Raw genomic sequence first — 57,671 nt, 5'->3', positions numbered from 1 at the left:
TGTTAACTTATCACCCCCCGGTAAGATAGCGGAAATGGGAATATGTTCACCATCAGCAATGTAGATATTTTGTGGGGGAGTAGCAAATGCTTGGGGTTGAATGCGCTCAATTTGTTCTTGAGGGAAGATTTGCAGGTTAACGGAGTAGTTAACACCAGAAAAAGGTGAACCTCGCAAAGTGGCAAACAATGCTAATAATACTGGCATCTGCAACAATAGAGGTAAACATCCTGCTAAGGGATTACCAAATTCACTTTGGACCTTGAGCATTTCCTCTTGTTGCTTTTGCTGATCATCTTTATAGCGTTCTTTGATTTCTGCCATACGCTTTTGCATCACAGGCTGCACAACTCGCATTCGTCGCATACTGCGGATGGAACCGGCACTCAGGGGATAGAGTGCAAAGCGGATAATCAATGTTAAGGCTACTATTGCCAAGCCATAACTAGGGAAAACACCATAGAAAAGGTCTATGATGGGCAACATCACGTTGTTCGAGAGAAACCCGATACCAAAATCCATTATTCTGAATTAAACCTGCGGTACTTTGACACTCCCACCCCGCGCGGGAGTGGGATGCTTGGTTAAGCCTATCCTCTAAATAGAGTTAAATGGAGGCGGTTTTCTCCCAAGCTTTTGCTCTATATTGTAGAGGTTTTTGTTAAGCATTGCTGCGACTATTCCGCTCTGGAAAAGCTAGGGATAGCCGTACATTATAAAATCATTTTGTAGAAGTCGTGCTAAGTATACAAAGAGGTGAAACTTAGCACGAATGACTTATTTACCGCTGCTATATTGGGGATTTTTAGCTGCAACTTTTTCGTTAACGTAGTCATATACTTCCCGGAAGTTAGGAATAGCCCGCATTTCGATTAGAGTACCATTCTTGAGGGTAATTGCCATATCTCCCCATAGGCCGATAGCACGGGGAACTTTGACAACTTTAACAATTTCTGAGTAAATAACATCAGAGCGATCGCGTCCCATCCAACCACCAGTTACACAAATCCTACGGTCTGTAATGCGAAACCGTAACCATATAGCCCTGACTATTGCCCCCACAGCCAAAGGAATACCCACCACTGTCAGCCCAATGAGTAGGTTAAGAATCAAATCCCCAATGTGGGGACCACCTTCATAATAAACTTCTTCACGAATGCCCATTTAGTACCTCAGTTTGTGCCAATAACTCTTCTAATTCTCGCAGAAATTTATGGGTTTGGTGCTCAGATTCTGCTGTTATTGGTTTGACAATTAATACTAACCGCCATCCTGGGACTAATTTCGGCAACAATTCATATAATGCTGCTGTAATTTGTCTTTTGATTTTGTTGCGAACAACGGCGCGTTTACTAACTTTCGTACTAATGGCAATACCAATTTTCGTGGCAGGAGGGGCAGTATCCCAAGAAGGTTTTAGAGCCCTCAGTGTAAAATGAGAACTATGTCGCCGAATTCCTTCCCGGAAAACCGCCTGAAAATCCTGACGGGATTTGAGACGATATGCTTTAGGTAAAGCCACAGCGGTTATTATTGCTGAATTTACCTTACACGCTCAACCGGTGCCTTCCTTTTCTTCTTCTGGCACTAATCACATTTCTGCCGTCTGGTGTCCGCATTCTTGCCCTAAACCCAGAGGTTCTTTTTCTCTTGCGGCAAGTGCCTCCCAATGTCCTTTGCATATCTTTCTCCTTTTACCGGATTTTCATAAAAAGTCACAATCTGGTATTTTACCACTTTACAGGCAATAAAAATATATTTCTGGATGGAGTTGTCGGTTATCAGTTGTTAGTTATCAGTGGGAAAAGGCAAAGGTTGATTAATCTTTCCCGTTCCCTGTTCCCTGTTCCCTGTAACCTGTTCCCTGTAACCTGTTCCCTGTAACCTGTTCCCTGTAACCTGTTCCCTGTAACCTGTTCCCTGTAACCTGTTCCCTGTAACCTGTTCCCTGTAACCTGTTCCCTGTAACCTGTTCCCTGTAACCTGTTCCCTGTAACCTGTTCCCTGTAACCTGTTTCCTGTAACCTGTTCCCTGTAACCTGTTCCCTGTAACCTGTTCCCTGTAACCTGTAACCTGTTTCCTTGTTAATTAATACTGATAATCCATGTGCCAATATAACGCAACAATGGCACATCACCCGGAGAAAGAACTCGACAGTTGAAATAGTAAACCCCGCCAAAAGAGGGATTTTGAACATTGGATAATACTAACTCTACTTTTTGACCGGCTGGAACTGGGTCTTTAGGAAATATTTGAATCACCCCACCTTTCTCGTCCCATTTTACTTCAGACAGAGGAACACTTTTGTCCTTAACTCTGACTTCAATATTTTTGGTATCAAAAGTTCCTTGATAATAATCAGGATAGCTAATGGCGAACTGAGCCACTGCTAACTTCATTTTTTTAGCAGGTAATCTGAGTATATAACGATCTGTGTTATTAGTTTGTCCACCAAAATCTAAGCGGTAGGGTAATTGATTTTTGTTTTCAACGCCGCTAAAAAGTGTCAACCCAGGTAAGCTTTGGGCCCAAGTTAGAACTGGTAAACCTGTAAATAAACAGCTAGTAATAGCCAAAGCAGAAAGTAGACGCTTCATAAATCAGATTTCCTTAGGGAAGTGTGTGTAACCGTTAGTATTTGTAATTAAACTTTACTACTAGATGCTAGAAAATAGACGGAATTGAGAAGCAAAAGTGCCACTGGTAAAAGTCAATAACAGGTAAATAGTTAAGAAAAAATTAAGAGCGAGGGTTTGAGAATATAAAATAATCTAAAGAATAATATCCAAAATATGGGGATCGGTATAGGATGTGCAATATCTAATTTTACTTATAGCTATTTTGCAAGGCTGATATCTGTATCCTATCAAATTGAGGTTGTGACTAGAGAAAGAAGATCGCAGAAGTTGAAAATTCTATCTACAGACAAGGGTAACTCATAGTTGATCATCCCCACCAGCTTGATGATACTAAATTGAGATAGAAAGTAATAATAGTTAACGATGATGTTAAGTATTTATATCCAGGAGATTTCATGAAAATAGCAGTTGCCAAAGAAATAGAAATTTGTGAACGTCGTGTAGCATTAATTCCCGAAACCGTAGCCAAATTAGTCAAACAAGGGTTAGAGGTTTGTGTAGAAGCGGGAGCAGGAGAGAAAGCATTTTTCAGTGATGCCGACTATGAAACAGCAGGGGCTAAAATTATCAGCGATTCTGCCCAATTATGGAGTGAAGCGGACATATTACTCAAAGTTAGCCCACCGCAAACCAGAGAAGATGGCCGGGCAGAAATTGAGTTACTCAAACCAGAATCTGTATTAATTAGCTTCCTCAATCCCCTGGGAAATCCGGTCATAGCCCAACAATTAGCAAATCGGCAAATTACCGCTTTGAGCATGGAATTGATCCCTCGTAGCACCAGAGCGCAAAGCATGGATGCCTTATCTTCCCAAGCTTCCCTAGCAGGGTATAAAGCGGTACTGATTGCGGCGGCGGCATTACCGAAATATTTCCCCATGTTAACCACCGCTGCGGGGACAATAGCCCCCGCCAAAGTATTTATTATGGGGGCAGGAGTGGCAGGACTGCAAGCCATAGCGACGGCCAGAAGACTAGGAGCGGTAGTAGAAGCCTTTGATATTCGTCCAGCAGTCAAAGAAGAAGTACAAAGCTTAGGGGCGAAATTCGTCGAAGTCAAACTAGAAGAGGAAACCGTTGCAGCAGGTGGTTACGCCAAAGAAATTTCAGAGGACAGCAAAAAGCGCACCCAAGAACTAGTAGCCAGCCACGTCAAAAACGCCGATATTGTCATTACCACCGCCCAAGTACCAGGAAGACAAGCCCCCAGACTGGTAACAGAAGAAATGGTAGCGCAAATGAAACCCGGTTCAGTCATAGTAGACCTAGCCGCAGAACAGGGTGGAAACTGTGCTTGTACAGAAGCGGGTAAAGATATTATTTGGAACGGGGTAACAATTATCGGACCAATTAATTTACCTTCATCAATGCCAGTACACGCCAGTCAACTGTACGCAAAGAACGTTACCTCATTAATGCAATTGTTAATTAAAGACAAAGCCTTAGAAATCAACTTTGGTGACGATATCGTTGACGCAGCTTGTGTTACTCATGGTGGAGAAATTAGAAACCAACGAGTAAAGGATGCTTTGCAAGCGGTAGTGGTTTAAATAACTCCATAGAATGATTAATCCTATTTTAATGTCATTCCCCTGAACAGGGAAATCCAGAAATTATTTATGTTCCATAAGACAATTTGGATCGCCGCTTTTGCGGGAATGATGTTGAAAATGGTTTGTGGAAATTTTCACATTTACTACTGGATAATTTTTTGGTAAAGTTCTCTAAGGTTTTATAACCACTAAAACCATTTATACACAACTCAACAACAATTCTCAGGAGTTTAGATATGTATTTTGACGATCAAGAAGAAATTAGAAAAGTATTTGAAGAAACCTATGCCGATAATGTGAGAAGTAGAAATCTTATTGGTTATGGTGAGATGTATACCGAAGAAGCACTTTGGATGTCACCAGATGTAGATGATCGCTATGGTATTGAAGATATTGTAGAAGGATTTGCCCAAACCATTAATACCAAAGATATTGATCCGGTTTTTACTGCGGATGAAATTCAAGTAATGGGTGATTTTGGTTATGTCGTTGGTGTCTCTATCGCAACTATTTATCCTCATGATGGTAGTCCTGTCAAACAGATAAAATTTCGAGCTTTATGGTTGATGAAAAAAGAGGCAGGAATTTGGAAAATTGACCGTCAAATTTGGAACAATAAACCCTTCTAAAAAATTCACGGAATAACTAACCGCAGAGGCGCAGAGTTCGCAGAGAAATGCGGTTTTATAAATCTTCTCTTTGCGTCTTTGCTCCTTTGCGTCTACCCTGCGGGATCTCTAAGAGAGATTGCGCGAAACCTCTTAACTCCAAAAATCACATGACAGAAACTTTACTAGCGGCTTTATTTGTTCTTGTTTTAGCCTCTTTTATAGGCTTTGAAGTAATTAACAAAGTTCCTCCCACACTGCACACTCCTTTAATGTCCGGTTCAAATGCCATTTCTGGTATTTCGGTAATTGGTGCAATTTTGGCTGCGGGGGAGAGAAACACCAATTTATCGGTAATTCTCGGTTTAATTGCCGTAATTTTGGCAATGGTGAACGTTGTCGGCGGTTTTTTGGTGACTGACAGAATGTTGCAAATGTTTAAAAAGAAGGAAGTTAAAGCATGAACGGTTTTATACCAACTGGGATTCAGCTAACTTATTTAGTCGCTGCATCATTATTTATCCTGGGTTTAAAAAAGCTGGGTTCTCCTGCAACTGCTAGAAACGGTAATCTTGTCGCTGCGGTGGGGATGTTATTGGCAATAATCGCCACTTTACTAGATCAGCACGTATTAAATTACGAGATGATTTTGGTAGGCTTGGCTATTGGTTCGGTAATTGGCGCTGTTATTGCTTACAAGGTGCAAATGACGGAAATGCCGCAAATGGTGGGTTTACTAAATGGTTTAGGTGGAGCATCTTCGGCATTAATTGCCGTTGCTGAATTTTGGCGGTTATTAGATAGTTCACAGCCTATCCCCCTCGATGTCAACATTTCTATGTTGTTAGATGTGTTAATCGGTGGTGTGACATTAACAGGTAGTTTTCTCGCTTTTGCGAAATTGCAAGGTTTAATTAGCGGTACACCGATTACTTTCCCGTTACAGCAACCTTTTAACCTGTTGCTGTTGGGTTCTTATCTGGCGGGAAGTGCCTATTTAATCATAACACCCGATAGCCTCCCCGTATTTTTAGGGGTGGTGGCTGTTTCCTTGGTCTTGGGTGTGATGTTTGTACTGCCTATTGGTGGCGGTGATATGCCCGTTGTCATTTCGCTGTTAAACTCTTTATCAGGTGTAGCGGCTGCTGCTGCGGGTTTTGTGGTGATGAACAATATGTTAATCATCGCTGGTGCTTTGGTAGGAGCTTCTGGTTTAATCCTTACCGAAATTATGTGTAAGGCCATGAACCGTTCTTTGTTCAGTGTCTTATTTAGTGCTTTTGGTTCTGTCTCTACTGCTACTGGTGGTGCGGCTGCTGGTGCTAGTAATCAAACTGTCCGCAGTATTGATCCTGAAGAAGGGGCGATGATGTTGGGTTATGCGCGTTCTGTGGTGATTGTCCCAGGATACGGTATGGCGGTTGCTCAAGCACAGCATAGCGTCCGGGAGTTGGCTGACCAATTAGAGCGCATGGGTGTGGATGTGAAATATGCGATACATCCGGTGGCGGGGAGAATGCCGGGACACATGAATGTATTATTGGCGGAGGCTAATGTGGCTTATACGCAGTTGTATGATATGGAGGATATTAATCCCCAGTTTGAACAGGCTGATGTAGCGTTAGTAATTGGTGCTAATGATGTGGTCAATCCAGCGGCGCGTAGTGATAAGAATAGTCCTATTTATGGGATGCCGATTTTGGAGGTTGATCGCGCAAAGCAAACTATTGTGATTAAGCGCGGTATGAGTGCGGGTTTTGCTGGTGTGGATAATGAGTTGTTTTATAAGGATAAGACGACTATGTTGTTTGGTAGCGCTAAGGATATGGTGGCTAAGTTGGTTAGTGAGGTGAAGCAACTTTAAGTTAATTGTAGGGGTGTAGTTTGTTACTATACCCTTTTTTCTCACGCAGAGGCGCAGAGAAACGAGATAATTAAAAGAGTTGAGTTATTTCTACTGTGTAATTCTTTGTGTAATTCTTGATGTATTAATTTATTGGTATATTTACTCTCAATTGAGATTAATACTAATCAAACATAAATAACAATTAGATAATTTGTCTAAAAGTAAGATTTATTCTTGGCTGTGTAAGTTTGTTTACTTTAGGTATTTGATGTTGCCAAAAATGCTGTGTAGTTCCTTTCATTATTAATAAACTTCCATGAGTTAGCTCAAGTTCGTATTTTAATTCTTTTTGTATTTTATGTCTAAACGTAAAACGACGATTAGCACCAAAACTTACAGAAGCAATTACAGGATTTTTTCCAAGTTCTGGTTCATCATCACTATGCCAAGCTACGCTATCTTTGCCATTACGATATAGATTTATTAACACACTATTGAATTTAATTTCAGATAAAGATTCAATTTTAGATTTAATGTTAATTAATGTAGGATTCCATAAAAGAGGTTGCATTGTGATTTTTGAGTAACAATAAGATTTACCTATATCTCCATACCAAGCTGTAAGCCTTGGTAAGTTTACTTGCTTACCGAAAAGTATTGTTGATTCTTGACTCCAAGAAGTAGTTTCATGTAATTCAAAAAATAATTGATTACTTTCGTTAATATCAAAGAAACTTTGATAAAATATTACTTCAGCATCAGGCATGAGTAGCTTTTCGCACTGATGCTTACTTTTCTCATTTCCATGATCCCATATCGAAAGTTGATTAAACATGAAATAATTTCAACTCCTATCTACAACTTTTTAGTCAATCTATGATCAATGATATCATAGTCAATTATTCATAATGTTGCTATATATTGAATTTCCTGAAACTCTATTGTATAATATCCTCACTGTAGATACAGTGAGAATATTATTATGAACTGTTTTCAAATTATTAAGTCTGTTTTAGATGAAGCGTACAGTCAAATACCCGGAATCGCTCTTTCTTCTCTTCTTCCTTCGTGTTCTTTGTGTCTTCGTGGTTCGTTAAAAAAGATGTTGGGAAGTTGAGGAGGTGCGTAAGCGTTGCGCTCCCTAGGAATCGCTGTTTGGGGGGTTTGGGGAGTGAGATGGAATAATTTGCCTAGTTTTATTGTCCAAGTTGGATTAAGTGTAGTGCTATTAAATACTATTTCTATGTTAGTAGGGTTTGATCTTAGCAAATTGTTAAAGCCTTTGGCGATTTATTACAGCAGATTTCAACTTCGTAAGGAACAAAAATACCCCATCCCGCGCCCCTCACTTGGGAGTGTACATCATAAACCTAAAATAGGCTGTATTATTTGATAATATTGATAATATTTTGTGATCAATAAAACGTTAAAATCTTTAACATACTTGAATTTAAGTAAGAAATTACTTTTGTGAATTCCTGTTTGACAGGAAAGTTCTGTCTAATTTGAAAATTGTAAAAAATTGGTAAATAAAAGTGAATCTACCTTTGATTACTCGTGCTGAACGACATAACAATCAGATAGCAATTGTTACAGATAAAGAAGCATTTAGCTATCGTAATTTACTGGATATTTCTAGTCTAATTGCCACAGGTCTGCTGAAGGAGATAGAAGACTTACAAGAACAGAGAGTTGCTTTTCTCATCCCCCCAGGGTTTGAGTATGTGGCCACTCAGTGGGGAATTTGGCGGGCTGGAGGAATAGCTGTACCGCTTTGTGTTTCTCACCCTCGTCCAGAATTGGAGTATGTGATTACAAATTCAGGAGTATCAATTATTGTTGCTCATCCCCAATTTGAGGATACACTACGAGCGATCGCTACTGAGAAAAATTTACCTTTGATTCTCACCTCACAAACACTGCCAAATCATGTTACCACCTTACCAAATGTAGATATTAAAAGACGGGCATTAATTCTCTATACCAGTGGGACAACGGGTAAACCAAAAGGTGTAGTGACAACCCATGAGCATATTCAATCTCAAGTTACCAGTCTAATTACTGCTTGGGAATGGACATCGAATGACCGCATTTTAAATATACTGCCTTTACATCATATTCACGGTATTATCAACGTCCTCACCTGTGCTTTATGGGCTGGGGCTGAGTGTCACATATTCAGTAAATTTGATGCCCAAATCGTTTGGGATCGTATTTGTGACGGGGACTTAACCCTATTTATGGCAGTACCGACAATTTATGTAAAATTGATTACTGCTTGGGAAAATGCTACTCAAGAACGTCAAACAAGCATGGGAGCAGGGTGTAAAAAAATGCGTTTGATGGTTTCTGGTTCAGCGGCTTTACCAGTGCAGGTGTTAGAAAAATGGCAAAGCATTAGCGGTCATTTCCTCCTAGAACGCTATGGAATGACGGAAATTGGTATGGCACTATCCAATTCTTTACATGATCAAAGATACCCAGGATACGTTGGTCAACCTTTACCGCAAGTAGAAGTAAGATTAGTAGATGAGAGTGGAGAATTAGTGTCATCAGGAACACCAGGGGAAATCCAAGTCAAAAGCCCTGGAGTGTTTTTAGAATATTGGCAAAACCCCCAAGCAACGGAAAAGGCATTTAGAGACGGCTGGTTTTGTACTGGAGATACCGCAATAGTTGAGAATGGCAACTACCGCATTTTAGGGCGAATGAGCGTAGATATCATCAAAACAGGAGGGTATAAAGTTTCCGCTTTAGAAATTGAAGAAGTGTTAAGAAATCATCCAGATATTCAAGAATGTGCAGTGGTTGGGGTGGTTGATTTAGAATGGGGGCAGCGAGTTTGTGCGGCTTTAGTATTATTACCACAACGTCAATTAACATTAGAATCTTTGAGGATTTGGGCAAAGGAGCAATTGGCAGTTTATAAAATCCCAACTCGAATGATCATAGTTGAGGAATTACCACGTAATGCCATGGGGAAAGTAACTAAGCCGCAGGTGGTTGAACTATTTAACGTAAAATAACGAGCCGATAATTAACGCACCCTACAAGGTCAGCTATCGGCTTGTAGCAGTGCTTCGCTATCCTCGCAAAAAGTGTTACAATGAACCATGGGTTTAAAGATGTCAAAAGTAACGAAAAGTAAAGTTGCCCAAAACCTCTTCCCTGTTAAGAGTTCCCTTGTCATAACGACAATTTTTAACGCCAACCTACTTAGGTAAATAATGAATATCCAGAACTTCATCAAAAGAATAAGGACATTCTGTGGGAAAATTTACAGTAAAACCTGTTTTTTCTTGAACATAACCTAAAGCATCCTCATAAATGGTTATAAAAATAGAACTCAAATAATTATATAAATTAGATGTTAATCTATCTTTCAACTGAACTCGAAAACTTCTAATTTCCGAGCGCCAATGATTTTTATTTCTGTCATATTCTTGTGTCCAAAACTGCAACAATAAAAGATGTCTAATTATTTGTTCTAGTAAACTTTTAACTTGATGCTTATCTCTTTTTGCCAATGATTCTAACTCCTCAATTAAATTTTCTAAATCTAACTCATCAAAACGACCTTGTTTTAATAATTGGATAGTTTCTAATAACCATAAATGATCATCAGTTTCATAGAGTTGCTGTAAATTAGTAATAACTGTCATAACTTCACCTTTTGTTATTTACAAGTTACACATACAATCGCCATTATAACATAGATTTGGCGTTGCTGCATTCAAATATGGAATGGGAAAACTCACCACCTCAAACTTCAAAATACAACGCCAAATATTTATCAAATATTTATCAAATATTTAGTTAGTTCTTCGGCGGATTTGGTGGACACCAAAACAGGTTTTTACTGGACACACCCAAAGATTCTAAAATCCCTTTCATCACATCTGTACAGTACATCCAATGCCCCAAATCATCATACATCCGATCAGGATTAAACTCAAAATTGTAATGCAATACATGAGGCAAATTTGAGAACTCATCAGAAGATTGGGGAGAAAGAATCAACAATTGAAACGGCTTACTTTGACATTGTTTTTTCAGTTTATTAAGTAAATCAATTACTCCACCTCGGTCAGCAATACCCGTACGGACAAAAAGCACCTCGTCACAGTGCTGGAGTGCGTACCAAAATCTTTCAGAACGTGCCGTATAACGAACCCGCATCCGTTCATGGATAGGAGACATATCGTTAACAGGGTCTTCCGTATCTTCGACTTCATGGGCAAAAGATAATCCCCCCCACTTACTGTGGTAAATTCTGCGTTCCTCGGAATTGTAATGCAGCAAATGAGGATTCCACATATCATAAAAACCATTTTCGATGATATCTGCAATATCTGCAATTTTGGTAGTGCGAGTCAAATCAAAAGGAAAAGCCGGACCGTCGTATTCCATCTTATACAATAACATTCGCACCGCACAGCGATCGCCCAAAGGCAGAATCGCCACCCGACTAATTTCTGCTAATTTGCATTTATATTGCAAAAATACCGCTGATTTGGGTGGTGCTTTTACCCGACTTTCCAAGCCGTCCTGACCAATCATCATTGTCCGAAAAGGTGCATCGGGATAAAAAGGATCTTCGTATACACCTGACGGCATAGCTTTTAATGCCTTGCGTATCTCCGGCCACATCGGCTGGATATTGTATTCATTATCTGATTCGTTGATTATCCAGATGTGATATTCATCTTGTTGTAAAATCCCCAGATGCCCATCATAAAACAAAACTTGGGAGTTATTCGGAGCAAAGAGATGGAAAGCGGCGTTATATTCCAGGTCAGCACCAGGGGGAATATTAACAGTTGTGGAAATAGTTCCATTCTCTTGCACAGCAAAGAAAGGCAGTATTCCTTTCTCAGCATTTAGGGATAACAACTTAGCAATGTAGATACCTGGGATTAATCCCGCCTGATTTTGCAGACCAGTTTGTAATTCTTGCCAATAAGGAGCGATAGTATAATTATATTTTGATGGATTTCTAATCCGCAGACTCTTATCTTCAACAGCAGCACAAACATAGAAACCTGCACTGTCAAGGTAGATAGGGACTTCGTTCGGTTGCCAAAAGCGTTGTTTTTCTTTTGTTAATTCGTCTTTGTCAATTTGGAACAGGCGCAGGTCTATTGCCTCATACATCAGCCGATGACCGATGGTATTAGGATGAGACGGGTCAAAAGATGTCCCCTCTTGCCAACGTCCATGACCGTTATCTACTGCTGCTAACCAATCCAAAATCGGTACATCCCAATTTAACATTCGGTTGTGTGTATCCTGCAACAGCCAATCATGTTCCGGGGAAAAATCACCATGGGGATAGACTCCCCCTAAAATTGGACGTGCGCCCAGTGTCCGGGTCATTTTTACCAACTGCTGCAAACCACTTTCAAACCGTCGCTGTACTGCCCTTCTTTCGTGAGGAGAACAATAGGCTAACCCTTCGTTACCCAAAGATAAGGCAATAATTACTACATCTGGTTTTTCCGGGGTGACTACTGAGGCAAATCTGGCGATGGTTCTGCTGACATTTGCGCCTGACTCTGATAAATTTATGACTTGATGCCCATATTTTTGCTGTAAATCCTGTGCCAACAGCCAAGCCCAGCCTTTGAATAACCAAGCTTTATGTCCCAAAGCCACAGAACTGCCAATCACCACAATTTTCAAACTGTCCAGACCGCCCGACTCTTTTTTTAGGGCTTTATTATCAGTAGAATTATTGAAATAGCCAAAGGCATAAGGTTGTAAATAACCATAAGCACCATCATCCACAACAATAGTACCGGACTCTTCTTCAGGGTTAATTGGTAGCCAGCGGTTTGTACCCATAGCTTCCCATTGTCCATGTCCTTTAGCATCAATGCGTACATACTTATATTCGACTCTTTGGTAATTATTCAAGGCCAAAGACGGCTGAAAATCAATTTCTTGATCTGTCCACCATAAAGGATAGCGATCGCCACTGGTACGGAGATGAACACATTTCGTAATGTCCCACAATCCCAATTCGGGAGTAGAACCGACGATACCAATGGATTCACCAGCTTGTGTATATGCAGTAACCTGGAATTGATACATGGGTTTTTGCTGATTTAGGGATACAATACTTTATGGAAAGGCTGAATCCTTGCAGATACTTTGACAGAATATCACGTATCACAAGCGAGGATGAAAAATATGTAGAAAATTACCCAGGTTGTCAATTAATTAACCCTACTGGTCAAATTCGCCAACTCAATCACAAAGATTTTTTAAGCCTGTGGCAAAATTTAGTAAAGTTGTCATAGAATTATGATTCTATTATTCTCAACATGACTGTAACTATTCCTAATCTCCCTAGTCTTTACGAAGCCTTCTCCACAGAAGCCAAATGGCAAAAATTCTGGGAAGATCACCAGGTTTACAAGGCCGACCCTAACCACAAAGGTGAACCCTACTGTGTCGTTATCCCCCCACCTAATGTTACTGGTAGTTTGCACATGGGTCACGCCTTTGAAGGGGCTATCATTGACACCCTGGTGCGTTACCACCGCATGAAAGGACGCAATACCCTCTGGTTGCCGGGAACTGACCACGCTAGTATAGCAGTGCAAACGATTCTAGAAAAACAACTCAAGGCCGAGGGAAAAACTCGTCATGATTTGGGACGAGAAAAGTTCCTAGAACGGGCTTGGCAATGGAAAGCGGAATCTGGTAGTACAATTATTAATCAGTTAAAACGGTTAGGGGTATCTGTAGACTGGACTAGGGAACGCTTTACTTTAGATGCGGGTTTATCAAAGGCTGTTTTAGAAGCGTTTATTCGTCTCCATGAAGAGGGTTTAATTCACCGTAGTAACTATTTAGTCAATTGGTGTCCTGCTTCGGGTTCGGCTGTATCTGATTTGGAAGTAGAACCTAAAGAGGTAAATGGTAATTTATGGTACTTCCGTTATCCCCTCAGTGACGGTTCTGGTTTTCTGGAAGTGGCGACAACTCGCCCAGAAACTATGTTAGGTGATACAGGAGTGGCAGTTAACCCCAATGATGATAGGTATAAACATCTGATTGGTAAGACCGTAATTTTACCAATTATGAACCGAGAAATCCCTATTATTGGTGATGAATTGGTGGACGCGACCTTTGGGACGGGTTGTGTTAAAGTGACTCCAGCCCATGACCCCAATGATTTTGAAATGGGTAAACGTCATGATTTGCCGTTCATTAATATTATGAATAAGGACGGTACACTGAATGAAAATGCGGGGGATTTTCAAGGTCAAGACCGCTTTGTTGCTCGTAAAAACTTGGTCGCTAGGTTAGAAATTGAGGGCGTTTTAGTTAAAGTTGAAGAATATAAACATACAGTACCTTATAGCGATCGCGGTAAAGTCCCTGTTGAACCGCTCCTTTCTACCCAGTGGTTTGTCAAAATCCGCCCTCTGGCTGATAAAACCTTAGATTTACTCGATACCCAAGATTCCCCGGAAATTGTCCCCCAACGTTGGACTAAAGTTTATCGTGATTGGTTAGTAAATCTACGTGATTGGTGTATTTCTCGCCAATTGTGGTGGGGGCATCAAATCCCCGCTTGGTATGCTATTAGCGAAACTCAAGGGGAAATTACGGATACAACTCCTTATTTTGTCGCCCGCAATCAAGCAGAAGCCTTAGAAAAAGCTAAAATCCAATTTGGGGAAGATGTCCAATTAATACAAGACCCCGATGTTTTAGACACTTGGTTTTCTTCGGGACTGTGGCCATTTTCAACTTTAGGTTGGCCGGAAGAAACGGAAGACCTAGCCACATATTACCCGACTACTACCCTAGTGACTGGTTTTGATATTATCTTTTTCTGGGTAGCAAGAATGACAATGATGGGTACACATTTTACTGGGAAAATGCCCTTTAAAACTGTGTATATTCATGGTTTAGTTCGGGATGAAAATAATAAGAAAATGTCAAAATCTGCAAATAATGGTATTGATCCTTTATTGTTGATTTCCAAATATGGAACGGACGCTTTACGGTACACCTTAATTAAGGAAGTTGCTGGCGCTGGTCAAGATATTCGTTTAGAATATGACCGGAAAAAAGATGAATCGATTTCAGTAGAAGCCTCTCGCAATTTTGCCAATAAATTGTGGAATGCAGCCCGATTTGTGATGATGAATTTGGACGGACAAACTCCAGCCCAATTAGGTCAACCAGTTCCCACAGAATTAAGTGATAGGTGGATTCTTTCCCGTTTTAACCAAGTTGTTAAACAAACAAATCATGACATTGATAATTATGGTTTAGGAGAAGCAGCAAAAGGACTTTATGAATTTATTTGGGGTGATTTCTGTGATTGGTATATTGAGTTAGTAAAATCCAGATTACAGAAAGATGCAGACCCTATATCTCGCAAAATTGCCCAACAAATCATCGCTTATGTTTTAGAAGGGATTTTAAAATTATTACATCCCTTTATGCCTCATATTACTGAAGAAATCTGGCAAACTCTCACCCAACAACCAGCGGAAAATCCCCAACTGTTACCTTTACAATCCTATCCTGAACCCGATTATAAACTGATTGATTCAGTATTGGAAACCCAGTTTGATTTATTAATTGACACAATTCGCACAATTCGCAATTTACGAGCAGAAGCAGATATTAAACCAGGGGTAAAAATTACTGCAAATTTGCAAAGTGAAAGCGAAAGTGAAAGGTTTATTCTCACTGCGGGACAGGCCTATATTCAAGATTTAGCCAAAGTTGAAACATTGACAATTGTTGATAATAATCCTATTGTGATTCCCGCAGAAACTCCACCAGTTGAAGATAGTAAATATTGGAGTGGAATCACGACCGTTGCTGTAAGTATTCTTGGGTTTATCGCTTTGCGAGTAGCTTTATTTGTGGCAAATACTGCGTTAGATATTCCCATTTTTGGCACTAGTTTTGAACTAATTGGTTTGGGTTATACCGGTTGGTTTGCTTTCCGCTATTTACTCAATGCTGAAACAAGAAAAGAGTTATTTGCAAAATATTTTCCAGCTAGTCAAACACCAACTGAACCACAAGTTCTAACAACAGTAACCGAAAATGAAAAAGAAAATTCCATTGCGGGTGTTGTCGGCACTGTACAGGTAGTAATTCCCTTAAAAGGAGTTGTAGATATTGAAGTTGTGCGGGCTAAATTGGAGAAAGCTTTGCAAAAAGCCCAAGCCGAAGCCCAATCTTTGACTGCTAGATTAAGCAATTCTAAATTTGTGGATAAAGCCCCCGCAGATGTGGTAGAAAGCACTAGGGCTACTTTAGTAGAAGCCGAAAAACAAGCAGAAATTTTACGCATACGTCTGAAGACGTTTTTGTAGATCTCGCCTACGTAGCTTGGTTTAAGTATAATGGGTGATTGGTAATTATTCCTCTTCCCCATTCCCTGTTAAGAGTTCCCTGTTAAAAGTTCAAAAGTATAGGTGTGTCCTCCCCGGACGCACCTTCAAGAGTTTTCGGCATTTTCCTGAAAATAGATAATATAAATAATAGAGGCGTTATGGGGTTTGATGGGGATGAGTTGGACAGAAAAACTAGAACAATTACAAGCTTTATTTCAGGAAATTGACCAGGCTTTGATAGCCTATTCTGGGGGAGTTGATAGTACATTAGTGGCTAAGATCGCTTATGATGTTTTAGGCGATCGCGCATTGGCTGTAACTGCGGTTTCTGCTTCTCTATTACCAGAAGAATTAGAAGACGCGAAAATTCAAGCCGCAACTATCGGCATAGCTCACAAAATTGTCCAAACTCAAGAAATGGACAATCCCAATTATACATCTAACCCGGTAAATCGTTGTTATTTTTGTAAAAGTGAATTACACGATACACTAAAACCCTTGGCTTTAGAATTAGGTTATCCTTATGTAGTAGATGGGGTCAATGCAGACGATTTACATGATTATCGTCCAGGAATCCAAGCTGCAAAAGAAAGAGGTGTAAGATCACCTTTAGCAGAAATTGGAGTGACTAAAGCCGAAGTTAGACAAATTTCCCAACAACTAGGTTTACCTTGGTGGGATAAACCCGCTCAACCTTGTTTAAGTTCCCGCTTTCCCTACGGTGAAGAAATTACTATAGCCAAATTACAGCGGGTAGGTAGGGCGGAAATTTATTTACGAAACCTGGGGTGGCAAAATTTCCGGGTACGTTCGGAGGGTGATACAGCTAGAATTGAATTATCACCGGATAAAATTAAAGATTTTGTAACAACGACAGATTTACCAAGTCTAGTATCTGTATTTCAAAACTGGGGATTTATCTATGTCACCTTGGATTTAGAAGGTTATCGTAGTGGTAAACTAAATCAGGTCTTACCTCAAGTCGCTGTGAGAAAATCATCATCTCATCTGTATAGCATTTAGATTGTATAATCTAAATCAGTCTAATTATTGGGGGGTGTGGGGCATCCCTGGCTGCTCTAGTGAATTACACCTGGCCATTGCATTGCTTTCGCTTTCATAATAGTGCAGTGTCACTTGCACCAGGAAGGGATTTGCTTGTTTCTCTTGAGAATAATCAGACGGCTGTACGGGTGGTGTTTCCAGAGACGGAAAAATGGGAGGAAGGGTAATAGAGGTTAGGGTTGGGGATTGGAAGCTCAAAGGCAATTGTGATACTATATCAGTTAATTCCAGAGGAAAAAAAGAGTCTAGTGGGGGAAAGAAAGATGGGAATTCTAAGCCCGGTTGTGTAGGCGTTGTTGGCTCAGTCGGACTGGTACTATTTGCAGATGTACTAATAATAATTTGCCGAACTTGACTCTCCGTTAGGTTAGGGTTAGCACTAAGCATGAGGGCAACAACACCGGCAATGTGAGGAGCAGCCATAGAAGTACCAGAGTAAGTGTCATATTGATTATTAAGTACTGTAGAGTAAACATTAACTCCTGGGGCGGTAATGTATGCGATTTCTTGAGAACCAGAACGGTTAGAAAAGTTCGCAAAGTTATTATTTTGATCTACCGCACCGACAGCAATTCCTGAATTATAGGCATAGCGGGCAGGATAGGATGGTATTGAGTCGCCATTATTGCCCGCTGCCATAACCACAATTACACCTTTGCTGCTGGCATATTCAATGGCTGATTTCAGGGTATCATTAGCAGAGTCACCCCCTAGACTGAGATTAATCACTTTCGCGCCATTATCAACTGCATAATAAATGCCTTTGGTGATGTTTGAGTAAGAACCTGAGCCATTGGCATCTAGAACTTTGACGGGCATAATTTGGGAATTATAGGCAATACCAGTAACGCCAATACCGTTGTTTTCTGCGGCTATAGTTCCAGAAACATGAGTTCCATGGCCATTATTATCTAAAACATTGTTATTTTTATTATCAAAATTCCAACCTCGAACATCGTCAATATAGCCGTTGCCATCATCATCTATCCCATTACCTGCTATTTCTTTGGTATTGATCCAAATATTATTTTTTAAGTCTTCATGGTTGTAGTCTACGCCAGTGTCTATAACCGCTACAATAATCCCTTGTCCTGTATGTCCATTATTCCAGACCGTGGGAGCTTTGATCAGATCCGCTCCCCAGTTATTACCACCCAAGTTAGGAACATCTTCATAGGGACTAACACCAGCGGCTTTACTCACTGCTAATCCTGCATTTACTAGTCCATAGCCATTGTTTGAGTTATAATTACTATTGGTGACAACAGGGGAATTTGTTTTTAACTGATCTGGGGAAGAAGAACTATGATTACCCCAACCCGTAATATTATTAATATTATCAGTGGGATTTTCAAAGGCATTAGTTTGGGAAATAGCTGTATATTGGATTTCTTTTGCAGATAGAAACTTTTGAAAAATATCAAATGGCATAAGTGTTTAATCCCTGAGAATAGCAATATTTTATTTGACAAGGTAATTTTGTCAAAATCTGCAAATACAATAATTTAAACTTGTCAGTTATTACCCTTATTTAATTAATACTATGAGTTAGTGATCTAAAAAGATGTTTTTATTACGAATAAACTAATATTTAATGAATAATTTTAACAACAAAAATAAATTAATATTTGATGACATGAAAATAATGTAAAAGCGATGATTTCATGACAAAATTATGCTTTTTTCATATTTATAAGTTGGTTAGTAAATTAATAGTAAGTTTTAACTGAGGTTGTGAAAAAAATTATGATCAAAAATAAAAATAAAAATAAAAATAAAAATATAGTTTTGGTTGGTGGTGGTCATAGTCATGCTATTGTCTTAAAACTTTTTGCCATTTATCCACTATTAGGAGTAAACTTAATCTTAATTACCCCAGATAAATATACACCATATTCGGGAATGTTACCGGGATATATTGCCGGATTTTACAATTATACTCAATGTCATATCGATTGGGAAAAGTTATGTAGATTTGCTGGCGCACAATTGTATCTTGAGCAAGTCATTGGGCTAGATTTAAAAAATAATCAACTGCTTTGTGATCAGCAATCTGTGATAGATTTTGATCTTCTTTCTATTGATATTGGTAGCACTCCTGGAAAATTGTCTGTATCAGGTGCAGTAGAATATGCAATTGCAGCTAAACCAGTGGCACAATTTTTAGAACATTGGCATAAATTACGGGAAAATGTGGTTATAAATTCGCAAAAAACTCTCAATATTGGTATTGTGGGAGGTGGTGCTGGTGGTGTGGAATTAGCTTTATCAATGCCAGCAGGGTTGCAAAATTTGGGAATAGATGATTTACAGGTACATTTATGGCAGAAAAGTCATGAAATAATGCCAAATTATCATTTATCTGTGCGGTTAATTATGGAGAAAGTTTTAATTAATAAAGGTGTGAAATTGCATTTGGGAGAAACGGTAAATCAAGTTGCTCCAGGGAAGGAAAAGCTAAAGATTAAATGTCAATCTGGGTTAGAATTTGAATGTGATCAAGTTTTTTGGGTGACACAAGCATCAGCAGCAGAGTGGGTAAAGGATTCGGGAATTGGTACAGATGAAAAAGGTTTTATTTTGGTGAATAATAATTTGCAATCTGTTACTCATGCCCATATTTTTGCAGCTGGTGATATTGCGACCATGATCAATCATCATCTCCCCAAAGCGGGTGTGTTTGCGGTGCGTCAAGGTAAACCTTTATATGAGAATTTAAAAAGGATGATTTTGGGAAAGTCACTTAAACCCTATCAACCACAAAAAACTTATTTGAGTTTAATTAGTACGGGAGACGGAAAGGCATTAGCTACTAGAGGCAGTTTCACCTTACCCCCTCATCAATTATTATGGTACTGGAAAGACTGGATTGATCGCCGTTTTATGAGACAGTTTTGATACAGTTGATTACCTCATAGTTAATTTACAGCAGTTCCCGGTATTATAAAGTACAGATATTAATGATAAAACTCTTGTGGTGCGGGCATCTTGCCCGCATAAATTGTACCTCACTCAAAACTACTTGCTGTATCTATGGGAAAAAATACAGTATCCCTTGTTCAGCGTCTAATGTCACCATCATTCCCACAGGTAAAGCAGCATTAGGGCTATCATGACCAAAGGGGAGATGAGAAACTATTATTAATGATAAAACTCTTGTGGTGCGGGCATCTTGCCCGCATAAATTGTACCTCACTCAAAACTACTTGCTGTATCTATGGGAAAAAATACAGTATCCCTTGTTCAGCGTCTAATGTCACCATCATTCCCACAGGTAAAGCAGCATTGGGGCTATCATGAGCAAAGGGGAGATGAGAAACTATTATTAATGATAAAACTCTTGTGGTGCGGGCATCTTGCCCGCATAAATTGTACCTCACTCAAAACTACTTGCTGTATCTATGGGAAAAAATACAGTATCCCTTGTTCAGCGTCTAATGTCACCATCATTCCCACAGGTAAAGCAGCATTGGGGCTATCATGACCAAAGGGGAGATGAGAAACTATGGGGATACCCAAATCACCCAAACAATCCCGCAATACTTCCTCTATAGTAAAACTAGGTACATTGGCTGCGGCTTCACACTTTGTAAATCCTCCCAAGGCAATACCGCGAACTTTAGATAAAATACCACTTAATCGCCATTGAGTCAACATTCTATCTATCCGATAGGGTGCTTCTGTTACATCTTCTAAGGCTAAGATTACACCCTCAAAGTCAGGTAAAATCGGTGTTGCTAAAAGATGGGTTGCTACTGTCAAATTACCAGGAAGCAAGATTCCCGTACTTGTACCACCACCCCAACCTTTACCCTTTAAAGGTACGAGGGGACGACCTTCTACTATGTCCATTAGCCTCTGTATTGACCATTCTGGCTCATTAGCTAGGGTGGTGAGGACGGGACCATGGACACTGACAATATCGGCGTTGTAGAGACTCCACAGCAAGGCTGTGATGTCAGAAAAGCCGATTAACCATTTAGGGGGAATGATATTTTTTTCTGGCCAATTCCAATCTTCTAAAATCCGGGTACAGCCAAAACCACCTCTCGCGCAGAGGATACCCCGACATTCTGGATCTTCCCATGCTGTGGCTAGTTGCTGACGACGGTGGATATCTGTACCAGCGAGATAACCATGTTTATTATCTATGTTGGCTGAAATTTCAACCCGATAACCACGCGCTTTCCAAATTTCCACACTTTGATGAAACGCTTCCATTTCTCGTAATGCACCACTAGGAGCAATCACGCGCAGCAAATCACCTGGTTTGAGATATGGAGGTAAGATAAGGAGTGACATCGGTAGAAAATGTAAGTAATAGTTATATTTTTGTTATATTTTTGGTAGTTATCGGTGATTTAGCTCTGTTTAAGGGACTTTTTTCGAGGATAGTTCTAAAACTAATGATTCCTCTGGGGTATTTGTTTCTGTGATAGTAATTGTCTGATTTTTGACTCCAATATTCTCCCGTTGGTTGATTAAATAAATACTGATTAAGGTGAGAAAAACACCTAACCATTGGATAATTGTCAAGACCTCTGAGAGGAAAATATAACCGAATATTAAGGCAAAAATCGGTGTCAAAAAGGTCAGAGAACTTAAACTGGTGAGATTTCCACTGGAAGCAAAATAGAAAAATAAACCATAAGCGATCGCACTACCAAATACAGTAGCATAACTTAAGGCTATCCAATCTGATAGTACAAGATTTTGCCATTGTTGAGCTTCTAATACCGAAGAAATTCCCCACAAAGGCAAGCCTCCGATAATCATGTGCCATCCTGTAGCCATGACTGGATCTGCATATCGGCACACAAACCGAATCAACACCGTTCCCACAGCCATTGATAAAGCAGCCAGTAACATTAATAACTCACCACTATTAAATAAATCTTGCCAATTAGCTGGGTTAATTGTCACTCCTGAATCAAAAAGATGAAAAATCCATTCTTCTGGTAAACCAATGAGACTAATTCCTGTGATTCCCAAACCTAACCCCAACCATCCCCATAAACCAATATGTTCTTGAAATAACCAGAGGGACAGTAAAGCTACTGCTAGAGGTTGGGAGTCTATCATGACCGAACCTAAACCAGCATTGGTTCTGACTAAACCCTCTGCTAAAAATCCTTGAAATAAAGTACCATCAACTAAAGCAAATATAATAATCCATAACCATGCTAACCAACTTTTAGGTACAGGTTTACCCATGAATGCTGCTACCATGAGAATTAGTACCCCCGCAGGTATTAACCTGACTCCAGCCATAAATAAGGGTGTAGTGTGGGGAATTACACCTTTCATGGCCACCATGGCTGTACCCCAAAGGAAAAAAGGAGCGATTAATAGTAGATACGTTAGGGGATTTTTAGATCCACTGAGTTGCACTTGCATGAGATGATCGTGGTTTTTAGTAAATAGATGAATATACTACTTTAGCTTTACTTTACCTGATTTTGGGGTTTTTTGAATTGCCTGGATATTTCGCGGTTAGATATTAGGAGTATAAGATAAATGATCACAATTAAACCCAGGGTTGAAGATAGTTTTGGAATTACACTAGCACCATTGTCTGTAGAGGAAATCTATAGTCAGGTGGATAGTCCTGCTCATGGTGCAGTGGTAATCATGAGTGGTATGGTTCGTAATCAAACTGACGGTAAGTCTGTGGTGGCTTTGGAATATCAAGCTTATGAACCAATGGCTTTACAGGTATTCTATCAAATTGCTGATCATATTCGCCATCAATGGCCTGATATCGGTCGGGTGGCAATATATCATCGCATTGGCAGATTGTCAATTGGGGAAATTAGTGTACTTGTAGCTATAGGTTGTCCCCACCGTGGACAAGCTTTTGCGGCTTGTGAATATGCTATTGATACGTTAAAACACAACGCACCTATTTGGAAAAAGGAACATTATTACAAGATTGGAGAAGATGGTTCAAGAGTAGTAGATTCATCTTGGATTTCTATAAATAATTGTCAGCATTAAGTAGGAGGGAACAAGTAACAGGTAACAGGGAACAGGGAACAGGTAACAGGGAACAGGTAACAGGTTACAGGTAACAGGTTACAGGTAACAGGGAACAGGTAACAGGGAACAGGTAACAGGTAACAGGTAACAGGTAACAGGTTACAGGGAACAGGTTACAGGTAACAGGGGTTCTAGAGTTTTCATGTTCATTCACTGCTTAATATTTCTTAACATAAATATCTTGACAAAATTGACATCAAGTGAGATATAATCTCAACAGAGATGATAAGAAAACTCACCTAATAGAAAGCTTAGAAAGCTCAAAAGCTGACTAAATTGGGATTTCGGGGTTATAGCGCAGTTGGTAGCGCACCTCAATGGCATTGAGGGGGTCAGCGGTTCGAATCCGCTTAGCTCCATGGCATAATCAAAATAAAATAAACTCTAGATACTCCATGACTATGACCTTAGGACATTATGACTTTAGGACCTGAGGACCTGATTACCTGGGTTTTCCTAGTGTAGTAATGTAAATGACTGCTTCGTCAGCAGGAATACCCAAGACATCGTTAACCTGGTCATCAAAAAAGCCAGCGATACCACTGACACCTAAGTTTAAGCGGACTGCTGCTAAATTCAATCTTTGTCCTAAAATACCTGCATCTGTGTGTAAATAACGGTAAACTCGATCACCATACTGAGCGATCGCACTTTTGAGGTCGGCAGTATGAAATAATACTGCTCCTGCATCTCTACCTAATTCCTGTCCCAAGCAGAGAAAATGTAACTCCCGACGGAAATTTTTAAAGCGAATTTGCCGTAATTCTTGGGCTTTAGGTGCATAATAATAACAACCTGGATCTAAGCCTTGAACTCCAGAAACCACCACAAAAGTTTCTATTAAATTCAAGTCAAAATAATCAGGGTCAGGATCTAAATTTTGGTCAACATAATTTTGTGGTTGATAAGTGAAATCAAGTAAAGCTTTTAGTTGATCAAAACTTAAATTATCGCCAGTATAAGCACGAGTAGAACGTCGTTTATAGATAGTATTTGCTAATTCTGATAAATTTTCCCCCCAAAAAATTGGCGCAGTCCTAGTAGGAATTTTATCACAGAAAGGAAAATTATATTTATCCTCTAAAGACCTTTCTTCTTTGACAGTTGGTAACTTTAAATTACTGCTAGTAGTCTGTGTGATTTCTGTCCGTAAATGAAAATATTTTAGTAGTTCACCGTCAGGAATAGATGGATAATTAGTTTCAGTGGTAGAAGGTAAAGCAGTGCTGGCTTTAGGTAAATTTTGGCGAATATCTAACAAATCTGCCAAAGCTAAAACAGCGGTCGTTCCTTCTTGTTCATGATCAATATAAAGTAGATCATTAACCGCTTTATCCACAAAACCGCCTATTAAATAAGAGCGATAATTTGCCAGATTACAAGCTAATTGAATATTACCTAAAAGATGCCCAGTATCGAGACAAATTCGGCGGTAGGCTCTATCTTCATAACGCCAAACAGAACGATAAAAAACCGCAGTAGTAATAATAGCTAATTGAGTGGTTTCTAGGGAAGAATGCCAAAAACAAGCCTCTTGTAAATTTTGCCAAACATCACTTTCCCAGAAGTGCATTAAAGAATGAGTTCGACATTGATAATTATAAAGTCCTGGTGGTAACAAAGGTGTACCGCGAGAAACTAAATATACTTCAGCCGGATATAAACCCCCCGCACTGGGAGCAGCACGTAAATATACTGCACTACCCATAGAAGGCATTTTTGCCGTCAGTCCATAACTGTGAAATAATAGGTGAGAGAGCCTGTACCACCATTGAGCATCTTGATCATGGGCGAATATTTCTGTATTTTCTTGTAGATAAGGTTTTAAGTCAATATCAGCACCGATTTTGTACTCTTTGAAAGGTACTGGTTGTTTAGCCCAGTCTAAATTATAATTTTTAGCAGCTAGAGTTTGGGGATCATACTTAGTCCGTTCGTGATAATGTTGGGCTATGGATTGATGTATTTCTGGCATAATAAATAATTGTAATTTAATATCCTTGTATTCCTACCATTGACGTTGACATTTATTAGCTCCATGATTTCCCGTAAATCAATTAAAAATTCAAACCTGAAAATTGATTTTTTCTGCTAAAATTTCTAACCACCAGTCCTGGAGAACATTGAGCAAATGACACCTATACGTAAAACTCTCTCAACATCTGATATTCAACTTTCTTACCTAGAATGGAATCAAGGTCAAGAACCATTAATATTGTTACATGGTATGGCTGATCATGCTTTAGTTTGGTCAAGTTTGGGAGACTATTTAAAATTAGATTACCATATAGTCGCGCCGGATATGCGTGGTCATGGTGAGAGCAGCAAGCCAGAAAAAGATTACACCTTTAAAAGTGCAATTTCCGATTTAGAGGCATTAATGGATAAACTGGGGTGGCCTGCGGCTCATATTGTCAGCCATTCCTGGACCGGGAAATTAGCCGCCATTTGGGCTAGAGAAAACCCAGCCAGATTAAAAAGTATCACATTAGTAGACCCCATTTTTATTTGGAAAATGCCCAGTTTTCTGAAAATCATATTTCCCCTTTTATACCGTGTTTTACCCTTCCTCAAAAGCATGGGCCCCTTTACCAGTTACGAAGCAGCCGAACAAACAATTAAACAACTCAGTCAATATCAAAATTGGAGTTCTTTGCAACAGCAAGTTTTTCAAGCTGCAATTGTACAAAAACCCGACGGTACTTGGGGTAGTAAATTTACTATAGCAGCCCGTGATGGCATTTTTGATGCAGTCATGGAAGTACCAGGTTTTATTCACCCAGTTGACACACCTGCCCTCTTTATACAACCAGAAAAAGGTGTCAACCGCCAAAATTGGCAAATTCAACCTTACAAAACCAACCTCAAAAATTTACTTATTCGTCAAGTCCCCGGAAATCATTGGCCATTCTTAACTAACCCAACAGAATTTAATCAAACAGTTGCCAGTTTTTTAGCAGCACAAAAATGAGATAATTACAGATAATTCGCAATGTCTCATTACCCATTACCAATTACCCATTACCCATTACCCATTACCAATTACCAATTACTTATTATGAGTCTTTGTATTAATCCAGTTTGTCCTCAACCCAACCACCCAGATAATGACGAAAACCGCTTTTGTCAAAGTTGTGGTTCTCAATTAGAATTAATCGGACGTTATCGAGTTTTACGTTTATTAAGTGACCAAACTGGATTTGGTAAAATTTACGAAGCTTATCAACAAGATAGGCCAAAAATTCTCAAAGTCCTCAAACAAGAATTAACTAATGATCCTAAAGCAGTCTCATTATTTCAACAAGAATTTAATGTATTAAAACAATTAAATCATCCTGGTATTCCCGCAGCAGAAGATTACTTTCCCTATCAAACCAGAAATAATCTTATACTCCATTGTCTGATTATGGAAAAAATTGCCGGACCTAATTTAGAAGAGTGGTTAAAGCAACAACAAAACCGCCCCATTTCTCAAGTTCAAGCCATAGCCTGGTTAAAACAATTATTAGAAATAATAGCGTTAGTACATAATCAACAATATCTCCATAGAGATATTAAACCATCAAATATCATGATTCGTCCTGATGGACAATTAGTATTAATTGACTTTGGTACAGCTAGAGAAATTACCAAAACCTATTTAGCTAGTGGGGGAATGACAGCAATTTCATCATCAGGTTATAGCCCTTTAGAACAAATGCGTGGACAAGCCATACCCCCATCAGATTTTTTTGCATTAGGACGGACATTTGTATTTTTATTAACGGGATATCAACCTGGAGAATTATATGATCCTAACTTAGATATTTTAAAATGGCGACATCATGCAAATCACATTTCTCCATTATTATTAGATTTGATTGATTGGTTAATGTCCACCCAAGTAAATCAACGCCCTAGGAATACTCAAGAAATTTATCAAAGATTAGCAGAAATTGAGGATCAACTCTCACAAAATACATCTGCAACCGTGAATATTAGCGGAACAGAAAAAACAGCCATAGTTAATCAAACAACTACCACTAATACTGTTATTCCCCCACAAACACAACCGGAAAAATTACCATTATTGTCCTGGTTTGCAGCTTTAATAGTTTCCTTATTACTACTGTGGTGGGTAGCCTTAGGATTTAGAGACAATAAATTTGTAGCCTTACCTGCTGACTATGGACAAGCACCAGTTAAAAAAGGCAAAGTTGATTATTTTCCCTATGAAGAAGGGAAAGATAGTCAAGGGAGAGTTGCCGAGTTTAATATTGCGGTTTTATCAGTAGAATATAAATGGCAATTAGGCAGCACCTACCAAATTAAATATAATAATCAAACTATAACAATTGATTCCTTAAAATCTAATTTAGAACAAGAAGGAATCCAGACAATTATGGAAAATCCCAGCGAGATTATTTCCGTGGGAACAGCCTCCTGTGAGGGTAATATTATCGCAGAACAAAGTCGCGCTTTAGAACGTTCTCAACAAATTCAATTATTAGTCAAAAAGATATTTAGTAATATACCCAGTATTAAAGGTTATCGCTTATTAAATTTGGGACAATTTCAGAGAAAAGACTGTCAAGTTAACCAAGACTCAACAGCCTATCAACGCAGTATTATTATTATTGGGGTGAAAAAACAAGCCGCAGGTGTAATATTAGATGAAGCCTTAAGAGATAGATTAGAGAAAAAACCATTTGCTGATTTTAAATTAGAAGATTATTCTCTAGGTTCACCAGATAAATTTAAAACCATACCCAGTAATTTAGGTGACAGATGATAGGTGATAGGTGATAGGTGATAGGTGATAGGTGATAGGTGAGTAGGGTGTGTTAGCGACAGCGTAACGCACCATAATATATTTAATTGTATAGTATAGATATAATAACGAAATATGAACGAATAAACCTCAAACCCTGATCAACCAAGACCCAGGTAGGGTGTGTTAGCGACAGCGTAACGCACCATCTTATATATTAGATATAATTAAATATATACTAACATAAATATGAACCAATAAACCTCAAACCTTGATAAACCAAGACCGTATTAAGCCCCCATACCAGAATAGCGTTTTAAACCCTTACGCCATAAAAAACGATTAGCGCCCAAAAATACAAGAAACCAACCAATAATTGACAAAAATCCCCTAGTTAAATTTACAGGTAGTCCCACCAAAATACTGGCTGGGAAATTAATCATGTAGGGAAAAGGTGTTAACATAACTATGTTTCTGATATTTTCGGGAAAGACATCTAAAGGTGCTATTAAACCCGATAAAAATAGAAAAAACAACATCCATAAATTTTCTAAAGCTGCTGCTCTTTCGGTCCAAAATGCAACCATAGCAACGGTATATTGAATGATAAATCTTAAAGCAAAAGCCATAATTGCTGCTAAGATAAATAAGCATAAATTACCTATATCAGGAAACCAAAAGGCTTGGGGATAGAGAACAAAAAAGAATGTGGATAAAAGTAATACAAAAGGCATACGAGCGACTCTTTCACCTAAATGATTACTAATATGATGCCAAATTGGATCTAAAGGCTGTAATAATCTTAGAGAAAGTTTACCTTCTAATATTTCTTTTTCAAAGTCATAAATTACCCAAACTACACTAATTTGTTTAGTCAGGAAAACAGCGAAGAAATACCGAGCAAAATCCACAGGTTGAAAACCAAATTTACCACTTTCGGCTGCTTGTACCCAAACACCCATCATAATCATTGGTAGAGAACCTGCTAGAACCCATAGGATTAATTCTGAGCGATATTCCAGCATATAAGCATAGTAAACTGACAGTAAAGTTAAGGCTTTTTTAATCGCTTTTTTCATAGGTGACAGGGGACAGGGGACAGAGAACAGGTGACAGGGGACAGGGGACAGGTGACAGGTTATAGGTGACAGAGGACAGGGGACAGGTTACAGGTTACAGGGGACAGGTGACAGAGGACAGGGGACAGGTTACAGGTTACAGAGGACAGGTGACAGGAGAGAGGGGAGAGGGGACAGGTTACAGTTCCCTCCCTTTGGTAAGGGGAGGGTTAGGGTGGGGTTTTATCAAATAAATCCTTTTTGAAAAACTCGGCCAATTACCTCTTCTACTGGTGGTTCTGTAACTGTTAAATCTACCACTGCTAAATCAGCTAAAATCCGGGATACAGTCTGAGTTAATGCTTCTTGTTGAACAATAAATCTTACTGCTCTTTCTTCGACCATTTGTACATCACCATAGGACATAAGTTGTGCTAATGGTAATACTTGAGCTAATTCGACATAAATTTCTCGATAGGGAGCAAAACTTTCTAATAATCCCTCTAAGCTACCATCATACATTAATTTTCCTTCGTGAATTAATAATACTCGTGGACACAAAGCTGTAATATCAGCCATATAATGACTGGTTAATAATACAGTTGCTTGATAAAGTTGATTATATTCCTTTAAAAAGTGACGGACTCCTACCTGAGCATTAACATCTAACCCTAAAGTGGGTTCGTCTAAAAATAAGATTTGGGGACGGTGTAAAAGTGCGGCTAATATTTCGGCTTTCATTCTTTCCCCTAATGATAATTTTCGCACTGGTTGAGTTAGTTTACCTTCTAAACCCAACATTTCTGTTAATTCCCCAACGCGACGCTGAAATTCTTTATCAGAAATATTATAAACTGCGGCGTTAATTTTCAGAGAATCTAAAGCGGGTAAATCCCAGATTAATTGCTGTTTTTGTCCCATGACTAAGGTGATTTTTTGGAGAAATGTTTCCTGACGACGAAAAGGAACAAAACCACCGACTTTAACTACACCACTTGAAGGATGAATTAATCCTGTTAGCATTTTTAAAGTCGTAGTTTTCCCCGCACCATTGGAACCCAAAAAACCGACAATTTCCCCAGGTTCAATAGTAAAGGAAACATCTTGAACGGCTTTAATTAAACGATAATTACGACGAAAAAAGTGGGTAATTGTTCCTCTTATTCCTGGATTTTTAATTGCTACTGGATAGGATTTATTCAGATTTTCTGCAACAATAATTGACATAGGGGAATAGGGAATAGGGAATAGGGAATAATATTAATTATTGCATATCATTGGCGAATAAACTAGCTGATCCTGATTTTCCCGTGACAAATAATGATTTAGTCGTAGTTGTTGGGTTGAGTTTCATCCTGTAAATCCTTAAATCCTGGTTATCCTGATTCAAGACAAGAAAACCCAAACCAAAACCGAAAACTTAAAAATCACATCCTGTAAATCCTCAAATCCTGGTTATCCTGATTCAAGACAATAAAACCCAAACCAAAACCGAAAACTTAAAAATCACATCCTGTAAATCCTCAAATCCTGGTTATCCTGATTCAAGACAATAAAACCCAAACCAAAACCGAAAACTTAAAAATCACATCCTGTAAATCCTCAAATCCTGGTTATCCTGATTCAAGACAAGAAAACCCAAACCAAAACCGAAAACTTAAAAATCACATCCTGTAAATCCTCAAATCCTGGTTATCCTGATTCGGACTATAATAATATTGAACGCAGATAAACGCAGATAAACGCTGCTGGTTTTATGGTTATTCTGTTTATTTGTAGGGGTAATTCATGAATTACCCCCTAGGTTGATTGTATATTACCATTCATTCAATGCTGGTAAACTTTTAACTATTCTCACGGTTTCTAAACTGACCCTCACAATCCTTTTGACTAAATCCACTATATAACGGGGATTTTCTGACCAATGGTTAGGGTCATTAATTATGCCACTATCTTTATCTTTGGTGACTTTGTACCTTTCCATAATCCATTCTAGGGCTGATTTGCCATTTACTATATATTCGTAGGCTTCTAAGGGGATTTGGGATAGGGTAAGTTTACTATTATAGATGATGATGGTTTTATCTAGGCCGTTTTTATTCTTACCAAAGACCATTTTTTCGACTTGATAATCTTGGTTATCTAAATATAAATCTTTTTTAAATTCTTCTAATTCATAAGGTTCTATGGTTTCATAGTTGAGATGATAATACGCTAATTCTCTACCGGCTTGACTGAATGTCCAAAAATCCGCAGTAAAGGGGATTCGTGGTAACATTTTCTTCAGGTCTGACGCAAAGCGTTGTTTATATTCGGGTGAATGTAATACTCCATAAATGTAATAGAAGATGTCTTCTTTGCTGATGGTTGTGTCTTCATATTTTTGCTGATATTCTTTGAAAATGCTATCGGGGATATTTTCTTTTTTGGTGTATTGTTCTGTGGTTGCTGTTGCAAATAGTTCTCCTAGTTCGCTTTGTTTTTCGTAGGTATATAAGGGGAAACATTGACCTGCTTGATGGAAATTTAAATCAGGAAGTGTATTTACTATTAAAGCATTAAAATCTTTTGTAACACCAATTCCAGTTACACAAATTACTAAGTTTTCTAAGTTTTGATTTGGGAAAATTTTAGGCATTTGGCCAACTCGATGATTTAGATAATTGTCAAAATATATCCATTGTTTACAAAATGGTCTATATATACCTTTTACAATAGATTTTTCTTGATATTCAATAATTTTTATTCTTTGTAATTGTTGTTTAAGACTACTTGACCAACTAATCTTTTTTGTGTCTGTATCAACAAAAGATTCTACCAGCTTTTCCTTATCTTTAGTATTAACAAATCTTTTATCTTTTAAATATTCTTTAAATTCTTCAACTTGCTGGTTATAAAAATCAATCATTCTCGTAATATTATCAATAACTGATTGATAAGAGAAGTTATAAACCCAAATATCTCTAGTAGTTTCAAGACCTCTTGAATAAACATCAAAAATAGTTTTACTAGTTGCATCTTTTTTATCACCCAATGAAATAAAACTTTCAAAATCATCATTACGTTGGTTAATCCAATCATAATTTTCATTAAGGGTGATTTCTTGCCATTTAATAGTAGAAATATCACCAAAATTTTTAATAATATCTAATTTTTCCTTTTGACTTAAATAATCACCAATATCATGATAAAATACCTTATTTTCTGATTTCTTACTGGAATTTTTGATTAAGAAAATAATCGCAATAGTAGCACGACTTCCTGAACCAAAAATTTTACCCCCTTCTTTTCTTGATTGTTCTCCCGAAGTTCTTTGATTACCTCGTAAATTAAAACAATAAATGCTAGTAAATTCATCTACCAAACATTTTCTAAAACCATCCATTGCATTACCATCAATGAATGAACCATTACTGACAAAACAAACTATACCTTGGTCTTTTATTCTATCACTAGCCCATCTAAAACCGCGAATATAAGAATCATAAAGGCTGTTTTTATTCGTAGCTGTGGAATGTTTAGCGTAACTATTGGCAATTTTTTGATCTAAATTTTCATATTTGAGATTTTTATTCCCATCATTTTCGCTAGTTTGTCCAGCAGAATAAGGAGGATTACCAATAATCACAGTAATATCCCTTTGCTTTTGATTAATTACCCGTTGATTATTTTCAGGAAAGATACTTTCTAACAAATAACCTGCATTTTCAAACATTTGAAAAGTATCTGTTAAAACAATGCCATTAAAAGGTTGATATTCACCACCAGCTAAAAAATGATAACTTTCCTCAATATTAATTGCTGCAATATAATAAGCTAATAAAACAATCTCATTACAATGCAACTCATAACTAAACTTCCGTTGTAAATCCTCATGTTTAATTAACCCACTTTGCAATAACCGCACCATAAAAGTACCCGTCCCGGTAAAGGGGTCTAAAATATGCACACCCTCATCAGTTAAACCCACACCAAACTCTTGTTTTAAAGCAAAATCAGCACTTTTAATAATAAAATCTACCACTTCCACCGGAGTATAAACAATACCCAATCTTTCTACCAACCGGGGAAAAGCCGCACGGAAAAATTTATCATATAATTCAATAATGATCCGCTGTTTTCCTTCTGCATTATCAATACCACTAGCTTTTTTTCTGACACTTTCATAAAACTTGTCTAAAGTCTTGACTTCCTTCTGCAAAGATTGACCTTCTAACACATCTAACATTCTTTGCATTGTCTGGGAAACCGGGTTATATTTAGTAAATTCGTAACCCTCAAACAAAGCATCAAAAACCGGTTTGGTAATTAAATGTTGAGATAACATTTCAATGGCTTCATCTTCGGTGACATTAGGATTAATATTTTGATGTAACCCTGTGATAAATTCATCAAATACTTTTTTCGCTTCTGATTGTAAGGGCGAACGGCCGTTCGCCCCTACTAATAATGCTTTAATTCGGGAAATGTGAGTATCAGCAATCTCCGCTACATTTTTAGCCCATTTTTCCCAATACTGTCTATCACCACATTTAGTAACTATTTTCGCATAAATGGCATTTCTCCATTCTTCAATGGGAAAATTTAATTCTAATTGTTTGTAAGAACTGCCTTTTTTTGCACTTTGAGAACTACCATCATTTTCAGTTTTACCTCCCACTCCAATAACAGCAATTTGGGGAGGACGACGTTTATTTAATTCTATTTTATTGACAGTATCATTAAATCGGTCATCATGGGAGCGTAAAGCCTGTAAAACTCGCCAAATTACCTGATATTTTTGATTATCTTTTAAAGCGACTTCGGGAGGTATATCAGCAGGAATACCAACCGGTAAAATAATATAACCGTATTTTTTCCCCTCAGCTTTCCGCATGACTCTACCAACGGACTGGACGACATCAACTACGGAATTACGGGGAGTAAGAAACATCACAGCATCTAACGCGGGAATATCCACACCTTCGGATAAACACCGCGCATTTGATAAAATGCGACAGATATTACCGCTATTTCCCCCCTTTGTAGGAGTTAGGGGGGGTTCAGCTTTTAACCATTCTAATTTACTGTTTCTTTCTAAAGAATTTTGAGTACCATCAACGTGGTCTAAATTACATTCTAAGAAATCTTCATCATCAGGATTCAATTGTTGATATTGATTAATAATATCAGCGAATACATCAACAATCTTTTTAGAATCTTTAATACTACGAGAAAAAGCAACCGCCCGTTTCATAGGGTTATTATCTTCTATATCTTCCCCTTGAGCATCTTTAATTAAACGTTTAGCTAAACCATTCCAACAACCGACAATTTTAACTGCGTCATCTAAATTTAACTCATTATTTGCGTCTGCTAATTGTTGTTGAAAAGTAGCACTCACAAATTTTTCATCAACTGCTAACACCATGACTTTATAATCAGTTAATAAACCGACGCTGACAGCTTCCCCAAAACTTAAACGATGAAATTCTTGACCATAGATATCTACATCATCCATGGAACATAAAAAAGCGTCGTTTTCCTGTGCTTGGACTTTGGTATCATCACTATATATTTTTGGAGTTGCTGTCATGTAAAGACGTTTTTTAGCTTGGATAAAATCTTGATTATGTACTCTGACAAAATAAGATTCATCTTCACCAGCAATAGTTACTCCTGTGGTTCTATGGGCTTCATCACAGATAATTAAATCAAATTCTGGTAAACCTTGTTTCTGTGCATCTGATATAGCTTGAATTGATTGATAGGTAGAAAAAATAACGGTTAATTCTTTTTGATTTTTAGATTGAATATTGTGATAGGATTTTATAATATCATTGGCGTTAGTTGTGGCAGGAAACGCTAAATCATTAACTGTAATATCTGCAAGATCATCATTTTTAGATTTTTGCTTACTTTTACCCACATTCACATCAGAACAAACTGCAATACTATGAAAATTAATATCAGTTTCAGCAGTCCATTCTCGCAAAGTTTGGGAAAGTAAAGAAATAGAAGGAACTAAAAAGAGAATTAAATTATTTTCTTTAGGGAAATTTTCGGCGATTTTCAAAGCGGTAAAGGTTTTACCAGTACCGCAAGCCATTATTAATTTACCTCTATCTCCTGTTTGAAAACCCGTGAGGACTTTTTCTAAAGCGGTTTGTTGATGAGGCCTAATTTTTTTTTTAGGTTTAAGTTCTAAATGATCAGGATTTTCTAAACTGAATTGATCCCAATCAATGGGACTATTGGCTAAATCGTAAATAGTAGCACGAATAACAGGAATTTGTTGACCATCTAAAGCTGCTAAGGCGTTTTTACTCCACTTGTTTGTAGTGGAAATAATCATGCGTTTTTTAAATAAATTTGTCCCGGAAGCGGTGAAAAATGAATCTATATCTGATTTTTCTAAAGTCTGGTCTTCTCCATAACATTTACATTGAATAGCACAATAATCGCCAGTATCTCTGATGACTGCTACTAGGTCAATACCTGTATCTGGCATATTTCCCCGTTTCGGGAAATCCATCCATAACCAAACCTCGCTAAAATACTCTTTGTAGATGGGATCAGTTTTGAGATAAGTTAACATTAACCGTTCAAATTTATCTCCTAATTCCCGGGGAGATTGAGAATTTTGTCTAAATTCCTTTAATATTTTGCCAATAGTCATATTCAGATTTCTCCTATCTTCCAGATCCCCTGCTCGTTTTCTCATTCCCACCCAGCGCATGGCAATGAGGCTATGGATTAATATAATAACTACACTTACGTATAGTTGTAAAGGTCTGATGGGATTAATTTATATTAACTTATATTAACTTATATTAACTTGGATTAACTTAGATTAACTTCTGCTGACTTTTGATGACTTTTGATGAAAAAACTTTTGCACCTTTGGGTTTTGGGGGGAAACATAGAAACCATAATTGATACCAGTATTATGCAAATTATGTAACACCAAAAAAAAAGGCTCAAATCTGTTATTTCACAGAATACAATCTATAAGTTATAATGGTTAACAACAGTTTGAGCTATCTACCAGGGTTTTAAATTCTATAATAAGTCCGTAAATCGGCCATCGTTTTGCAAAGTTTTCAGGATCTGCTTAATTTCCTGGGTACGATCCTTCTTCACTACTAGGGTAACATTGCGATCGCGGACAATGACCACATCTTCTAAACCGATAGTAACAATTACATCATCAGGATTGGAGGCATAAACAATAGCTCCTTGAGTATCTAAGCCAACATGAGTAGCAAGTTCTACATTAGGATTATCCTCTTGTTTTAGTAAACGTTCAATAGCATTCCAATCACCCAAATCATCCCAACCAAATGCCACAGGTAAAACATAAGCTAAACTAGTTTTTTCCATCAGCGCGTAATCTATACTTTTTTTAGGTAACTGGGGATAAATATCAGGGCCATATTGTTCTAAAGGTTGGATAATTTCTGGTGCATGGGTGCGTAATTCTGCTAAAACAACACCGGCTTGAAAAACAAACATACCACTATTCCAGCTAAACCGTCCTGTAGATAAAAAAGTTGCGGCTGTTTCCTGGTCGGGCTTTTCAGTAAAACGCTGAACATGATAAGCTGGCAAGTTATTAAAGTCACATAATTTCTCGCCTTGCTCAATATAACCATAGCCAGTTGATGGAAAATTGGGTTTGATTCCCAAAGTCACTATTGCCGGGGTAGTTCTTGCCAACTCGGTAGCAGCGGACAGGGTAGCTAAAAATACCTCTGGGTCAGCAATCCAGTGGTCAGCCGGGAAAAAACCAATCATAGCGTTTTCTCCGTAACGCTTGTTAATTTCTAAACTTGCCCAAGCAACAGCAGCGGCGGTATCTCGTCCTAAAGGTTCAATGAGTAAATTTGATTCTAGTAAATCAGGAAGTTGTTCTCTCACCCCTTGGGCAATGGCGCTAGAGGTAATTACCCACAAGTTTTGCCAACCGTCAGCCAATGGTAACAATCGATCAGCGGTTGCTTGTAGTAAGCTCTGAGAGCTACCATCAAGACTTAAAAATTGTTTAGGTCTGTCCAGTCGGCTCAAAGGCCAAAAACGTTCACCTTTACCACCTGCTAAAATCACAGGAAAAAATAAATTATTCATACTCGAAAGCACACCCAATGCAGAACAATATAAGTTTACATCGAATGGTGGGTAAGTCTTGCCCCTTACCCCTTGCCTCTGGACTGTGGCCTGTGGCCTGTGGACTGCATTTAATTTTGAATTTTGGATGATCTTGACTGATAATTTCGGTTAGTTAAGTATGTTGTAATTATCACAGATTAAAGCTATGAGGACAGCAAAACCCAACAAAATCTGGCTGATGCTTTTTTAAAATCCAAAATTTGCACTGTGAAATTTTGCAGTTGCAATATTTGTAGCTTGTATTAACATACCTTTAAGGAGTGGTTGAGTGGGGAGAAAATTGTGATTAAACAAATTCAATGGTTAGAAAATCAGGTCATACCTCAACAGGTAACACCACCAGAGCAGGAGGTAAAACAGCCACCAGTCCAAAAGTTAGAAAATCAGACAATAATTCAACAAGTACCAGTGTCCACCCCCCTGGTAAAACCGCCGGAATCAGTCTACTCTGCTAGTAGCGTTGTGGAATCAGTGGGCGCTCTTCCCAAGGAACTCTATGCGCGATTAGGCTTATCAATTCCCCGCTGGTTATTGTGGGTGCTAACTGTTGTTTTAGGCGTAACTGTATCTGGTTTATTAGCGTCCAGTTTGGCACTATGGACTCCTCTATGGAGTAATCTAGACCAAACGAAAGATGATGAATTTGCTTCTTATAAACAGAATCAAGTCAAAATACCCGCAGGTTTATGGACTCAGCTTTCTCAGTATAAACTATCAAGACCCATGAATATTTTAATTATGGGTATTGAACCAGTGCCGGGAACTGTAGACGGTTCACCAGAAAGTTTTGCTGGTAGCAGTGATACTATGATGTTGGTGCGGCTAAATCCCAGTGATAAATCTATTCGCGTTCTGTCAATTCCCAGAGGGACAATGATAGCAATCCCCGAACAAGGCTTAACTAAGGTATCTGAAGCTAATGCCAAGGGTGGTCCAGTTTTAGCCGCACGGGTAGTTAGTCGCAGTTTAAACAATGCTCCCATAGATAGATATATCCGCATTTCTACTAGTGGCTTCCGCCAATTAGTTGACCAGTTGGGTGGGGTAGATGTATTTGTCCCCCAAGCTATGAATTATCAAGATCGCTCAGGTGGCTTGTCAATAAATTTAGTCAGCGGTTGGCAAAATCTTAATGGTCAACAAGCAGAACAGTTTGCCCGCTTTCGTGAAGAAGGTATGGGGGATTTACCCAGAGTTCAGCGACAACAAGCACTAATCACTGCTTTAATGCAAAAGCTCAACAGTCCCACTGTTTTACCCAGGTTGCCCCAATTAACTCGCATTATGCGGAAGTATTTTGATACCAACCTCAAAACGGAGGAAATGATGGCATTGGCGAATTTTTCCGTGAATGTAGAACGGGATAATTTCCAAATGGCAATGTTACCCGGTACTTTTAGCAAATTCAGTCAAGATCCTAATAGCTATTGGTTAAATATGACTGGTCAACAAAGCTTATTAACTGATTTTACTGGGGTAAATGTCGCTGGTATTACCTCAGATACCAGACCTATTTCTGCCCGGAGAGTTGCTGTTCAAAATACTACTAATCAACCCCAGCTAACGCAAAGGGTAATTACCTATCTTAAGCAGAAAGGTTTTACTAATGTTTACCCAGTTCCAGACTGGCCAGATACCCAGAGTCAAACTCAGATTATTGTCCAAAAAGGCAACCGACAACCAGGAATTGATTTACAACAAGTTTTAGGTTTAGGACAAGTTGAAGTTTCAGGAAACGGTGATCTAGAATCTGACTTGACAATTCGCATTGGTAAAGATTGGAAGTAAGTAACTTTCTCACAGGGAAGAGGGAACAGGGAACAGAGAACAGGGAACTCTTAACTGGGAACGTTCCCTCACTATAACGACAATTTTTAACGCCAACCTACTTAGCAAGTTTATGAACAAAATTTTGTTAAGATATTTAACTTTAATTTCTATTTTGGCGGGATTGTGTATTATGATTCCGCAAATAACATTCGCTCAAGTTAATACCATTAACTACAGTAATGCTAACTTAAATAATCGTGACTTTTCCTATACTGATTTTGTCGGTGGAACTTTTGTCGCAGCGGAAATGCGGGGAACAAATTTCCAAGGTGCAAATTTAACTAACGCAATTTTTACCAAAGGCGTTTTATTAAAAGCCAATTTAGAAGGTGCAAATTTAACAGGCGCTTTAGTTGATCGTGTTACCTTAGATGGTGCTAATCTAAGAAATGCCATTTTTACAGAAGCAACTTTGACCCGCAGCCGCTTTTATGATGCTGATATCACTGGCGCTGATTTTACAAATGCAATCATTGACCGTTATCAAGTATCGCTGCTGTGTAAAATAGCGCAAGGTGTTAATCCTGTAACTGGTATTTCTACTCACGATAGTTTAGGTTGTCGTTGAAAAATTGACAACTAATAACTCTCAACTAACCACTGACCACTGATATTCGTGACACAACAAGAAAAAAAACCCGCCCGTTCTTTCGCTGGAATTGCTGGTATTGTTGCCGCAGCAACATTAATTAGTAAGGTATTTGGTTTAATTAGACAACAAATAATCGCTGCGGCTTTCGGTGTCGGTGCAGCAGCTACCGCTTATAGTTATGCCTATATTATCCCCGGTTTTCTTTTGATCTTACTGGGTGGTGTCAACGGACCTTTACATAGTGCCATTGTCAGTGTTTTATCTAAACATAAAAAAGAAGCAGCAGCACCTATAGTAGAAACAGTAACAACTCTTGTGGGTGGGTTGTTGCTAGTAGTGACAATTGCCCAAATATTCTGCGCTGAGTTAATTATTGATTTAGTTGGTCATGGCTTAGAAGCGACTACAAGAGCGATCGCCATCCGTCAAATCCAAATTATGTCCCCTCTGTCCTTATTTGCGGGCTTAATTGGGATTGGTTTTGGGACTTTAAATGCAGCTAATCAATATTGGTTATTATCAATTAGTCCGTTATTATCCAGTATAACCGTTATTATCGGTATCGGTATTTTAGTTCTAGAATATGGTAAACAAATTATTAATCCTGAATATGCTTTCATCGGTGGCATGATATTAGCCTGGGGAACTTTAGCGGGAGGAATTTTGCAATGGTTAGTGCAATTAATTGTCCAATGGCGGTTAGGATTAGGGACATTACGGCTAAGATTTGATTTTAAATCTCCTGGTGTTCAAGAAGTAATTAAAATCATGACTCCAGCCACCATATCATCAGGAATGATGCCCATAAATGTCGCCACTGACCTTTATTTTGCCAGTCCTATTGCCGGTGCAGCAGCAGGTTTTACCTATGCTAATCTTTTAGTACAAACTCCTTTGGGAATTATTTCTAATATTATTTTACTGCCTTTATTACCAACATTTGCTAAACTTTCTCACCCAGACAATTGGCCAGAACTAAAATTACGCATTCGGCAAGGACTTTTACTAACTGCTGTCACCATGCTACCTTTAGGGGCTTTAATGGTATCTTTATCTGAGCCAATTGTCCAGATAGTTTATCAACGGGGAGCATTTAAACAAGAAGCAACTCAGTTAGTATCTTCTTTATTAGTTGCCTATGGAATTGGGATGTTTGTCTATCTAGGGCGTGATGTTTTAGTCAGGGTATTTTATGCTTTGGGTGATGGACAAACACCTTTTAAAATTAGTACATTTAATATTTTTCTTAATGCTGTACTAGATTTCTTATTAGTTGAACCTTTTGGCGCACCGGGTTTAGTTTTGGCTACAGTTGGCGTTAATTGTGGTTCCATGTTGATGTTGTTATTTTTGCTGAACCGCAAACTTAATGGTTTACCTTGGCGGGAATGGTGTATCCCTATTTTGGGTTTAACTGGTGGTAGTATTATATCGGGTCTAGCTAGTTTTGGAGCTTTAATAGTTTCTCGTCAAGTTTTGGGTAAACCAAATTTAATTACTTTATTCATAGAATTATCTATATCTGCTTTGGTGGGAATTGGTGTATTTTCTCTTATTGCTTCGAGAATGAATATTCCCGAGGTGAATAGTTTTGTAATTAAGATGCGACAAAAGTTTTTAAAGAAATAAATTAAGTAGGTAATTGGTAATTGGTAATTGGTAAGGGTAAGGAAGTTAGGATTTACGCACGAGTCACGGAATAACAAACCACTTCAGGCACGGAGAACACTGAGAATGTATTTTACAGCACTTGCCAGTGTTATGAGGTGCATATCTAGCGGGCAATATGCCCGCACCACAAGAGTTTTATGATTCAACTTTGTACCTCATCAGATCGGGAAACGCTGTATTAGATGTCTCCGAAAATTAAATGTGAGTCGTTTAAAACCCTTGTAGAGACGTTCCATGGAACGTCTCTACTTCAACAGTAAACAGCAGTGTCTATTTAAAAACCTAGCCGATAACCAACGTTTACACCATAAGAATTAGGTGGAGTTACATCACGACCAGCATCATTTTGATATTTACCTATCCCAAGGTATTTAAATTCAACAAAGGCATTACCTTTCCTCGCAAGTTCATATTCAAGACCTACTTTTCCTTGATAAGCAAAAGATGAGCCAGTACCAAGATCAGCTTCTTGCCCCTGATACTTAATTTTACCGCTAAGGATACCAGCCCCTATACCGACACCAAGGTAGGGACGAAATTTAGATCCAGTTGGGATATCCCAGTAGGTGTTCCCAAGAATAGAAGTCGTACTAACATTACCAGAGAATGGAAAAGATTGGGTATCTATGCTAGCGTTATTAACGTCAAAAGAGCTATAACTAATTTCCAGTTCACTCCGATAGTTCCCCCGCTGATAACCACCAGCTATGTTCCATGAAGAAGTAGAATCTAAAGCAAAGTTAAGTTTATTATTGAAAATGGAACTGCCTTGCACATCATTGCCCGGAGAAGCACTACCAACACTTCCACTTACATACCAGTAGTTACTTGCGGGCAGTTTAGAAGCAGTATCACTGCCGCCATATAAAGGCTCTGAAGGGAGTGAAGGTGATAGTGGGGTGTTGGGTGGTTGAGTATTATTACTGTTTTGATCTACTGAATCAGTCGAGTTAGAATTTTGAGCCATTAAGTCGGCCGCTTTCCTAGAAACTTCCTCTGCTTGAGCAGGAGTTGCGACTAAAGTCGCTAATATAGCTAACCCTAAAAAGCACTTGTGTTTAGTCATGATGTAGGCAACCTTGATCTTTAACTTAAAACAGGACTTACGCAACTGGCACATTGGTAAGGTGCATGACTATCGCAAAAATCTGGCAAATAAACAGATTTTTGATATCTGATACACCTTACAATAGATTTTTAGTGTCACATTTGCGAAAGCTTTGTTGAAACTGAAACTATTTTTTAACTATACAAAGTTAACATAACTTATGTGACAAAATCAATAGTTTTTATTCAGAAAATCTTGACCCCGATTTTATATATGCCAGCAACAATAATATATAAGTACAAAAATTATGGGCTGAAAAACAGAATAAACTAACTAGTGTAGAAGACAACTGCCAATGGTTGCGTTTGCCCAAAAATGACCCAAATTTAGCTGTTAAGGGTTCTGTGGTACGTATTAATATCGTATTTTTAATACTAAAGTATTGGTACTGGTGTAGTTATACAGCGAAGCAAGATGCTAACTGGACATTAATTCTTACCAAATGAAGTGCGGAATGTGGGATTGATTAGTTTTGCGTTTTCAGGTTTATTTATATGTAGAGCTTGCCTAAGTTACGCTAAAATCTTGATCTAAATTTATCTAAAAAGGGTTAAGAAAAGAGGACGCAAGGAACAAAACCGGAGAGCATGAAAAACTATGCACTTACTGAACAATAATTTCCCACCACTTGTACAAGTGACAACTTACCCTTAAAATGTTAAACAGCGTCTATCGGGAAATCAAATTCCAGGCTAAACCCATCAATTAGCAGTGCTATTTGATTTCAGTGTTTATATTAAATTTCACGAGAGGTTATGGACAAAAGTCCAACAGATGGCAGTAGTACCCTCCTCTAAGCTGGCGAGGCAGTCTCCCAGCGCGGGGGAGACTTTAGGAGATGTCTATTATGCTGACCCAGGAAATTCGTACTTCCTTAGATATTGCTGACTTAAATCAGCTTAAATGTGATTTGAATTGTCTACAACCTGTAGATGTGGGAGACTATATCAGCCAATTGCCAGAAAAACAAAGGGCGATCGCTTTTCGGCTACTCAACAAAGACCAAGCCATAGATGTCTTTGAATATTTACCCACAGAGATACAGGAAGAACTAATCAACTCTCTCCACGATGCCCAGGTAGTCCACCTGGTGGAAGAAATGAGTCCTGACGAACGGGCGGAATTATTTGATGAACTACCAGCGGGAGTAGTTAAACGACTATTACAACAACTCAGCCCAGAACAAAGACAAGCCACGTCAACGATTCTCGGCTATCCAGAGGGGACAGCGGGGCGGGTAATGACCACGGAATATGTCCGCTTGCGGCGAGGCTTAACGGTGGGTGAAGCCCTCAGTAAAATCCGCCTGCAAGACGAAGACAAGGAAACAATTTACTACGCTTATGTCACCGATGATAACCGCAAATTAGTGAGTGTAGTTTCTTTGCGTCAACTGTTATTTACCTTTCCCGATGTTTTAATTAAAGATATTGCCAGCCCTCACGTTGTCAAAGTCAGAACAGAAACACCCCAGGAAGAAGTCGCCCGGATTATGCAGCGTTACGACTTAATCGCCATGCCTGTGGTTGATAGGGAAGATAGATTAGTCGGTATTATTACGATTGATGATGTAGTAGATATTTTAGAAGAAGAAGCTACAGAAGATATCCAAAAATTGGCAGGGGTCAGTGGTGACGAAGAAGCCTTATCTGCCCCACACATTACCATTCGTAAACGGTTGCCTTGGTTATTGGGGATTATGGGATTATACATTGGCGCGGCCAGTGCGATCGCTCCTTTTCAATCTGTGATTGCTGCTGTACCAGTCCTGGCCGTGATTATGCCCATATTTTCTAATACTGGTGGCACTGTCGGTATACAAGCACTTACCGTAACTATTCGTAGTTTAGGCGTAGGAGACGTTACACCTGAAGATACCTGGAAAATCCTCCGTAAAGAACTGTTAGCCGGTTTAGGAACAGCCCTAGCATTAGGAATGACAATGATTGCCCTTTCCCTAATTTGGGCTAAACCCCAAGAAAAATGGGTAGCTTTAATTGCAGGGGCAGTCATGGCCACTAATACAATGGTGGCTGTGACTTTGGGAACTTTGTTACCCATGGCCTTAAAGCGGTGGAAATTAGATCCGGCTTTAATGAGTGGTCCGTTAGTCACAACCATGTTAGATACCATCGGTTTTTTAACCTTTCTCAGTATGGTTTCTATGGCTTTAAATATATTTCATTTACAATCTTAAAAGATTGGTAATTGGTAATGGGTAATTGGTAATTGGTAATTGGTAATTGGTAATTGGTAATTGTATATATTATTTTCATTATTACCAATTATCTAATAACCAAAAATCTAAAATCCAAAATCTAAAATCCAAAATCTAATAACCCAAAATCTCAAATCCAAAATCCAAAATCTAAAATCTAAAATCTAAATGCCTACAACTACCTGGAATCGTCATCATATTCTCACACTTGCGGACTTTACAACGGCTGAATATAACGCCGTCTTACAAACTGCGGCTTCATTTCAAGAGGTACTATCACGAAGGACAAAGAAAGTCCCCACCTTACAGGGACAGGTGGTAGCAAATTTATTTTTTGAACCCTCTACCCGCACCCGCAGTAGTTTTGAAATAGCGGCTAAACGATTAAGTGCAGATACTCTCAACTTTGCTGCTTCCACATCTTCCATGACTAAAGGAGAAACTATTTTAGATACAGCAAAAACCTATTTAGCAATGGGAACTGATATTATGGTAATCCGCCATAAAGATGCCGGAGTACCTCTGAGTATAGCCCAAGAAATGGATCGTTTAGGTGTAAAAGTTAGCGTTCTTAATGCTGGTGATGGACAACACGAACATCCATCTCAGGGATTACTCGATTTATTTACTATTTGTAATTTAATTGATCCGGCACAACCAAGAATCGAATTATTAAAAGGCAAGAAAATTGCTATTGTTGGAGATATTTTACATTCCCGTGTCGCCCGTTCTAATATTTGGAGTTTAATTGCTAGTGGGGCGCAAGTGCATTTAGCAGCACCCCCCACATTATTACCTAAATTCTTTGCTGAATATTTGGGTGTTCACGAAAATTCCCATAATTTATTTACCCATTGGCAACTAGAACCAGCTTTAGAAAATGCTGATTTTGTCATGACTTTACGTTTACAAAAAGAACGCATGACAGCCAATTTATTACCTAGTTTAAGAGAATATCATCAATTATTTGGTATTACTCGCCCTAAATTAAAACTTTGTCAACCTGACGTTAAAGTTTTACATCCAGGACCTGTTAATCGTGGTGTAGAAATTAGTTCTGATTTAATGGATGATCCTGAATTTAGTTTAATTCAATCTCAGGTAACTAGCGGTGTGGCAGTACGAATGGCACTTTTGTATTTTATCGGTAACAGATTTTAATAGGACTTACACAACTTTCACAAAAAATACTCCTAATAAAATTTTATAAAGCTTGCTAAGTATAACAAATAAGCCTTATGTTTGAATATTATGGCAAAACAAGCTCTGTTTCTGCCATAACCAAAAGTATCAAAGCCAAGGCCAAAGCAAAACAGGGATTTTTAGCCGCAATGGCATCATTTTTCCCTATTTTTTGCCAATTTCAGCTAAATTGCTCCTCTGCGTCCAAATTAAATAACATTTGTAGAGTTTGCATACATCGTCTTCTCGCTTCTACATCTTCCTGGGCGCGTAATTGCACCATGGGATCATGCAAAATTTTATTAACTATTCCCCGTGTTAAAGCTTCAATGATTTCTTGATGTTTTTCGCTAAATTCTGAACCCAAGCGCGATAAAGCTTTTTCTAATTCTTGTTCGCGGATAGTCTCTACTTTATTGCGTAAAGAACTGATTGTAGAAACAGTTTCTAAACTCCGCCACCACACTTCAAAAGCCCCTACTTCCTCGTTTAATATCTTCTCAGCTTCTTGCGCCATTTGGCGGCGACTTTCATAATTTTGCGCGACAACGGCTTTCAAGTCATCAACATTAAAGGCTTTAACATTGGCTAAATCATTAACATCTGCATCTACGTTTCTAGGTACGGAAATATCAAATAACATTAATTGTTGATTTGGTTCTAGTACCATTTCTAACTTAGCCCGATTAAGAATAGGTTCTGTTGATGACGTGCTAGTAAATACTATATTACTTTCGGCAATAACTGACATCATCTCTGGCAGCAAATGGATTTGTATAGGTTGTTCTGGGAACAAATTTGCTAGTTCTTCAGCCCTACCACGGGAACGATTAACAATACTAATTTGACTTGCACCTTTAGAAATCAGGTGTTGTACAAGTAACCTGGACATTTTCCCAGCACCCAGAATAGACACGCGATAATTAGATAAATTTTTTACCTTCATCTGCGCTAATTCTACTGCTGCTGAACTGATGGAAACAGCACCAGTACCAATACTAGTTTCCGTACGAACTCGTTTACCGGCGGTGAGGGCTTGTTTAAATAACCGATTTAAAATGGTTTTGATGCCATTAAATTGCTGTCCGAGTTTATGAGTATGTTTAACTTGAGCTAAAATTTGACCTTCACCTAAGACGAGACTATCTAAACCAGATGCAACCCGTAAAATATGTGTTACAGCATCACCATGGAGCAATATAAACAGATGATGACGCAGAGAGACTATAGGTAGTTTACTATGTTCAGAAAGAAACTGAGTAACTTCGTGAATCCCTTGAGTAGTTTCGTTACTGACAATATAAATTTCTAAGCGGTTACAAGTGCTGAGAATAGCAACCTCATCAATATGAGCATAACTGAGAAGATGAGCGATCGCTCCTTCGATTTGAGCTTCGGGAATACTTAATTTTTCTCTAACTTCTATTGGGGCTGTTTTATGGCTTAACCCCACCACGGCAATATTCATTTCTTAAATGGGTAATAGGTAATAGGTAATAGGTAATAGGTAATAGGTAATAAGTAATAGGTAATAGGTCATGGGTCATGGGTAACAGGTAATTGGTAAGAGTTTTTTCCCAATCACCAATTACCTATCACAAATCACCAATGATTATCGTAGTTGGATAGTCTTGGGTTCTTGCCACAAGTGAACTGTATCCACAAAGCGAGCGGTTTTAGATTGACTGGAAATAACCAAGCTTTGGGTTCTAGCGCCACCGTGGAAGAAACGCACACCATCCATCAGAGTCCCAGGAGTGATACCGCAACCGGCGAATAACACCGTTTCACCAGAAGCTAATTCATTAGCGTTATAAACCTTGTCACCATCAGTAATACCCATTTCATTTAAACGGGCTAGATTACCTTCTCTGCTTTCACCAATTAAACCAGTTTGGACAACTTCTGGATCGTAGATTAATTGTCCTTGGAAGTGTCCACCCAAGCAACGTAAAGCCGCAGCTGAAATCACACCTTCGGGAGCAGCACCGATACCCATTAACGCATGAATATTAGTACCAGCAAAAGCGCAACAGATAGCAGCAGAAACGTCACCATCGCTGATCAGTCTAACTCTGGCACCAGCGGTGCGGATTTCTTGAATTAGTTCTTTATGACGGGGACGGTCCATAACAACAACTACTAATTCTTCCACAGCCCGGTTTAGGCATTCAGAAAGGATTTTTAAGTTTTCTGTAGCGGATTTGTTAATATCAACATGACCTCTAGCGGCGGCGGGCGCTGCCAGTTTCTTCATGTAGAAGTCAGGAGCAGCAAATAAACCGCCTTTTTCAGAAATTGCCAAAACCGCCATGGAGCCATTTTGACCATAAGCAACCAGGTTAGTACCTTCGCAGGGGTCAACAGCGATGTCAATTTCTACTAGTTCATTAACATTACAGAAATTAGCGGCATCTGGTCTGGTACAGATACCCACTTCTTCACCAATGTAAAGCATAGGAGCTTCGTCCCGTTCACCTTCACCGATGACAATGCGACCGCGCATATGGATTTTATTCATCCGTTCGCGCATAGCTTCCACAGCTACTTGGTCAGCAATGTTTTTTTCGCCCTTACCCATCCATTTTGAAGAAGCGATCGCAGCTTGCTCAACTACTTCTATAATTTCTAACCCAAGAGTATTTTCCACGGAGTCTGCCCTCTAAATTACTTGTCAAGTACGTTTTTTTTAGCTATTTCAGTTTTTAAGTCTACCAAAGTGCGGATACAGATGGAAAAAAGACTTGACTGATAACTGTGTTAAGTTTTGCAACTAAAACTCAACAGAAGATTTTTGAATCCAGTTATATTGACCGAGTTGGGCAAAAATGAAGTAGAAAGACACAAAAAACTCAATTATCTCGGAAAATTCCTTTTTTTCCTTTCTTTCCTTGTCATCATCACAATTTTTCACACCAAACGACTGAATGTACCAATTGAGTAAATGCTCCTACCAGGTTACAATAATTTTGGTGACAGCCTCCCGACTGTTCCTTACGAGGCTTTTATGGCAGCAAATCTCAAACAGATAGCCAAGTATCTAGATAATCTTGGTTGGCAATACCGTTTTGATGAAGAAGAAGACCGGATTATTACAGGTGTTGAAGCTCAAAACCTAGAGGATTTCCTGATAGTTGTTCAATTGGACGAAGAAGGGAGATTTTTCCGGTTATTTGCGCCTCAAGTTTTAGCGGAAGTGAAAGACCATCCCCACAAAAACGCCATCCTGCAAACCATGCTGGCTATTTCTTGGGAAACCAAAATGCTGCAATGGGAATATGATCCCTCCGATGGTGAAATCCGCGCTATTATTGAATTTCCCCTAGAGGACTCCATGCTCACCGAAAGACAATTTAACCGTTGTCTGAGCGGATTAATCCAAATTGTGGATAGCATTGCTGTGCCGCGTTTGCAGGAAGTAATGGAAACAGGAGAAGATCCGGGAAATATAGACTTGGGAGAAAGATTATTGTTGAGTATTCAAGAACAAGCTCCTGGATTATTAGAACTCCTAGAAAAAGCTATGGAAGCGCGGAAAAAGCGAGGTAGTTTTACCGATGAATCAGAGGATAACTACTGAAATCGCTAAACTGGAAAGTGATAACCTAATCATATACAAAAAAGAAATTTCCTAGGGCTGGATTTTTATGACATCCTATGCAACCTCCTCTGCTAAAGCGGAAATGAGTGAAATTCGGCGGTTAAAAAGTTTACTACCGCCAGAATTACAAAGTTGGGTAACGGTTGAAGGCACAACTGAGGTTAATCCATCTCTGATTCGTTGCGAAGAAATCGGCAAAGACCAAGTAGAAATTCAAATTGACTTGGTAAAATGGGATGCTCTGGCAATGGATCAGCGGAATTTGCTGTTTTGGCACGAAGTGGCTCGTGTTCAAAATGACACCATTCCTAAAGATGGCTGGGAAATGGCCGCACTGGCCATTGGTTTAGGTGGTGCGGTGGGTGAATTGTGGGTACAAGATGGATTATTACTAGTATTAGCTTTAGCTCTATGTGGCGTTTCCGGTTGGCGACTATACCAAAAAAATAATGGGGACAAACAAATTAAAGAATTGCTAGATGCTGACGAAAAAGCGATCGCTCTGGCAACCCGCTTTGGTTATAGTTTACCTAACGCTTATAAAAGTCTTGGTAGTGCCTTAAAAACCTTGGTTGAAAACACTCCTAGCAAGCGTCAGCGTTCTCGATATGAAGCTAGACTTTCTGCTCTTAAACGCAGCGCTAACAAAGCTAAATCTAAATCTAGGAATGGCGAAACTGGTGAACTGTAAAATCACAAGCAGTTAGCGGGGTGGGCAACCCCCAACCCCAAAAATATTGAATTACTTGGTCACAGTTTTATAGAATCAATAAATTTTATTCTTTTCTTGATGAAAACTTTTTAAATTCTACATTTGATGCAACATTTTATGAGTTTGGGGAATCACACGCACTTGTTTAACAAATCTCTTCATCAAAACTTGCCATTCTAAAACCTGGTCTGGAGTTGGTGCTACCATGACCACAGAACTAAATTCTTGAGCAGCTAAAGAGGCAACAGCTAAAGGGGTAACAGGTTGTAAAAATACCGGAATATCCTCATTGACTTGGGCAACTAACAAAGCCGCCCGTTCTAACTCCTGAACAACTGTACTTTGGGAAACAATTATTTTTACAAATACTTCTAACTTAGAGTTAGAGCATAACTGAAGAAATTTTGTGTGTTCTGGCCAATAAGTTTCACCGCTGACACTGGGTAGTTTCAAATCCATGCCCACAGAGTCTAAATAGGGGAGAATTATTGCCAAATTTTCTGGGCGATGTCCGCCGGTTTCCAGATAAATCGGTAAACTAGTCAGCGATCGCAATGCGGGCAAAAATTCCGCCAAAAATTGTGCATGAAGCAAAGGCTCTCCTCCAGTCAAGCTAATGCTATCGTGGACGAAAGGTAGATTTTGTCTGGCAATCCATGCCAACAATGTAGATGATGCAACGGGATTTGGATGAACTTCAAAATCTCGTAATCCGGGGTAAGACTCAATTTGGCAGCTAGGGGGTGCATTCCAGGTGTGGGCGCTATCGCAAAAATAACAACGCAGATCACAAAAAGCAAACCGGATAAAAATCTGACGCGTCCCCACATTCAGCCCCTCGCCTTGAATGGCAGAAAAGACTTCGATTAGGCGTGCAGTTGAGTTAACTTTATTTTTAGTAGTCATGATGATATGAAGTAAGGGAAGGATTCACCTATTTACAACAGCAAGAATTTTGTCAGTTTCTTCTATTGTGAAGCTTGATTAGTGATCTTCCCGCTGATCTTTAAAAATCTACTTACTTATGATTCATCATACAGATTAAAAATCGGGTTAATTGTTTTTTTAAGACCAAATCACATTTAATGAGATTTTAGATGGCAACTAAAGTGCAGAGCTTCATGAGTAGCCAAACCATACCAGTAGAATTTTTAGTTACTTACCTTGAAGATGTAGCAATCTTGCAAGTACCAGCGAGGTTAACCGTGCTTGAAGCTATCAGTTTTAAGCAAACTTGCCAAAACCTAATTCAAGCAGATTCACCACCTCGGCAAATTTTCATTGATTTTCAAAATACTACCTTTATGGATAGTAGTGGTTTAGGTTCTCTAGTCAGTAACTTCAAAAATTCCCAGGAAAAGGGAATTATCATGACACTGCGTCATATCACTCCCCAAGTCATGGCAGTCTTGAATCTGACAGGACTAGATCAGGTATTTCCCATTGAGTCTCTTGATAACTTAGAGCCAATAGCAAACGACAATCTGATAAATACGGGAAATTATCAAAATAATTCTCGAAAAGTAGATTCACTTCCGCAAACTCATCCTTCCGTGGCTTCTTGGATGAAACGGGCCATTGATATTCTGGGATCATTGGTTGGGTTAGTAATTACATCTATTTTCTTTATACCCATAGCGATCGCTATTAAAATTGACGATCCCGGTCCAATTTTCTTTAAGCAAACCCGTTGTGGTTGGATGGGTAAACGCTTTGCTATTTGGAAATTTCGGTCTATGTGCGTAGATGCGGAAGCTAAAAAATCCCAAATCAAAAATCAAGTGGAAGGCGCTTTCTTTAAAAATGATCATGACCCCAGAATTACCAAAGTAGGTAAGCTGTTACGTCGTACCAGTCTCGATGAATTACCGCAATTTTGGAACGTTCTCAAAGGTGAAATGAGTCTAGTAGGAACTCGACCACCTACACCTGATGAGGTGGAACGCTACGAAGTACCAGAATGGCAACGTTTAGACGTTAAACCTGGTATGACTGGTGAATGGCAAGTTAAGGGACGTTCTCAAGTCCGTAGTTTTGAAGACGTGATTCGTTTAGATTTACAATATCAAAAAAACTGGAGTTTAGTTTACGATTTAAAGTTAATTCTCAAAACTATCACCATTTTATTTCATAAAAACAGTGGGGCTGTTTAATCTTGCTGCTAAAATCCGCCGCATTTGATTTCTTCCGTCCTGTTTTTGTCCTTTATCCCGACTCTAACCTACCCAAATGCCACTCATACTTTGTATAATTTATTTTGTTATACCCTGGACGTGATTGCACAAAATTCATTTTATTTACCCAAGTCGTAAATCGGCTTGGGCTTATTTTTGTCTAATAGTATCTCACACAATATCTTCGCCATTTTTGAGAGGTTGGGTTTCATGCTGCCACCCCAGATATGAATCTCAATAGTTAGTATCTGATAAAATCATATTTAAGTAAAATAAATCAGCTACTAAAGCGATTAAATAGGAAAATTTAACAAGAATCAGCCAAAAACTAGGACAAAGTACCAGAAAATGATAAATAGAGACTAAAGCGATTCAGGCATAAAGTTAACTGTAGAATATGTTACTATTCAGAAAAAACCCATTCACACAATTCTAGTTCAGTTATTTGTTAGTTACAGGATGACTCATTGACAGTAGCGATGAAGAGTCTCAGTATTTAAAAGTTCTGAGAGTGTAAATTGTCAGTAAGTTACATAAGTAGACCAAGTAACTGCAAAAGGAAAAAGCACAAGAGGTTGAATGACTGAATCTTTAAGAGGAAATTTTCCATTGACAAAGAAAGCTGTGATCGAACCTAAAACTGACACAGAAACTACAAGTAAAAATTTAGCTCTAACTATTGCTGAAGCTGGTTATGAGCGTAAAGCCGGAGAAATTATATTGCTAAACCTGGCAAATATTTCTTACCTGTCTGATTACTTTGTGATCATGACCGGTTACTCTAAAGTACAGGTGAGAGCGATCGCTGACGCAGTAGAAGGACAAGTGGAAATTGAGTGGCAACGACGACCCCGCACCACAGAAGGAAAAGCGGAAGGAACATGGATACTACAAGATTATGGTGATGTCATCGTCCATATCATGATGCCAAGGGAACGGGAGTTTTATAATTTAGAAGCGTTCTGGGGACACGCGGAACGTATTTTCATGCCAAACTCCGATGATGTTGGGGGTTAACCGATATGATGCGCTCCTCTCTGGAGAATTGCCCAGTTCCTACAGAACAACAACCACTCAATGAGTATGAGGAATTAAAAAACGCCTGGCTATTTCGAGATAGTACCTTAAGCTGGAGCAACTACACCAAAAAAATCTTTTGGATTTGGGCTTGGTCTTGGTTGATAGCAGGACCTGTGGCAGCGGCCAGCTTTCCTCCCCAAAAGCAGATTTTTAATTTTCTGCTTTGTGGATCTGGCGCTGCTAGTGTTACTGTAGTGCTAGTCTTAATCAGGTTGTATTTAGGTTGGTTCTATGTGCGCGATCGCCTGTACAGCACCACTGTATTCTATGAAGAATCTGGTTGGTACGACGGGCAAACTTGGACAAAACCCCAAGCAGTCATTACCCGCGATCGCTTAATTGTTACCTACGAAATTAAACCCATTTTCCAACGCTTGCAAATTACCTTTGCCGCATTGGCTCTCATGTATCTTGTGGGAACTATAGTTTGGCATTTCCTGTAAATAGTTATTGGTCGTTAGTTATTATTTATTAGTTATTAGTAAAACAACTGACCAACGATAACCAACCACCGACAACTGACCACTGACAATTCACAAAGTAGATATAAACCCATGACAATGGGAAAACGAACTCAAGCCGCAGCCCTGGAAGTCCGGTTACTGCGGGAAGGTATTATTGAATCTCGGCATCTAGTCCAGGCTGTAGTTAGCGACGACCGGGGACGGGTTCTTTCTGTGGCCGGTAACGCTGAAACTGCTGCATTTGTCCGTTCTGCTCTCAAACCATTTCAAGCCCTGGCTGTCACTAGCACAGGCACATTAGAACGCTATGGTTTGAGTGACAAAGACTTAGCCATTATCACCAGTTCCCATAAAGGCAGCATAGAACAGGTAAGACAGGTATTTAATATTTTGTGGCGGGCAGATATTGACGCAAATGTTATACAATGCCCAATCCCCCAAAGTAAAAGCAGTCGTTTAGAATATAACTGCTCTGGTAAACACGCAGGAATGTTAGCGGTTTGTCAACAACGCCATTGGCCGTTAACTAACTATTTGGATCGAAAACACCCAGTCCAGCAGTTAATTATCACCAAAGTAGCAGAATTGCTGCGAATGCCAGCAGAAGAATTTCTCACAGCCCATGATGACTGCGGCGCACCTACATACCTGATGCAACTCAGTCAAATGGCCTCTTTATATGCTGTATTAGCTTCTAGCAATAGCGTGGATATGGAACGCATCGTTCGCGCTATGAACCATCATCCCACCATGGTGGCTGGTGAAGGAGAATTTGACACAGAACTGATGCGCTTAACTCCCAGCGAATTAGTTAGTAAATCCGGTGCAGAAGGTGTGCAGTGTATTAGCAGACTTGGGGAGGGTATGGGATTAGCTATTAAGGTAATGGATGGCTCAAAACGCGCTAAATACGCCGTAGCTATTCACCTCCTCCAACAAATGGGTTGGATTACCCCCAGCATAGCCCAAAGTCTGGCCGAGAAGTTCATGAACCTGGGGAAATACAAGCGTTTGGAAGTAGTTGGAGAATTATCGCTTTTATAGTTGACAAACTTTTGACTTTGCGTTATATTAAAGAAGTCGAGAGGAAAACGACAAAAGCGACGCGGGATAGAGCAGCCTGGTAGCTCGTCGGGCTCATAACCCGAAGGTCAGTGGTTCAAATCCACTTCCCGCCACCAAATGAATAAAAAAACAAATCTCTGTAGTCTTTCAAGATTGCAGGGATTTGTTCTATCTAGTCATCTCGTTATCTCGTTCCCAGTCTCTGACTGGGAATGCTATCAAGAGGCTCTGCCTCTACTATAACCTTGAAGGCAGAGCCTTCTGTAATTCATTCCCATACAGAGTATGGGAACGAGAAAACTTTTTCAGCAAGCCCTACTTAGAACAAATTTGTACCGAGTCTAATTCCCCGCTACTCACAACAGGAACGAGGAGTTAAAACCCCATAATTCAGACGAAACTCTGCTAAATATGTTTCTAGAACCTGAAATTGGGAAATATTCAAGCTGTAATAAATCCAGCGTCCTTGTTGACGGGAATTTACTAGACTTGCTTCTTTGAGGGTTTTGAGATGAAAAGAAAGTTTTGATTGATTTATTTCTAAAGCATCACATAAGTCACATACACAGAGTTCACGCTGACGCAGAAGTTCTATAACACTGATTCTAATGGGATCTGATAAGGCATGAAAACCCGATACTATTAAACTGTGAGTAGCAATAGGGGAAGTTAGTGGTTTATTTAAGAGCATTAGGTATCTGTCCTGATGATATTTGATTTGACTAGATAGGCGATCGCCTAATAATATTAAGTTTAGTTAAGCTTGTACTGACATTGCCTAAGTAAGTCGAGATAATGTCCAGGATTTAAGGATTTACAGGATCAGGATTTTTAGATTATAGAAATTTCTTGATAATCACCCAATTTAGTTCTATTGATAATAGAACAAATTTTATCAACTTGTGATCTTTGTACAGGGGAAACCACTCCAAAAACTCATCTACGGTTGCACCATCACGTAAATTTTCAAATAATGCAGTAACGGGAACTCTTGTTCCTCGAAATACCCATGCACCACTGACTTTATCAGGTTGTCTTTCTATAGCATCTAAAGTTTCCCATCCTTTCATTGTTTATTCCTCCTTGGTAAATGGAAAAGTTACATTTAGATTAATTATAAACTAGCAATTGTCAGAATCAGGATATCCAGGATTTGAGGATTTACAGGATTTGATTGATCACTATATGCTATACTCAGTGAATATGCTTGGAATAAGCAAAATGTTAAAAGAGTTTAAATTGTCTTGATTTTGCTAGTTTACAGGTTGATTGTCGAAGATTACAAATGATGTCACTTAAAATGAAATTAGGTCATTTAGAGGGTTTACAGCAATGACACAGACACCAATTGCAGTATCTTTGTATGAGCAAGACTATTTACTCTGGATTGAAGATATTGTCCACAAATTACGGAATAGAGATATAGAAGGACTAGATATTGATAATTTGATAGAAGAGATAGAGGACTTGGGGCGCTCAGATCAACGTGAACTTGAAAATCGGTTAGCAGAACTTTTAGAACACATTCTCAAGCGGAATTATGTGCAGATCCCTGATTGTTATCGTGGGGGGGTAGAATCAATCATTAAACAAAAGATTGGAATCAGAAAGTTACTCAAAAATTCACCTAGTCTCAAGCCTTATTTTAGCCAAGTATTTGATGAAGCTTATGCAGATGCTCTGAAAATTGTCCGCAATGGTTATCCACAGTGTGAGTTTCCTGATACGTGGCCGTTTAGTTGTGATATTGAAGCAATGTTAAATGTGGACTTTTGGGAATAATTGTCAGAATCAGGATGTCCAGGATTTGAGGATTTACAGGATGTGATTGTTAAATGTTCCTTCAGTAAATTAGACTAGATTCTAGTCAGTTTTAACCGACTTTGGCTTTGATACAGGGAATAAATTCCCTGGATTCCTTTAAATTTAAAAAATAAACTATGATTAATAATGATGATATCCAATTTTTAATTAGCAAGGCTGACGATTTATTGAGGAATTGTCAAAATGCTATTATTCTCAGCAAACATGGAAACGTATTATCAAAAAATGGACAATATAATAAAGCATTTAAATTATTTGAACGGTCATTACAGCTTCAACCTGATAATATTATTACTTTAACTAGCTATGGAAACGGATTATCTAAAGCAGGAAGACACGAAAAAGCTTGTGAGATTTTTGAAAGTTCTTTACAAATTAATCCCGATAATATCATAGCATTAACTAGCTATGGAAAAGCATTAGCAGAATCTGGAAATTATGAGAAAGCTTGTGAGATTTTTGAAAGTTCTTTACAAATTAATCCCGATAATATCATAGCATTAACTAGCTATGGAAAAGCATTAGCAGAATCTGGAAATTATGAGAAAGCTTGTGAGATTTTTGAAAGTTCTTTACAAATTAACCCCGATAATATCATAGCATTAACTAGCTATGGAAAAGCATTAGCAGAATCTGGAAATTACGAGAAAGCTTGTGAGATTTTTGAAAGTTCTTTACAAATTAATCCCGATAATATCATAGCATTAACTAGCTATGGAAAAGCATTAGCAGAATCTGGAAATTACGAGAAAGCTTGTGAGATTTTTGAAAGTTCTTTACAAATTAATCCTAATGATTTAATAGCATTAACTAGCTATGGAAAAGCATTAGCAGAATCTGGAAATTACGAGAAAGCTTGTAAGATTTTTGAAAGTTCTTTGCAAATTAATCCTGATAATATCATAGCATTAACTAGTTATGGAAAAGCATTAGCAGAATCTGGAAATTATGAGAAAGCTTGTGAGATTTTTGAAAGTTCTTTACAAATTAATCCCGATAATATCATAGCATTAAATAGTTATGGAAAAGCATTAGCAGAATCTGGAAATTATGAGAAAGCTTGTGA

The 57,671-nt window shown here is 38.7% G+C and carries 47 protein-coding genes, 2 tRNA genes and 2 pseudogenes (1 of these 51 running past the window's edge); 26 read left to right on the top strand and 25 right to left on the bottom strand.

The features are described from left to right. From yidC to H6F62_RS08885, 5 genes are all read right to left on the bottom strand, one after another. A protein-coding gene (yidC, locus tag H6F62_RS08905; RefSeq protein ID WP_137907907.1) for a membrane protein insertase YidC crosses the window boundary here: on the bottom strand, nt 1–522 show its 5' portion. 624 nt of this gene lie to the left of the window's left edge; the window shows 522 of its 1,146 coding nt (coding positions 1–522); the start codon lies at nt 520–522; the stop codon falls past the left edge of the window. Between the two features lie 255 nt (nt 523–777). Continuing rightward, nucleotides 778–1,164: a PH domain-containing protein gene (locus tag H6F62_RS08900; RefSeq protein ID WP_028084490.1), complete on the bottom strand. Its 387-nt coding sequence runs from the start codon at nt 1,162–1,164 to the stop codon at nt 778–780. Further along, nucleotides 1,151–1,522: a ribonuclease P protein component gene (rnpA, locus tag H6F62_RS08895; protein WP_137907908.1), complete on the bottom strand. Its 372-nt coding sequence runs from the start codon at nt 1,520–1,522 to the stop codon at nt 1,151–1,153. The genes H6F62_RS08900 and rnpA overlap by 14 nt, the downstream gene beginning before the upstream one ends. A 25-nt stretch (nt 1,523–1,547) precedes the next feature. Next, complete coding sequence (gene rpmH, locus H6F62_RS08890; protein ID WP_015209090.1) at nt 1,548–1,682, bottom strand: 50S ribosomal protein L34; 135 nt, start codon at nt 1,680–1,682, stop codon at nt 1,548–1,550. A gap of 403 nt (nt 1,683–2,085) precedes the next feature. After that, the gene (locus H6F62_RS08885; RefSeq protein ID WP_137907909.1) at nt 2,086–2,598 is read right to left on the bottom strand and encodes a DUF2808 domain-containing protein; all 513 of its coding nucleotides are present in this window, start codon (nt 2,596–2,598) and stop codon (nt 2,086–2,088) included. 437 nt (nt 2,599–3,035) lie between these two features. Here H6F62_RS08885 and H6F62_RS08880 point away from each other — a divergent pair, with 437 nt between their 5' ends. The 4 genes from H6F62_RS08880 to H6F62_RS08865 all read left to right on the top strand — a co-directional run bounded on the left by H6F62_RS08880 (nt 3,036) and on the right by H6F62_RS08865 (nt 6,665). Then, nucleotides 3,036–4,190, top strand: a complete 1,155-nt coding sequence (locus H6F62_RS08880) for a Re/Si-specific NAD(P)(+) transhydrogenase subunit alpha (protein ID WP_190371838.1) — start codon at nt 3,036–3,038, stop codon at nt 4,188–4,190. Nucleotides 4,191–4,429: 239 nt separating this feature from the next. Further along, a complete protein-coding gene (locus tag H6F62_RS08875) occupies nt 4,430–4,822 on the top strand; it encodes a DUF4440 domain-containing protein (RefSeq protein ID WP_190371837.1) in 393 nt (130 codons plus the stop codon). 149 nt (nt 4,823–4,971) lie between these two features. Next, nucleotides 4,972–5,265, top strand: a complete 294-nt coding sequence (locus H6F62_RS08870; RefSeq protein ID WP_104388799.1) for an NAD(P) transhydrogenase subunit alpha — start codon at nt 4,972–4,974, stop codon at nt 5,263–5,265. Beyond that, nucleotides 5,262–6,665 (top strand): NAD(P)(+) transhydrogenase (Re/Si-specific) subunit beta, encoded by a 1,404-nt coding sequence (locus H6F62_RS08865; protein ID WP_190371836.1) that lies wholly within the window; start codon nt 5,262–5,264, stop codon nt 6,663–6,665. The genes H6F62_RS08870 and H6F62_RS08865 overlap by 4 nt, the downstream gene beginning before the upstream one ends. 184 nt (nt 6,666–6,849) lie before the next feature. Here the strand turns inward: H6F62_RS08865 and H6F62_RS08860 are convergent, their stop codons facing one another. Together H6F62_RS08860 and H6F62_RS08855 are read right to left on the bottom strand one after the other, a co-directional pair. Next, nucleotides 6,850–7,482 carry an alpha-ketoglutarate-dependent dioxygenase AlkB gene (locus H6F62_RS08860; RefSeq protein WP_137907913.1) on the bottom strand — a complete coding sequence of 211 codons (633 nt, stop codon included), beginning with the start codon at nt 7,480–7,482 and terminating at the stop codon, nt 6,850–6,852. A 194-nt stretch (nt 7,483–7,676) separates the two neighbouring features. Beyond that, nucleotides 7,677–7,916 (bottom strand): hypothetical protein, encoded by a 240-nt coding sequence (locus H6F62_RS08855; protein ID WP_190371835.1) that lies wholly within the window; start codon nt 7,914–7,916, stop codon nt 7,677–7,679. Between the two features lie 266 nt (nt 7,917–8,182). On the opposite strand from H6F62_RS08855, the gene H6F62_RS08850 reads away from it, so the two are divergent. After that, on the top strand, nt 8,183–9,673 hold the full coding sequence (locus H6F62_RS08850) for an acyl-CoA synthetase (RefSeq protein WP_137907914.1): 1,491 nt from the start codon (nt 8,183–8,185) through the stop codon (nt 9,671–9,673). 186 nt (nt 9,674–9,859) lie between these two features. On the opposite strand, the gene H6F62_RS08845 is transcribed toward H6F62_RS08850, so the two are convergent. Next, entirely contained in the window at nt 9,860–10,309 is a 450-nt protein-coding gene (locus H6F62_RS08845; RefSeq protein WP_137907915.1) for a DUF29 domain-containing protein, read from the bottom strand. A 154-nt stretch (nt 10,310–10,463) separates the two neighbouring features. Then, nucleotides 10,464–12,740 carry a DUF1796 family putative cysteine peptidase gene (locus H6F62_RS08840; RefSeq protein ID WP_190371834.1) on the bottom strand — a complete coding sequence of 759 codons (2,277 nt, stop codon included), beginning with the start codon at nt 12,738–12,740 and terminating at the stop codon, nt 10,464–10,466. 233 nt (nt 12,741–12,973) lie between these two features. Between H6F62_RS08840 and H6F62_RS08835 the strand changes: the two genes are divergently transcribed. Both H6F62_RS08835 and larE read left to right on the top strand, forming a co-directional pair. Next, on the top strand, nt 12,974–16,003 hold the full coding sequence (locus H6F62_RS08835; RefSeq protein WP_190371833.1) for a valine--tRNA ligase: 3,030 nt from the start codon (nt 12,974–12,976) through the stop codon (nt 16,001–16,003). 195 nt (nt 16,004–16,198) lie between these two features. Continuing rightward, nucleotides 16,199–17,047 (top strand): ATP-dependent sacrificial sulfur transferase LarE, encoded by an 849-nt coding sequence (gene larE / locus H6F62_RS08830; protein ID WP_137907919.1) that lies wholly within the window; start codon nt 16,199–16,201, stop codon nt 17,045–17,047. Nucleotides 17,048–17,071: 24 nt separating this feature from the next. On the opposite strand, the gene H6F62_RS08825 is transcribed toward larE, so the two are convergent. Further along, on the bottom strand, nt 17,072–18,520 hold the full coding sequence (locus H6F62_RS08825; protein ID WP_190371832.1) for a S8 family peptidase: 1,449 nt from the start codon (nt 18,518–18,520) through the stop codon (nt 17,072–17,074). Nucleotides 18,521–18,835: 315 nt separating this feature from the next. Between H6F62_RS08825 and H6F62_RS08820 the strand changes: the two genes are divergently transcribed. Continuing rightward, complete coding sequence (locus tag H6F62_RS08820) at nt 18,836–19,987, top strand: FAD-dependent oxidoreductase (RefSeq protein WP_190371831.1); 1,152 nt, start codon at nt 18,836–18,838, stop codon at nt 19,985–19,987. Nucleotides 19,988–20,120: 133 nt separating this feature from the next. Here H6F62_RS08820 and H6F62_RS08815 read toward each other — a convergent pair. From H6F62_RS08815 to H6F62_RS08800, 4 genes and pseudogenes are all read right to left on the bottom strand, one after another. Further along, nucleotides 20,121–20,246, bottom strand: a pseudogene (locus H6F62_RS08815) (LD-carboxypeptidase); the annotation flags it as partial. Nucleotides 20,247–20,304: 58 nt separating this feature from the next. Then, nucleotides 20,305–20,430, bottom strand: a pseudogene (locus H6F62_RS08810) (LD-carboxypeptidase); the annotation flags it as partial. 58 nt (nt 20,431–20,488) lie between these two features. Next, nucleotides 20,489–21,391 carry an LD-carboxypeptidase gene (locus H6F62_RS08805; protein ID WP_190371830.1) on the bottom strand — a complete coding sequence of 301 codons (903 nt, stop codon included), beginning with the start codon at nt 21,389–21,391 and terminating at the stop codon, nt 20,489–20,491. A gap of 69 nt (nt 21,392–21,460) precedes the next feature. Beyond that, nucleotides 21,461–22,486 carry a DMT family transporter gene (locus tag H6F62_RS08800; protein ID WP_190371829.1) on the bottom strand — a complete coding sequence of 342 codons (1,026 nt, stop codon included), beginning with the start codon at nt 22,484–22,486 and terminating at the stop codon, nt 21,461–21,463. A gap of 120 nt (nt 22,487–22,606) precedes the next feature. On the opposite strand from H6F62_RS08800, the gene H6F62_RS08795 reads away from it, so the two are divergent. Beyond that, the gene (locus H6F62_RS08795; protein ID WP_137909633.1) at nt 22,607–23,086 is read left to right on the top strand and encodes a molybdenum cofactor biosynthesis protein MoaE; all 480 of its coding nucleotides are present in this window, start codon (nt 22,607–22,609) and stop codon (nt 23,084–23,086) included. Nucleotides 23,087–23,414: 328 nt separating this feature from the next. After that, a tRNA-Ala gene (locus H6F62_RS08790) sits at nt 23,415–23,487 on the top strand. 83 nt (nt 23,488–23,570) lie between these two features. Here the strand turns inward: H6F62_RS08790 and H6F62_RS08785 are convergent. Further along, the gene (locus H6F62_RS08785; protein ID WP_137909634.1) at nt 23,571–25,103 is read right to left on the bottom strand and encodes a SagB/ThcOx family dehydrogenase; all 1,533 of its coding nucleotides are present in this window, start codon (nt 25,101–25,103) and stop codon (nt 23,571–23,573) included. Nucleotides 25,104–25,259: 156 nt separating this feature from the next. Here H6F62_RS08785 and H6F62_RS08780 point away from each other — a divergent pair, with 156 nt between their 5' ends. Together H6F62_RS08780 and H6F62_RS08775 are read left to right on the top strand one after the other, a co-directional pair. Next, complete coding sequence (locus H6F62_RS08780; RefSeq protein ID WP_190371828.1) at nt 25,260–26,099, top strand: alpha/beta hydrolase; 840 nt, start codon at nt 25,260–25,262, stop codon at nt 26,097–26,099. 87 nt (nt 26,100–26,186) lie between these two features. Then, nucleotides 26,187–27,899, top strand: a complete 1,713-nt coding sequence (locus H6F62_RS08775; RefSeq protein ID WP_190371850.1) for a serine/threonine-protein kinase — start codon at nt 26,187–26,189, stop codon at nt 27,897–27,899. A 269-nt stretch (nt 27,900–28,168) separates the two neighbouring features. Here the strand turns inward: H6F62_RS08775 and H6F62_RS08770 are convergent, their stop codons facing one another. From H6F62_RS08770 to H6F62_RS08755, 4 genes are all read right to left on the bottom strand, one after another. Continuing rightward, nucleotides 28,169–28,957: an ABC-2 family transporter protein gene (locus H6F62_RS08770; protein ID WP_137909635.1), complete on the bottom strand. Its 789-nt coding sequence runs from the start codon at nt 28,955–28,957 to the stop codon at nt 28,169–28,171. 225 nt (nt 28,958–29,182) lie between these two features. After that, nucleotides 29,183–30,163, bottom strand: a complete 981-nt coding sequence (locus H6F62_RS08765) for an ATP-binding cassette domain-containing protein (protein ID WP_190371827.1) — start codon at nt 30,161–30,163, stop codon at nt 29,183–29,185. Nucleotides 30,164–30,752: 589 nt separating this feature from the next. Continuing rightward, entirely contained in the window at nt 30,753–35,594 is a 4,842-nt protein-coding gene (locus H6F62_RS08760) for a type ISP restriction/modification enzyme (RefSeq protein WP_190371826.1), read from the bottom strand. A 383-nt stretch (nt 35,595–35,977) separates the two neighbouring features. Further along, nucleotides 35,978–37,042, bottom strand: coding sequence for a mannose-1-phosphate guanylyltransferase (locus H6F62_RS08755; RefSeq protein ID WP_190371825.1), 1,065 nt, complete (start codon nt 37,040–37,042; stop codon nt 35,978–35,980). A gap of 324 nt (nt 37,043–37,366) precedes the next feature. Here H6F62_RS08755 and H6F62_RS08750 point away from each other — a divergent pair, with 324 nt between their 5' ends. The 3 genes from H6F62_RS08750 (at nt 37,367) to murJ (ending at nt 41,135) form a co-directional block, all read left to right on the top strand. Next, nucleotides 37,367–38,872, top strand: coding sequence for an LCP family protein (locus H6F62_RS08750; protein WP_190371824.1), 1,506 nt, complete (start codon nt 37,367–37,369; stop codon nt 38,870–38,872). Between the two features lie 112 nt (nt 38,873–38,984). After that, complete coding sequence (locus H6F62_RS08745; RefSeq protein ID WP_190371823.1) at nt 38,985–39,482, top strand: pentapeptide repeat-containing protein; 498 nt, start codon at nt 38,985–38,987, stop codon at nt 39,480–39,482. A 48-nt stretch (nt 39,483–39,530) separates the two neighbouring features. Further along, entirely contained in the window at nt 39,531–41,135 is a 1,605-nt protein-coding gene (gene murJ, locus H6F62_RS08740) for a murein biosynthesis integral membrane protein MurJ (RefSeq protein WP_190371822.1), read from the top strand. Between the two features lie 316 nt (nt 41,136–41,451). Here the strand turns inward: murJ and H6F62_RS08735 are convergent, their stop codons facing one another. After that, nucleotides 41,452–42,243 (bottom strand): outer membrane beta-barrel protein, encoded by a 792-nt coding sequence (locus H6F62_RS08735; protein ID WP_190371821.1) that lies wholly within the window; start codon nt 42,241–42,243, stop codon nt 41,452–41,454. Nucleotides 42,244–43,132: 889 nt separating this feature from the next. Here H6F62_RS08735 and mgtE point away from each other — a divergent pair. Further along, nucleotides 43,133–44,482, top strand: a complete 1,350-nt coding sequence (gene mgtE / locus H6F62_RS08730) for a magnesium transporter (RefSeq protein WP_190371820.1) — start codon at nt 43,133–43,135, stop codon at nt 44,480–44,482. 189 nt (nt 44,483–44,671) lie between these two features. After that, entirely contained in the window at nt 44,672–45,664 is a 993-nt protein-coding gene (locus H6F62_RS08725; RefSeq protein ID WP_137907723.1) for an aspartate carbamoyltransferase catalytic subunit, read from the top strand. A gap of 202 nt (nt 45,665–45,866) precedes the next feature. On the opposite strand, the gene H6F62_RS08720 is transcribed toward H6F62_RS08725, so the two are convergent. Together H6F62_RS08720 and glpX are read right to left on the bottom strand one after the other, a co-directional pair. Beyond that, entirely contained in the window at nt 45,867–47,153 is a 1,287-nt protein-coding gene (locus H6F62_RS08720) for a glutamyl-tRNA reductase (RefSeq protein ID WP_190371819.1), read from the bottom strand. Nucleotides 47,154–47,297: 144 nt separating this feature from the next. Then, nucleotides 47,298–48,335, bottom strand: a complete 1,038-nt coding sequence (gene glpX, locus H6F62_RS08715; RefSeq protein ID WP_028082657.1) for a class II fructose-bisphosphatase — start codon at nt 48,333–48,335, stop codon at nt 47,298–47,300. A gap of 357 nt (nt 48,336–48,692) precedes the next feature. On the opposite strand from glpX, the gene H6F62_RS08710 reads away from it, so the two are divergent. Together H6F62_RS08710 and H6F62_RS08705 are read left to right on the top strand one after the other, a co-directional pair. After that, complete coding sequence (locus H6F62_RS08710; protein WP_137907735.1) at nt 48,693–49,265, top strand: hypothetical protein; 573 nt, start codon at nt 48,693–48,695, stop codon at nt 49,263–49,265. Between the two features lie 67 nt (nt 49,266–49,332). After that, the gene (locus tag H6F62_RS08705) at nt 49,333–49,977 is read left to right on the top strand and encodes a DUF3318 domain-containing protein (protein ID WP_137907720.1); all 645 of its coding nucleotides are present in this window, start codon (nt 49,333–49,335) and stop codon (nt 49,975–49,977) included. Between the two features lie 117 nt (nt 49,978–50,094). Here the strand turns inward: H6F62_RS08705 and H6F62_RS08700 are convergent, their stop codons facing one another. Beyond that, entirely contained in the window at nt 50,095–50,904 is an 810-nt protein-coding gene (locus tag H6F62_RS08700) for a 7-carboxy-7-deazaguanine synthase QueE (protein WP_137907719.1), read from the bottom strand. 191 nt (nt 50,905–51,095) lie between these two features. Here H6F62_RS08700 and H6F62_RS08695 point away from each other — a divergent pair, with 191 nt between their 5' ends. The 5 genes from H6F62_RS08695 to H6F62_RS08675 all read left to right on the top strand — a co-directional run bounded on the left by H6F62_RS08695 (nt 51,096) and on the right by H6F62_RS08675 (nt 54,897). Continuing rightward, nucleotides 51,096–52,151, top strand: a complete 1,056-nt coding sequence (locus tag H6F62_RS08695; RefSeq protein WP_190371818.1) for a sugar transferase — start codon at nt 51,096–51,098, stop codon at nt 52,149–52,151. 600 nt (nt 52,152–52,751) lie between these two features. Next, complete coding sequence (rsfS, locus tag H6F62_RS08690; protein ID WP_028089786.1) at nt 52,752–53,189, top strand: ribosome silencing factor; 438 nt, start codon at nt 52,752–52,754, stop codon at nt 53,187–53,189. A gap of 5 nt (nt 53,190–53,194) precedes the next feature. Beyond that, nucleotides 53,195–53,695: a CGLD27 family protein gene (locus H6F62_RS08685; RefSeq protein WP_137907717.1), complete on the top strand. Its 501-nt coding sequence runs from the start codon at nt 53,195–53,197 to the stop codon at nt 53,693–53,695. Nucleotides 53,696–53,806: 111 nt separating this feature from the next. Beyond that, the gene (locus tag H6F62_RS08680; protein ID WP_137907716.1) at nt 53,807–54,760 is read left to right on the top strand and encodes an asparaginase; all 954 of its coding nucleotides are present in this window, start codon (nt 53,807–53,809) and stop codon (nt 54,758–54,760) included. A 60-nt stretch (nt 54,761–54,820) separates the two neighbouring features. After that, nucleotides 54,821–54,897: transfer RNA gene (locus H6F62_RS08675), tRNA-Met, on the top strand. Between the two features lie 236 nt (nt 54,898–55,133). On the opposite strand, the gene H6F62_RS08670 is transcribed toward H6F62_RS08675, so the two are convergent. Further along, entirely contained in the window at nt 55,134–55,472 is a 339-nt protein-coding gene (locus H6F62_RS08670; RefSeq protein WP_137907715.1) for a metalloregulator ArsR/SmtB family transcription factor, read from the bottom strand. Nucleotides 55,473–55,617: 145 nt separating this feature from the next. Then, nucleotides 55,618–55,851, bottom strand: a complete 234-nt coding sequence (locus H6F62_RS20420) for a DUF433 domain-containing protein (protein WP_242025943.1) — start codon at nt 55,849–55,851, stop codon at nt 55,618–55,620. Nucleotides 55,852–56,113: 262 nt separating this feature from the next. Between H6F62_RS20420 and H6F62_RS08660 the strand changes: the two genes are divergently transcribed. Both H6F62_RS08660 and H6F62_RS08655 read left to right on the top strand, forming a co-directional pair. Next, nucleotides 56,114–56,563 carry a DUF29 domain-containing protein gene (locus tag H6F62_RS08660; protein ID WP_190371817.1) on the top strand — a complete coding sequence of 150 codons (450 nt, stop codon included), beginning with the start codon at nt 56,114–56,116 and terminating at the stop codon, nt 56,561–56,563. Between the two features lie 158 nt (nt 56,564–56,721). Further along, on the top strand, nt 56,722–57,671 hold a 950-nt coding region (locus H6F62_RS08655), incomplete at its 3' end, for a tetratricopeptide repeat protein (protein WP_190371816.1).

Source organism: Anabaena sp. FACHB-1391 (genome assembly GCF_014696755.1).
GTDB lineage: Bacteria > Cyanobacteriota > Cyanobacteriia > Cyanobacteriales > Nostocaceae > Dolichospermum > Dolichospermum planctonicum.
Note: the sequence above shows the minus strand (reverse complement) of the source record. Positions and strands in the feature narration are given on the sequence as shown.

Coding starts and splice junctions, on each gene's coding strand:
- H6F62_RS08865 (WP_190371836.1), top strand. CDS start 5,262: ATGAACGGTTTTATACCAACTGGGATTCAGCTAACTTATTTAGTCGCT.
- H6F62_RS08825 (WP_190371832.1), bottom strand. CDS start 18,520: ATGCCATTTGATATTTTTCAAAAGTTTCTATCTGCAAAAGAAATCCAA.
- larE (WP_137907919.1), top strand. CDS start 16,199: ATGAGTTGGACAGAAAAACTAGAACAATTACAAGCTTTATTTCAGGAA.
- H6F62_RS08760 (WP_190371826.1), bottom strand. CDS start 35,594: ATGACTATTGGCAAAATATTAAAGGAATTTAGACAAAATTCTCAATCT.
- H6F62_RS08700 (WP_137907719.1), bottom strand. CDS start 50,904: ATGACTACTAAAAATAAAGTTAACTCAACTGCACGCCTAATCGAAGTC.
- rsfS (WP_028089786.1), top strand. CDS start 52,752: ATGACTGAATCTTTAAGAGGAAATTTTCCATTGACAAAGAAAGCTGTG.
- H6F62_RS08795 (WP_137909633.1), top strand. CDS start 22,607: ATGATCACAATTAAACCCAGGGTTGAAGATAGTTTTGGAATTACACTA.
- H6F62_RS08710 (WP_137907735.1), top strand. CDS start 48,693: ATGGCAGCAAATCTCAAACAGATAGCCAAGTATCTAGATAATCTTGGT.
- H6F62_RS08840 (WP_190371834.1), bottom strand. CDS start 12,740: ATGTATCAATTCCAGGTTACTGCATATACACAAGCTGGTGAATCCATT.
- H6F62_RS08775 (WP_190371850.1), top strand. CDS start 26,187: ATGAGTCTTTGTATTAATCCAGTTTGTCCTCAACCCAACCACCCAGAT.
- H6F62_RS20420 (WP_242025943.1), bottom strand. CDS start 55,851: ATGAAAGGATGGGAAACTTTAGATGCTATAGAAAGACAACCTGATAAA.
- H6F62_RS08860 (WP_137907913.1), bottom strand. CDS start 7,482: ATGTTTAATCAACTTTCGATATGGGATCATGGAAATGAGAAAAGTAAG.
- H6F62_RS08785 (WP_137909634.1), bottom strand. CDS start 25,103: ATGCCAGAAATACATCAATCCATAGCCCAACATTATCACGAACGGACT.
- H6F62_RS08880 (WP_190371838.1), top strand. CDS start 3,036: ATGAAAATAGCAGTTGCCAAAGAAATAGAAATTTGTGAACGTCGTGTA.
- H6F62_RS08680 (WP_137907716.1), top strand. CDS start 53,807: ATGACAATGGGAAAACGAACTCAAGCCGCAGCCCTGGAAGTCCGGTTA.
- H6F62_RS08875 (WP_190371837.1), top strand. CDS start 4,430: ATGTATTTTGACGATCAAGAAGAAATTAGAAAAGTATTTGAAGAAACC.
- H6F62_RS08705 (WP_137907720.1), top strand. CDS start 49,333: ATGACATCCTATGCAACCTCCTCTGCTAAAGCGGAAATGAGTGAAATT.
- H6F62_RS08670 (WP_137907715.1), bottom strand. CDS start 55,472: ATGCTCTTAAATAAACCACTAACTTCCCCTATTGCTACTCACAGTTTA.
- H6F62_RS08845 (WP_137907915.1), bottom strand. CDS start 10,309: ATGACAGTTATTACTAATTTACAGCAACTCTATGAAACTGATGATCAT.
- H6F62_RS08800 (WP_190371829.1), bottom strand. CDS start 22,486: ATGCAAGTGCAACTCAGTGGATCTAAAAATCCCCTAACGTATCTACTA.
- H6F62_RS08725 (WP_137907723.1), top strand. CDS start 44,672: ATGCCTACAACTACCTGGAATCGTCATCATATTCTCACACTTGCGGAC.
- H6F62_RS08745 (WP_190371823.1), top strand. CDS start 38,985: ATGAACAAAATTTTGTTAAGATATTTAACTTTAATTTCTATTTTGGCG.
- H6F62_RS08835 (WP_190371833.1), top strand. CDS start 12,974: ATGACTGTAACTATTCCTAATCTCCCTAGTCTTTACGAAGCCTTCTCC.
- mgtE (WP_190371820.1), top strand. CDS start 43,133: ATGCTGACCCAGGAAATTCGTACTTCCTTAGATATTGCTGACTTAAAT.
- H6F62_RS08735 (WP_190371821.1), bottom strand. CDS start 42,243: ATGACTAAACACAAGTGCTTTTTAGGGTTAGCTATATTAGCGACTTTA.
- rpmH (WP_015209090.1), bottom strand. CDS start 1,682: ATGCAAAGGACATTGGGAGGCACTTGCCGCAAGAGAAAAAGAACCTCT.
- H6F62_RS08720 (WP_190371819.1), bottom strand. CDS start 47,153: ATGAATATTGCCGTGGTGGGGTTAAGCCATAAAACAGCCCCAATAGAA.
- H6F62_RS08900 (WP_028084490.1), bottom strand. CDS start 1,164: ATGGGCATTCGTGAAGAAGTTTATTATGAAGGTGGTCCCCACATTGGG.
- H6F62_RS08755 (WP_190371825.1), bottom strand. CDS start 37,042: ATGAATAATTTATTTTTTCCTGTGATTTTAGCAGGTGGTAAAGGTGAA.
- H6F62_RS08885 (WP_137907909.1), bottom strand. CDS start 2,598: ATGAAGCGTCTACTTTCTGCTTTGGCTATTACTAGCTGTTTATTTACA.
- H6F62_RS08870 (WP_104388799.1), top strand. CDS start 4,972: ATGACAGAAACTTTACTAGCGGCTTTATTTGTTCTTGTTTTAGCCTCT.
- H6F62_RS08660 (WP_190371817.1), top strand. CDS start 56,114: ATGACACAGACACCAATTGCAGTATCTTTGTATGAGCAAGACTATTTA.
- H6F62_RS08685 (WP_137907717.1), top strand. CDS start 53,195: ATGATGCGCTCCTCTCTGGAGAATTGCCCAGTTCCTACAGAACAACAA.
- H6F62_RS08780 (WP_190371828.1), top strand. CDS start 25,260: ATGACACCTATACGTAAAACTCTCTCAACATCTGATATTCAACTTTCT.
- H6F62_RS08770 (WP_137909635.1), bottom strand. CDS start 28,957: ATGAAAAAAGCGATTAAAAAAGCCTTAACTTTACTGTCAGTTTACTAT.
- H6F62_RS08695 (WP_190371818.1), top strand. CDS start 51,096: ATGGCAACTAAAGTGCAGAGCTTCATGAGTAGCCAAACCATACCAGTA.
- H6F62_RS08805 (WP_190371830.1), bottom strand. CDS start 21,391: ATGTCACTCCTTATCTTACCTCCATATCTCAAACCAGGTGATTTGCTG.
- H6F62_RS08820 (WP_190371831.1), top strand. CDS start 18,836: ATGATCAAAAATAAAAATAAAAATAAAAATAAAAATATAGTTTTGGTT.
- H6F62_RS08765 (WP_190371827.1), bottom strand. CDS start 30,163: ATGTCAATTATTGTTGCAGAAAATCTGAATAAATCCTATCCAGTAGCA.